The following is a 57,671-nucleotide window of genomic DNA, read 5'->3' as shown; positions in this document are numbered from 1 at the left end:
CAAACCGCGCAGGCGGATAATCTCCGCATCCGCCGTCCCTTTGGCCCGCTCAGCATCGGCGATGGCGAGGCCTTCCAGCCGCTTCTGCTCGGCGGAGGCTTTGGCCTGCGTCTCGATGGAGTATTGCAGCGCGTCGGCTTCCCGCATTTTCCGCGCTTTTTCGGCCTCTGCTGCCTGTTCGACCGCGTAGCGATCCGCATCGGCTTTTTTCTTCACCTCGGCATCATATTGCTTCTGGCGTACCGTAATTTCCTTGTCCTGCAAATCGATTTCCCGTTCCTTGCGCACCAGCTCTACCTTCATTTGCTCTTCGACCATCGTCTGTTTGGCCCGGGCTTCCTGAATGTGATAGGCCTGGTCGGCTTCAGCCTTGGCGGTATCCTGATCCTTCTTGAAGGAGGCGACCTTCAGCTCTTTATCCTTCTCCGCTTCGGCGATATTCGTGTCGCGCAGCAGCTCCGCTTTCTGCCCGGATTCTTCGGCGAGCGCCTTCTGAATCCGCGCATCCCGCAGGGCTTCCGCCTCGGCGATGTCAGCGTCGCGTTTGACCGCGGCGATCCGCGGTTTCCCCAGCGCCTCGAGATAACCGTGCTTGTCGCGTACATCCTTGATCGTGAACGAAACGATTTGCAGACCCATCTTCTTCAGATCGCGGGCCGCTACGCCCTGAACCTCCTGGGCGAATTTATCGCGGTTGCGGTATACCTCCTCGACCGTCATCGATCCGAGAATAGAGCGAAGATGGCCTTCCAGCACTTCCTGCGCTTCGCCTTTAAGCGATTCGATCGGTTTTCCCATAAACTGTTCCGCCGCCGTAGCCACGTCCTCGATCGAGCTGCCCACCTTGATAATCGCCACCCCGTCGGCCGAGACCGGGACGCCCTGCTCCGTGTAGACTTCGGGGGTCATGACATCCAGCTTGTGCGATAACAGCGACATGAACTCGGCTTTCTGGAAAACCGGCCAAATGAACGCCCCGCCGCCGCGGACGATTTTGATTTTACGGCCGGATTGATCGTCGGATATGTTCTTGCTCCCAAGGAAAGAACCCGTCACGATCATCGCTTCGTCCGGACTGACCGTCTTGTATCTGGCCCAGAAGGCCAGCCCCAGGACGACAATCACCGCAATCACGATCAAGGGAATCAGCAAAAAATCCGGAATACTCTCAAACAACTACATCAACTCCTCTTCTTATTGACTACCTAGGGTGGGGATACAGCTCGGAGACCTGCACGGTTCCTTCCTTCGTCGTATCCACCACGACAACCGTCGTGCCGACGGGAATTTCCCGCCGATCCCAGCTGGAGGCGATATGGATCGTGTTGCCGGCCACCAGCTTCACCATCACTTCGCCATACCCCTGTGCCGGAATCGGCACGGTCACCTCGCCGACTTTGCCGGGCAGCTCGGAGGTGGAGAATCCGGTGGAGTTTTCGCTATCCTCCATCGGCCTGACATAAGCGAAATAAACGGCCGCGGACAATGACACGGCGATCAGCACGGCCAGGATGAGCACCCCCGCCGTCCCGAACCCGGTATAACGGTCCAGCAAAATCCCCGCGCCGCCAAAAGACGTAATCGCCGAGGCCGTAATGACCGGCTTCAGGAAATCCGCGGACATGAAATCAAAGATGCCGTCCAGCCAACTGCCAATCAAATCGCCGAGCACCGCGCTGATGACCGCGAACAACGCCCCGCCTACGAAGCACCCCCAAAACAGCGCTTCCATCCCGTTCCTCCTTCCACCCAAAAATTAGGTAACTCTACCTAATACATACGTAAGCTTTAGAATATTGTTTCGAAAAAACAGCCGGCCTGCGGCAAAATTCGCCACGGGCCGGCTGTTAACCGATGTTGATTACAGGGACATCCGGTAAATCTCCAACACGTCCTGCTTATCCAGTACGGCAAAATTGCCGAACGAACCAAAACGGACCGCCTTGTCGGCCATCGCTTCCAGCTGGCTGTCGTCGATGCCGTAATCCGCCAGCCGGCCTGGGGCTCCGATCGAGCTCCAAAATGTCCGCAGCGCTTCGATGCCTTCCAGCGCCACGGCTTCGTCGCTTTTGCCTGCCGGATCGACATGGAATACGTTGATAGCCAGTCGCTTGAAGCGAAGGACATCCCGCTGCAGGTTGTACTTCATCCAGTTCGGGAACAGGATCGCCAAACCGCCGCCATGCGGGATATCGTAAACGGCCGATACCGCATGCTCAATGTTGTGGGTTGCCCAGTCGCCGGAGTAGCCCATGTTCAGCACGCCGTTCAGCGCCATCGTACCGCACAGCAGAATCGTCTCCCGGTAATCGTAGTTTTCCAGATCGGCGGCCAGCTTCGGCGCGGTTTCGATTACCGTCCGCAGCAGCGATTCGCAGAATTCGTCCTGCAGCGGCGTGTTCGTCGTATGGTGGAAATAGTGCTCGAACACGTGCGACATAATGTCGACCATGCCGTACACGGTCTGTTCCTTCGGCAGCGAAGCGGTATGCTCCGGATCCAGGATGGAAAAAGCCGGGTATGCCAGCTTGCTGCCCCAACCCAGCTTCTCCATCGTCGCTTCGTTGGTGATCACCGAGTTGCCGTTCATCTCGGAGCCGGTGGCCGCCATTGTCAGCACGGTCCCAAGCGGAAGAGCCGCCTTGGGCGCAGCTTTACGCTCGGCAAAATCCCACATGTCGCCGTCATATTTGGCGCCTACCGCGATCGCCTTCGCGCAGTCGAGCACGCTGCCGCCGCCGACGGCGAGCACCAGCTCGATGGCGTTCTCCTTGCACAGGTCCACCCCGCGGTGCACCGTCGACAGCCGCGGATTCGGCTCGACGCCCGGCAGCTCCGTCACTTCGGCGCCGATCTCACGAAGGATCGCCACTACTTTGTCATAAAGACCGCTGCGCTTGATGCTGCCGCCGCCATAGACGAGCAGCACTTTTTTACCGTAAACCGGCGCTTCAGTTCTCAGCGATTCCAGCTGGCCTCTGCCGAAAATCAGTTTTGTCGGATTATGAAATACGAAATTGTCCATGTCGAATCCCCCTGACCTTATGTAATGGAACACGGTGCTAATGTAAGCGTTCCGCGACATCATTATACTCCCAACTGTAACGGATCAACAAACAGATTTGTCGCTGCGGCGCCGCCGTGAAAGGAAACAACTCGAAATCGCCATTAAAAAAGCCGCCCCAAGCCGATTTCACGGCTTGGGGCGGTCCTTGTTCCGCTCTCTGATCTTACTTTTCCCGATACCCGGCGGAGAGAACGAAACGCTCAAAGGCTTCGCGTCCTTCCGCCGTCGCTTTGAAGACCCCCGCATGCTCGAGAATCTGCGCGAACTTGCGTCCGACTTCATCGCGCAGCAGCGCTTCGGCTTCTTCTCTCGGCAGCGGGTTGCCCGCGCGGGCGACGAGTTCCTTCACCCATTCGGCGTGTACGGCCAAAGGCGCCGCTGGATCGGTAACGGTCCGCTCGTATAGCGCCGAATCCCCGCTCAGGATGACGGCGATGTCAGCCAGTTCTTCCTTCAACCGACCCGGCAGGATGGCCAAGCCCATCACTTCGATCAAGCCGATGTTTTCCTTCTTGATGTGATGCATTTCCCGGTGCGGATGGAATATCCCTTCCGGATGCTCCTCGTTCGTCCGGTTGTTGCGCAGCACGATGTCCGCTTCGTAACCGCCGTCCGCGCCGCGGCGCACGATCGGCGTCACCGTGTTATGCGGAACGGACTCCCCGTTCTCCTCGGAGAAAGCCAACACATCGGCAGCCGGATCGCTGTACGCTTTCCACTTTTCGTACAAATCGTCCGCGGCGGCGAGCAGCACATCGGGGTCCTGCCCGCTTACGCGCAGCACGGACATCGGCCATTTCACCATGCCAACCGTCACTCCAACGAAGTGCGGATGGTTGAATTCGGCTTCGATCGGCGCTTTCTCCAACGGGAACGTATGCCGCCCCCCTTGAAAATGGTCGTGCGTCAGAATCGAACCGCCGACGATCGGCAGGTCCGCGTTGGATCCGATAAAGTAATGCGGGAACAACGTCGTGAAATCGAGCAGCCGCCGGAAGGTGTCGCGGCTCAGCTTCATCGGCACATGGTCTTGATGAAACACGATGCAATGCTCGTTATAATACACGTACGGCGAGTATTGAAAGAACCATGGCTCTTCATTCAGCGTCAGCGGAATGACCCGCAGATTCTGCCGGGCCGGATGGTTGAGCCGTCCGGCGTAGCCGACGTTTTCGCGGCACAGCTGGCATTTCGGATAAACGGGCGGCGGCAACAGCTTCGCCATGGCGATTTCCTTCGGATTTTTTTCCGGCTTGGACAGGTTGATCGTGATCTCCATATCTCCGTAAGCCGTCGGTTGATTCCAAGCGATATTTTGCCGCACCCGGTCCATCCGGATATAATTGCTGTCCACGGACAGCTTGTAGAAAGCGTTCGTCGCCGCCTCGATTCCTTGCTCGCTTTCCGTCTTGCGGAAGGCGGATATCGTCTCGGAAGGACGGGGCATCAGCAGGCCCATGATCTTCGCGTCCAGCAGATCGCGGTAAGTCGCGGTATCTTCCGGGATCAGTCCGGCGCCATAGCCGTAATCGATGAGAATTTCCAACGGTTCCTGCGGTCCGGACAATGCCTCCTCCGCCAAGGCTCCGGCGAACGGCTCATCGAATGCGAACAGCTCCAGCAGGCGGTTGCGCGAATAGTCCACGTCCCACCAATCGATCATCCCTTGCTCCAACGCATAATGCACCAACCGTTCGATGGCATGCAGCGCATCCTGACGGTTTCTCTCTTCTACTCCCATCGGTTCACTCACCCCTTAGTTGTCGTTGTAGCCGTTCGGATGGCTGTCGTGCCACTGCCAGGCGCTCCGAATGATGTCCTCCAGTTTGTTCCGCGTCGGATTCCAGCCGAGGACGCTTCGCGCTTTGTCCGAGGAGGCGATCAGTACCGCCGGGTCGCCGGCGCGGCGCGGGCTGATGACGACCGGGAAGTCGCGTCCCGTCACTTTCCTTACGGTTTCGATCACTTCCTTGACCGAAAATCCCTGGCCGTTGCCCAGGTTAAAGACGTCGCTGTCCCCGCCGTTCAGCAGGTGGTTCACCGCCCGCAAGTGGGCATCGGCCAAATCGCCGACATGGATATAGTCGCGGACGCAGGTGCCGTCCGCCGTGTTGTAATCGTCGCCGAACACCTGGATCGACGGGCGCTGTCCCAACGCAGCCTGGATAATGAGCGGAATCAGATGGCTTTCCGGACGGTGATCCTCGCCGATTTTGCCGCTTTTATGCGCCCCGGCCGCGTTGAAATAACGCAGCGACACGTATTTGATGCCAAGGACCTGGTCGAACCAGGCCATCATCCGTTCCATCGTCAGCTTCGTTTCGCCGTACACGTTGGTCGGCCGGGTCGGATCGGTTTCTTCGATCGGCACCTTCTCCGGTTCGCCGTAGGTCGCGGCCGTGGAAGAGAAGACGATTTTGCGTACGCTCGCCTGATCCATCGCTTCCAGCAGGCAAAGCGTCCCGTATACGTTGTTGTCGTAGTATTTAACCGGATCCTTCATGCTTTCCCCAACCAGGGAATTGGCGGCAAAGTGAATGACCGCTTCGATGTCGTTTTCGGCAAACAGCTTAGCCAGGAGCGCCTTATCGCGCAAATCTCCTTCGTACAGCTTGCCGCCGAGCAATGCTTCGCGGTGCCCGGATTGCAGGTTGTCGATGACGACAACCTCCTTGCCTTGATCCAACAGCGCAGCTATCGTATGCGAACCGATATATCCGGCTCCCCCCGTCACCAAGATCGCCATGCTTAATTCTCCCCTTTCATTTCATGCACGCCGTCGCCTACGCCGCACACGTAGAACTCGCCTTCCAGTCCGGTCCGCTCCTTATAGGCCTTGCCCACCTCGGCCACGAACCGCTCCACCGAACCCTCATGCACCAGGGAAACGGTGCAACCGCCAAATCCGGCTCCGGTCATCCGGGAGCCCAGCGTTCCTTCGATCTTGCGGGCCTCCTCGACCATCACGTCCAGCTCCAGGCAGCTCACTTCGTACAATTCGCTCAGCGAATCATGCGAAGCGTTCATCAGTTCGCCGAAGGCCTTCAAGTCATTGCCGCTCAGCGCTTCGACCGATTTCAGCACGCGGGCGTTTTCTTCCACGACGTGTTTGGCCCGTTTGAGCAGCACTTCGTTCCCGAAATCGCCCTGCCATTGCGTAAGCTGGTCCGGTTTCAAATGCGCCAGAAACTGCAGGCCGGGATCGCGTTTTTGCAAAATGGCCAGGGCCTCGTCACACTCCGAGCGACGTTCGTTGTACTTGGAATCGACCAGTCCGCGGCGTTTCTTGGTGTTGCCGATCACCAGCTTGTAAGCTCCCGTCCGGAACGGCACGAGCTTGTATTCCAGCGTATCGCACATCAGCAGGATCGCATGGTCCTTCGCCCCGTTGGCTACGGCAAACTGATCCATGATGCCGCTGTTTACCCCCACGTACTGGTTTTCCGCCCGCTGCGACAGCCGCGCGATTTCGACCTTGTCGGTTTCCCGTCCTTCCATGCTAAGGAACGCAAAGGCCGTTACGACTTCGATCGAAGCCGAGGAGGATAAGCCCGAGCCGTTCGGAATTTCGCCATGGAACAGCAGGTCGTAACCGCTCGTCAACTCGACGCCAAGCTTGCCAAGCTCGACGATGACCCCGATCGGATAATCGATCCATTCGCCGGTTTTGTTCGTGCCCAGCTCCGCCAAGGCGATCTCCGCGGTATACGGAAGATTCATGGAAGCAAATGACACTTTGCCGTCGGCGCGTTTGCGGATCGCCAGCGTCGTCCCGAACTCGAGCGCGGCCGGGAACACGTAGCCCCCGTTATAGTCGATGTGCTCGCCGATCAGATTCACCCGTCCAGGCGCATTGAAAACGCTTGGCCGCTCGCTGCCTTGACCGTATTTCGATATAAACAATTGTTCCATTTCCTGTTTCTTCATCAACGTACACCCCATCGTCATGGAATCTTTACTTCTTGTACCCAGTATAAAAAAAACGCTCTGGTTTGATAATGCATCTTTGCGAGTTCTATATAGATAAATGTGACTTTTCGGAGTAAAATGTGAACAAGCACCCACGGTGCCGGCAAGAAGATTATCGAAAAGGAGAATTCGGGCATGATCCAAGAAACCTACAGCGCGGCCGCCAATCCCGAAGTGACCGAAGCGGAAGACCTGCACGTGCTGTTTGCCGGGGAAAGCCAAACCCGCGCCGACCACCGGCTAGGTCCCAAAGTCTATGACTACTTCCTGCTGCATTTCGTTGAACAAGGCAAAGGAAACTTTCGCACGGAGTCGGCCGCCTACGAGCTTAGCGAGGGGGACTGCTTCCTGATTCTCCCGGAGCAGTTGGTCAGCTACGCCTCCGACCTTAAGGATCCTTGGCGTTACCGTTGGATCGCGTTTACCGGGGACAAAGCCGCAGGCTTGGTAGGACGTTCCGGCTTTACGCCCGAGCAGCCGGTGTGCCGGCTGGGGAAGGATAGCCGCATTCCGGACATGCTCCGCAACGTGCTGCAAATCTTCCAATCCAAAAAAGCCAGCTCCCATCTGGTCTCGCTTGGACTGCTTCATCTGTTGATGGGCGAAGCGCAGGAAACGCTCGTCAAAGAATCCGCCCTTCCGTCCGGCGAGTCCGGCGTGCAGCGGATCGTCAAACAAATGATTCACTATATGGCAAGCCAATATGCGCATCCGGTATCGATTGAACAGATGTGCTCCTCTTTGGGTTACAACCGGGCGTATTTATCGCGTATTTTCAAAAAAGAAACCGGCTTTACCCCCGTCACCTACCTGCTCAAGCTGCGCATCGACAAATCGCGCCAGCTGCTGCGCGAGCGGCCGGAGCTGTCGATCGAGCAAATCGCCGCTTCCGTCGGATTGACCGACCCGCTGTACTTCTCAAGGCAATTCCGCCGTTTTCACCAGGAGTCGCCAAGCGAATACCGCAGGGCGGTGACGGGCGCCCAGGGTTCAAAAACGGCGAAAAGCGCCCCCCCATCAACATGAGAAAACGCCCCGTCCTCCAGGCACATGCCGGAGTAACGGGGCGTTTGTCCTTTATCCGCCTTACCTTCTTCAACTCCACCCCAGCCGCTTGCCGACGGCGCCAAGCACCGCTCCGATCGGCTCCGTGATCAGCAGGCTTGCCCGATGGTCGTATGCTGTAGACGAGGCGTTGATCAGCACGGTCCGCTCGCCGCGGAAATAGGTGACCAGTTGCGCCGCGGGCTGCACCGTCAATGAGGTGCCCCCGATCAGCAGGAGGTCGGCTCCGGCAATGGCCGCGACCGTATCCTGAATCACCTGCTCATCCAGGTTCTCGCCGTACAGGACGACGTCCGGTTTGATGATCCCGCCGCAGGCGCAGCGGGGAACGACCTCATCGCTGTTCATGATATCGTCCAGCGCGTAAGCGCGGCCGCAAGCCATACAGGTGTTGCGGTGCACCGATCCGTGCAGCTCCAGTACCTTCCGGCTTCCCGCCTGCTGGTGAAGCCCGTCGATATTTTGCGTAATGACCGCATCCAGCTTGCCTTCCCGCTCCAATGCCGCCAGTAACGAATGCGCCGCGTTCGGCCTGGCCTCGGGGTGAATCATTTTCGATTTGTAGAAATCGAAGAACACCTCGGGATGCCGGTCGAAAAACCGCCGGCTCAAGATTTCCTCCGGCGAATACGGCGATTCCCTCTCCATTTGATAAATGCCCGCGGCAGAGCGAAAATCGGGAATCCCGCTTTCCGTGGACACGCCGGCCCCGCCGAAAAATACGACGTTCCCGCTCTCTTTCACCCAAGATACCAGCGTTTCAATCGTTGACGTCATCAAGTTGACTCCTCCTTATCGATGTATCGTTAGCTCGCGATAGCCGGTCACGATCACGTCCGCATCCCGCAAATAGGACGCTCCCTCCGGCTTGCCGGATTCGGACTCCGCCATTCCGATCGTCAGGCAAGCCCCGGCCCGTTTGCCCATCTGCATGTCAGCGTTGCTGTCGCCGATGACCACGGCCTCTTCGGGCAAGATGCCAAGCTCGCGGCAGGCGAGCAGGGCCATATCCGGCTCGGGTTTGCCCCGCTCCACCCGGTCCCGGCCCACCACGCTGCCGAACTCGCCGCGGATGCCCATCCACTGCAAGTGCTCCAACGTATCCGTCGTCGTATCGGACGTGACCACCCCTAACGGCAATCCCGCTTGCCGGCAAGCCCGCAAAAACTCCCGCAAGCCCGGCAAAGGACGCGCCTGCCGGCGTTGTTTCAGCTCCGCCAGGGCGGCGGCATTCAACTCCCGTACCATCCCGGTCGCTTCGTTCCAAGGGATCCCCGCCGCGTACAGCGTCGAAGCGAGCAGCGCCGTTACTTCTTCTTCCGTGCCCATCGCCAGCGGACCGGTTTTGTCGTAGCCGGTCACCCGGTTTGCCTCGTCCAGCCGCAGTCCAAGCAGTACAGTCTTGTCGAACGGACGCATCGCGCCGATTCCGGTCAATTTACGCTCCACCAGCCCGGTCAGCGTTTCCGCCCAGCTTCCCCAAAGATCCAAGAAATCCAGCAGCGTGCCGTCCTTGTCGAACAAAATTCCCCGGCAAACCGCCGCGCGTCCCCGCGCCTGAATCGTTACCATGTTCTACCTCGCCTTCCCGTACGCAACTCTCCTTATTATACCATTTTCGGGCAGCGGCCATTTCCAAAAAGAGGTTTCGACAGATCGCCACAATTACAGCCGCTGATAGCGTTTTCTATTGTGATTATTATCACAAGGTATTTTTCGCAAAAAGAGTACCTTAGACATGGGACTTTTATTTAAAATTTTTAATTTCATCCGATCAGGACCCAGAGGAAAGCGAGGCGAAAAAGAGTCATGGCCCAATCGAAAATCACCCCGCAAGGAGAGGCTTTTTTTCTTAACCTGCGCTTCCTGCTCATCGTTTGCGTGTTCGTCGGCAATGCCATTGAGCCTTTGATAACGCGGATCGACGGAATGTATGCGCTGTATCAATGGATTTTTACGTTTCATATGCCCTTGTTCGTATTCGTGACCGGCTATTTCGCCAAAGCGAATTTGCTTGGGGAGGGCGGACGGAAAGTCATGCTGCAAATCGGATTGCAATACGTTATCTTTCAAAGCCTTTACTCGCTGCTTGATGTCACGGTCTTTCAGGTGAACCATATCCACCATTCCTTCTTCGCGCCGTATCTGCTGCTCTGGTTCCTGGCGAGCCATCTGGGCTGGCGGCTGGTCGTCATGGCCATGCGCAAATGGTCTCCGCTGCAGCAATTGTCCGTTTCCCTTCTGCTGGCGGTGCTGGTCGGCTACCTGCAAATGGACGGCGTCTGGTTCAGCCTGTCGCGCACGTTCGTATTCCTGCCGTTTTTTATCCTCGGCTATCATTTCTCGGATAAATGGCTCGAACGCTTGATGGCCAAAAAAGTACGCCTCGCCGCCATGGCCGTATCGCTCGGCTGGTTCGCCATCATTGCTTTGGGCGCCTTGGACATCGCGCCGGGATGGCTTTACGGCAGCATGACCTACGGGCAGCTTGGCGAGCACGCGTGGTACGCCGGCGCTTTCCGCTTGCTCTTGTATCCTTTGCAACTGCTGGCCGGCATCGCTTTTCTGGGATTCGTGCCGTCTACGGCAGGCAAGCTGACCGATCTGGGGCGGCGAACGCTTTATGTGTTTTTGCTCCATGGCTTCATCGTCCGCCTGGCCGCCGCGTCTCCCCTGTACGCCTACGTACGAAACGAGGCAACCGCCTTGCTGGTCATTGCCGGTGCTGTGGCGCTAACCCTCTTGCTCACCCATGCATGGGTACGCAAATGCAGCGGCCCGCTGATCGAGCCGCCCGTGCATTGGCTGTTGAAGCTGGAACGCCGCGCGTTCGGTCAATTTAGCGCCGCTAGCAAGCAATAGTTTCATAGAATACGGGCTTCGGGATTATATTAGGGATGCTCTCCATGCGGAGAGCATCCTTTTTGGCTTTAATGGCAAAATTTTGCTCGGTTATTCGTTTCAAAATGGCAATCCGTGGTAAATAAAACATACGCAGTCCAAATAAATGTTGAAGGAGGGATCATATGGTACGGAGCCACAACAAAATGACCCGCGAGGAAGCGGGGCGTCTGGGAGGGCTGGCGACCGCCAAAAACCACGGCAAGCAATTTTACCAGGAAATCGGCCAAAAGGGCGGCGAAGCAACCTCCAAATCCCATAAACGGGAGTTTTATCAGGAAATCGGCCAGAAAGGCGGCGAAGCAACCTCCCAGAAACACGATAAGGACTTTTACCGGAAAATCGGCCGGAAGGGCGGAGTTTCCCGCAGCAAAACAGAAGAAATCAACTAACCTTGCGAAGTCTCCGGGTACCCGGAGATTTCTTTGTTTCATCAAGGAACGGGCCTTTGTTCCATATCGTTTCTTCCTGTGATCCACGGTAGAAAAAGATAATTGATTGTGATAGACTTTAGAGAAAACCTTTAGCGGTGTAAAGCTCCAAATTATAATTCATTCATGGGGGGATAAGGAAATCATGACAGCCAAGAAGATGCGTTCCGATATGATCAAAAAAGGCTTCGACCGTGCGCCTCATCGCAGCTTGCTGCGGGCTGCTGGCGTGAAGGAAGAGGATTTCGGCAAGCCGTTCATCGCGGTTTGCAACTCTTATATCGATATCGTACCCGGGCACGTGCATTTGCAGGAGTTCGGAAAAATCGTCAAGGAAGCCATTCGCGAAGCCGGCGGCGTTCCGTTTGAATTCAATACGATCGGCGTGGACGACGGGATCGCGATGGGACATATCGGGATGCGTTACTCCCTGCCGAGCCGGGAAATCATCGCCGACTCCCTGGAAACCGTCGTTTCGGCACACTGGTTTGACGGTATGGTTTGTATCCCGAACTGCGACAAAATTACGCCCGGCATGATGATGGGCGCGCTCCGCGTCAACATTCCGACCGTGTTCGTCAGCGGCGGTCCGATGAAGGCCGGCGTGGACAGCAAGGGGCGCAAGCTTTCCCTAACCTCCGTATTTGAAGGCGTCGGCGCGCATCAAGCCGGACAAATCAGCGATAATGACCTGCTTGAGCTGGAACAATACGGCTGTCCGACCTGCGGCTCCTGCTCCGGCATGTTCACCGCCAATTCGATGAACTGCCTGGCCGAAGCGCTGGGTCTGGCTATGCCGGGCAACGGCACGATCCTGGCGGTTGCCGAAGAACGCCGCGATTTCGTGCGCCAATCCGCACGCCAGCTCATGGAATTGATCAAGCTGGACCTGAAACCGCGCGACATCGTCACCAAAGAATCGATCGACAACGCGTTCGCCCTGGATATGGCGATGGGCGGATCAACCAATACCGTGCTGCATACGCTGGCACTAGCCCAGGAAGCCGGGATCGACTACCCGCTCGAGCGCATCAACGAAGTAGCGAACCGCGTGCCGCATATCGCCAAGCTGGCGCCGGCTTCCGATATTTTCATCGAGGACGTGCATCGCGCCGGCGGCGTCAGCGCCGTCATCAACGAGCTGCTTAAGAAACCGGGCGCCATCTTCGGCGACCAAATGACCGTCACCGGCAAGACGTTGGCCGAGAATGTCGCCGGTTGCGAGATTCTCGACGCTAGCGTCATCCATCCGATCGATAAACCGCATTCGGAAAAAGGCGGGCTCGCCATCCTGTACGGCAACCTGGCTCCGGAAGGGTCGGTTATTAAAGTCGGCGCCGTGGATCCTTCGGTCGGCGGCTACCACAAAGGGCCGGCCATCTGCTTCGACTCCCAGGAAGAAGCGCTGGAAGGCATCGCCGGCGGTAAAGTCAAAGAGGGCTCCGTCGTCGTCATCCGTTACGAAGGTCCCAAAGGCGGACCGGGCATGCCGGAAATGCTGGCTCCGACGTCGCAAATCGTCGGCATGGGCCTTGGCGCCAAGGTCGGCCTGATCACCGACGGGCGTTTCTCCGGGGCTTCCCGCGGCATCAGCATCGGACATATTTCTCCGGAAGCGGCCGAAGGCGGTCCGATTGCCTTCGTTGAAGACGGCGACATCATTGAGCTGGACCTCAATAACCGCAAAATCGAGCTGCACGTGAACGACCAAGAGTTGGCCCGCCGCAAAGCGAACTGGAAAGGCTTCGAACCGAAGGTCAAAACCGGTTACCTGGCGCGTTACTCCAAGTTGGTTACAAACGCCAGCTCCGGCGGCGTCCTGAAAATCTAACGAAGACTAGGAACGAAGAAGCGCGCATAGCCGGGTGGTGCATACCGCCGGCTACGCGCGCTTTTTGTTTTTTTATAAACTTGCATCTGAGAGAAATTTATTGGCTGGACAGGGTAGCGCTCATCAAAACCTCTTCTTCCTGAGTCGCCGCAGGTTCTTCTTTGGCCAAACGTTTCCGGTGCGACCCGTCTTCGGCGAAGGTTCCCAGCAAATGATCGATCGGCATGATGATCAGCTTGGGCACTAGCTCTTGGGACTGCTGCTTTAATCTAGAACTTCCCGCAGGATGGATTACGCTCATTAATAATTTCAAATACAGTTTGGTGGAGCTGGCGAACCAGCCTTTAGGCAAATCCGAAATGATAAAACCAAATTGCTCCGGCCCCCGATTAATCATGCTGACGCCGTAAAGTGCTTTGACGTCGTTCAACTCGGGATGCGTGACAATATAATGAGCCAGCTTCGGCAAGGTCTTCTCTACTCCGCGGATGATTTGAATCGCCAGTTGGACCGTGGTTCTTGAACGCGTTCCGATTTCATACAGCTTTTTGTTGTCGAAATGCAGTTCCATGATCTTATCTCCCTGAACCAAGGAAGCCCCTCCATTCAGTGCAACCGGCTCGCCATGATAAGGCCGGATTCGAAAATGCATGATGGGATCCTGCTGGTCGGGCGTTTTCAGTTGAAATACAACATGGAATAATTTCTCCCACAGCAGCCATAACGCAACGACGCTTCTTTTGAACCAGGATACCTTAACGGGTTTACGGCCTTTCCCCGTCTGCGCGCCAGCCTTGGCTTGCCGTCTCTTGGCTTCGCTATCCTTGATCATGTCGTCGATTCGGACGCTGTGAAGGCCTCTCCGATCGGCCTCTTCGAGAACACGCTTCAGCGCGGCAAGCATTTCGGCGGGCGCTCCGCTGTTTGCACCCAAGGTAGCGCCGCAATCGTGCAGCAAAAAAATTTCCCTGCCTCGCAGCTTCTTCAGCATACGCTTTGCCAATCGGTCGGCCCCTAGCTTCTGGCGCCAATCGCCGAACATCGCGGACCACAACACAATTTGCGTATTGCCGCGGTTGGCAAAATCAAACAGATTGACGATCCCCCATGGCGGTCGGTAATAATGCGAATCCACGCCGGTGACGTCGGAAATGATTTTGTTCGTTTTCTGGATTTGCTGCTTCACGGCCGCCGGGCCCATCAGCCAATTGGTTTTGTGGACATAATTATGCGAGCCGATCAGGTGTCCTTCCTCATGCATCCGTTTGAGCAAATCGGGATATTTCTCCGCATTGGAGCCAACCACAAAAAACGTTGCTTTAGCGCCGTGGCGCTTAAGCAAGTCAAGCAGCAGCGGAGTATATTTCGGATCGGGACCGTCATCGAAAGTAAGCGCAAATTGCTTGTCGTTGGTCCCGTGCTTGAATACGCGAAAGCCGAAAATGCGAGTGATCAGTCCGGGTATAAAAGCGTAAAGCGTTGAGATATAAAATAACCATAGCAGCAAAGTCTCCATGTGCTTTCCCCACTTTTCTATGATCAATGACTTTGGCATGCTCCAAAAAAGCATAGCATCTACACTATTTTATCACAGACGTCTGCAGTTTAGGCGCATTTTTTTGGGGAAAGCACAGGGAATAATTTTAACCGCGGGAAGCCAGCAAATCCATCGTGCGACGGAATAATTCGGTCGCTTGATGCGCCGAACCGGGCGGACGGTTCTGAACCAGAACGGCGACGGCGTATTGAGGATGGTCAACCGGACCATAGCCGATAAACCATTGATCATTGAAATGGCGATCCTGTTTGACTACCTCCGCCGTACCTGATTTGCCGGCTAATGGCCATTTGGCCTGCTGCAAAGAACGGCCCGTTCCGTCCGTAACGACTCGCCTCATCCAGGTTAGCAGGCGCTCGGCCGTTTGCGGGGAGATTTGGCCTAAAGGGGAAGGAGCGGTATGCACCGGCATTTCGGCCATTAATGAGCCGTCTTTAAATCTCACTTCGCTGACTAGGCGGGGGGCCGTTACCTGTCCGCGATGCAGCAAAGTGACTACCAGATTGGCCGCCTGCAGCGGCGAAACGAGGACGTCCCGCTGGCCGATCGCCGTCTGGGCCCGCACGCCGCCGTCCGCTTTGGCCATATCGCTGAACACCGCGCCCGCTTCCTCCTGGTCCAGCTGCCGGAGATCCTCTCCGCCCATAAAACGGTTCGCCTGCCAGCCGATTGAACGGCTTAATCCCAGCTTGGAGGCTGTACCCGCGATCGCAGTTGCGCTCAGTCGTTCTCCCAATGTGGCGAACACGACGTTGCACGACTTGGCAAACCCTTCTTCGAGGGTGAGATGCCCATGCCCTCCCTCTTTCCAGCAGGCCAGGCCGTATTTTCCGTAATGACCGCTGCAGTGAAAGGTCTCTCCGGGAAAAGTCAAGCGCTCCTCCAGCGCCGCCGCCGCGATCACCGTTTTGAAAATTGAGCCGGGCACCGCGGCCTTGACCGCTTTATTGCTCCAGTTGGCCTTGGAAGGATCGACGTGATGCGGATCGTAAAAGGGCAGCGACACCATCGACACAATGTCTCCGGACTTGGCATCCAACACGACGACGGCCCCTTCCGCGACCTTCATGCCGGTCGCCAGCCGTTCAATCTCCTGCTGCAGGTTATCATCAACTGTCGTTTTGATTTGCAGCGGATAATAACGGCTGGCCGCTGCATTCACCCTCGTGCCAAGGCCGCCGAGCGGCTCCTTTCGGCTATCTACCGTATACGCAGCCCTTACCCCGCCAAGCCCGCGCAAAAGGCCGTCAAACGTTTTCTCCAGACCGGATGCTCCTACCTGCAGCGTAAGCGACAAGTCGGGGTGGTGTTTTTTCTCCCGCAATTTGCGGATCACGTCTGGCCGTTGGGCCACATAACCAAGCCACTGGTTCCCGCGTTCGCCCGGGCCGTATCGGGCCACATAAGGCAGCACTTCCAATCCTTCCAACCGCGGCAACTCCCGGGCTTCCGTTTCGCTCAGCTTCAGCGGCTCTCCTTTCTCGCCGCCGGGTTTAGGCCAGACGTATGACCTCTCCAATCCGCTCCATGTCTGCTGCAGTTCGGGAACCGTCGTACCCAACAAGTCGGCCAGTAGAACGAGCTTGCCGGATTCGGGAGTGTCCTTCACGGGAAACAAAATGGGAGTCCAGGCCAGATGTCCGGTCAACTGTTTGCCATTGCGGTCAAAGAAATGGCCTCTGCCCGGATCCAGCTCGATGCTTTCCTCCCGTTGGCGGACGGCCAGTTCGTTGATCGTTTTCCCGCCGACCGTGACGGCCTTAAATGCCGAAGCCGTTTGGATCCACGCGATGCGCAGCACAAATAGGCCGAGAACGACCGCAAACGATAACAATAGATAAAAAATGCGTTTTTTGCGCAATAATGACATGATCCGCCCTCCATTCTATTCCCATTATTTCCTGGGAAAAGTCGGCGTAAACAACTTGAGGGAAGCCGGAGGAACAAACAGACCGACCGACAATTCACGGTTCGATGATTTGTTGGGCGTTGCACTAAGAGCACTGGGAGGCCGCCGAATGAAATGTTCTTACGATCGCTTCAAGTTGTAGAAATCCGCTCGCAAAGGCGACCACTGCCGTTTCTTCAGAATCATTTCACCCTCTGGCCTTTTCGAGCTCTTGTTAGCTACTACTTACTCGATTTCCGACTCTTTGCAGCCGGAGGAAGTTTGCGTCCGCATTTGTAAGCCGCTTGTTCTCCTTCAATCTCATCCACCAGACAAGCGGCGGACAAGTACGGCCCCTAGGTCGTTATTCGCATGCGCCTGAATCGCTACCAAACAGCCTCATAAATCAAGGCGTAGGATTCTAGCTAAGATGAACGTAAACAAAGACAGCCCTCCATATTGCTACATCTCGTAGGTTAAAATGGGAAGTGTAAACCAAACCATTTCAGAGCTACATAGCAAAGGAGAGCTGATACTATGCAGTCTACCACAAAATTTGTCGGTTTAGATGTATCCAAAGAAAAAATTTCGGTTACCATTGCTGACGCTGGCGGAGAATCTCCGCGCTATTACGGGAGTATTTCCCATACAGCGGCGGCGTTGCGCAAACTCATCAAAGAGTTGGGCCGGCCGAAACGTTATCGTTTTGTTATGAGGCAGGTCCTACGGGTTACGAAACTTATCGCTGGATCACCTCCATGGGAGCTCATTGTGTCGTCATTGCTCCATCGCTTATTCCCAAACGCCCCGGCGACCAAGTGAAAACGGATCGACGGGACGCCGAGCAGCTTGCCCGCCTGTTCCGTGCGGGAGAATTGACTCCCGTCTACGTACCTGAGCGGGAAGACGAAGCCTTGCGTGAATTGGTCCGTGCCCGGGAAGCGGCCAAAGAAGATGCCCATCGGGCCCGTCAGCGGATTTTGAAGTTCCTGCTTCGCCACCAGATTGAGCCGCCAGCTACGGTGAAGCGTCGTTGGACGAAGAAGTATCGTGTCTGGTTGGGGCAACTTTCGTTCCCTTACGAGTCTTGGTGGAGTCGGCTTGGAGCTATCGTCATCGCCCTGCGGTCAAAGGCGATCTCGCCAAACGATTGGATGGCGTGCCGGCCGATGTCCAATTGCTGTCCTGGAAGGCGCAAGAAAGATTACATTACAAATACCGCCATCTTGTTTTTGCAAAGAACAAGCACAAAAATGTGGCCGTAGGCGCGGTTGCCAGGGAGTCAACCGGGTTCATAGGGGCTGTTGCTCGAACCGTGGAAAGGCCAGCGGCCCAACTAATGCCCCTTCCGTCCCCTTCGGGGAGACGCAGGGAGCGTTGCCCCCTGCACCCCCACACTCGCCGGAGGCGTTCCTCATCTCCGATGAGGTTGGAAAAGTGTTGACTTGAACCAAACCGCTTGTCAAGAAAATCACTTGACAAGCTCACGCCTGAGCACGAGGCCGGGAGCAAAACGAAGGTTCAGGAGAGAATTTGCGTGGTCCGTCTGCACTAGGTGGAGACACCGAACGTGCGTTTCTAGCTTGCAAGAGCTCTCCTAGACGAAGGCATACCATGTGGTAACCAACCCACGGATAGCAGCGTGCCGACCGTCGCTCGCATGTTTGCTCTCTCGCCACGTGCTCAGGCAGAGTTAAAACCGAGGGCTTGACAAAAACGTTCATAGCAACGGACCTGAGAGACGCTAATCCGCCATTTCCCGGATATTTCCCAACGTAACGGACCCTGAAGACGTTATTTGGCTTGAAATGTAGCAATCCGGGCCTATTGAGGAAAATAACGTCGTCTCAGTCCGTTACAACCTGCAAGACTTCGTTTGGAGCCAAATAACGTCACTGAGGTCCGTTAGCGTTGGGCGACCAAGCTGTTCTATCTCGGCCGGACCGCGGAAACAAGACACGAACTCATCCTTCAAGCAAGCGGCAGACAACAGCGGCCATGCTCGCTATTTGCTTCCGCTGATTCCGCTTCTAAAACAACAACCCGGCCAATCCACATTCATGGATTAGCCGGGCTGTTGTTTTAGAAGCGATCGTGGCTTATAGCGCGAGCTGCTTCAGACGCTGAGCGCTCCCTTACACCGTAAACTTGGACAACGATTCCTTCAGGCCGGTCGACACGTTCTCCAGCTTATTGGACAACTGCACCAATTGATCGCCGACCGTTTGCTGCTCGCTACTGAGCGAAGCAACCTCTTCGGAAGTAGCCGACGATTGCTGAGCTACCGCGCTGACGTTGCTCATCGCTTCGGACAGCACGGATTGCGATTCATTCAGCTGATCGATCGAAGCCGTAACCGAGTCCAGATGATGGACGAAACCTTCCATTTGCTCTTGGACCGAAACGAAGATTTGGCTTGTTTCCTTAACCGAAGCAATTTGCTCTTGGAAGAGCGGGCTGGCATCCGACAACGCCTTCACCGTTTCGTTCATTTCTTTCTGAATCGTATCCGTGATTTCGCCGACCATGGTGATCGATTGCCGCGATTGGTCCGCCAACTGGCGAATCTCGTCGGCCACGACCATGAATCCGCGACCGGCCGCACCAGCGCGGGCCGCCTCAATCGTCGCGTTCAGCGACAGGATGTTGGTCTGCTGCGTAATATTCTGCATCACATCGAGTACTTTCATGACGGAATTCGTACTGGCTTTCAAAGAGTCGACTTTTTCAGTCAGCGCATTGATCATTTCGACCGTCATGTTCGTTTTATCCAATAGACCATTCAGGTACTCGGAACCTTGTTGACTGGATTTCTCGACTTGGCGTGCCGACGTTTCCATCTCTTTATTGGTTTGAATCACGCGTTCCATTTGGCGGGAAATATTCTCCGTCAATTCGTTGCCGCGTTCCGCCTCGTTGGCCAGGCTCGTCGCGCCATTGGCGATTTCTTCGGTGGCTACGGCAATCTCTTTGGCGGAAAGTGCCGTTTTGTTGGAAGCTTGCGTCAATTCGGTGGCGGTGTCAAGCACATCCTGTGCCGAATGGTTCGTCTGCTTGACGAGTGCGGTGATATTCTCCATCATGACGTTGAAGCTGTCGGTCAATTGCCCGATTTCGTCCTTCGATTTCAAATTCATCCGTACGTTCAGATTCCCTCTGGAGCCTTCTTCCATCAAGTTTCTGAGCTTGCCCAGCGGGTGAGCGATCATCCGTACCATCCATACCCCGATCAGGATCGCGATGATGGCGACGATAATCAACGAGAAAATGGTAACCATCAAAATGCTGTCGGCACTTTTGGTCAGCTCCGCCGCATCGACGGTGCCTAATAGCTTCCAGCCCGAGACCTGCGTATTAAATACGGCCAGGACCGAATTGCCGTTAGCGTCTTTGGTCCGCAGGCTGCCGGAGGTTTTTTCGCCGGCTTTGCTTACATCAAATTCGCTGGCTTTTCCCTCGTCGCCTTCGACCGAAGAGCCGACCACAGTGTTATCCGACGTAAGCATTTGCAGCTTGGAGTTGCTGCCGAGGTTCACTTCCTTCAAATAGCCGTTCAAAATATCCAAATTGATATCCGCTATCAGAACGAACCGTTTCATGCTGTTAACGCTTTGCACGGACCGGGCCAACCGGAATACATGCGCACCCGAATTTTCTTCGGGCGGAACCGGCAACCATACCGTTTTGGTCGATCCGGCGAGATCCTTAAACCAAGCTTCGTCGCGAACGGTATCCAGGAACGTAATGTTGGCGCTGCCTGAAGTAACGTCCTCTACGATTTTGTCGGCCGACAGCATGTAAACGGCAGAAACCCCTTTTGTCGAGAATGTTAGCGTATTCAAGCGGGTACGCATCTTATTCGTTGCCGTAAATCGATCATAATCGGAAACATCCGACAACGAAGCATCCATGATCGCATTTTGCATTTCGTCATCCAGGAACATTTGCTGGAGATTTTCTTCATACTTTTGCATGACGATATCCAGCTTCTGGGACGTCTGCACGATCGTTTGCAAGTTGGCATTTTCGGCGTTGTCTTGAATCGTGCCTTTGGCCATTTGCGAAGACAAAATCCCGATCGTCAATACGAAGAACATGATTGCGATAAAGAAAATTAGGAACAAACGAATGCCGACCGATTTGGAGGGGTTAATCTGCTTGGGAAGCTTGTCCTTTAACGATACCCAAAAAGATTTCCCCATGATTGCCGCAGGCTTCGCCTTTGGGACTTTCGGCTGTTTTTCCGCCCGTTCTCCCTTTTTCTTTTTCTCCTTCTTCTTGTTGTCCGTTGCTTGGTCCTCGTTCTCAGGAACCAGACTCATGTTGATCACCCACCGCTCATAATAGTTGCAGACCTCAAGATTAGGCTTGTGGTCATGCATTATACTGGTTTCTCGCCTCATCCGTCAGTTACTAATTCGACAATACCTGACGTTCTCCTCTATAATATCGGCTGCCGTTCCGCAGGATTTTAAATATTTCTGACAAAAAAGTCCCAAAAACGCAAAAAAGGGCCTTTTGTCCTAGACAGGAACAGGCCCCAGAGCATATTGATTTCTCAAGTCATTTCTTTTTGCGCATCATGTCAAAATAGGAAACCGGCTGCTCCACCTTCAATTTAACCCGCTGCAGCGGATGTCTGGCGGCATCAAGCTCATTTCCGTCCTCATCGTAAATTGCACCTACCGTTTGCTTAAAGAACGTTCCCCCCGGACCAAAAAACTCGACTTCCTGACCGGGTTTGAAATGGTTTCGCTGCTGCACGGTCGCCATACCGGTCCTTGCATCGTAGTCCATCACCAATCCGGCAAAGTCATAAGGAGCCGCTTTTTCCTCCGGCTCGTAAATATGGTCCTCGTGGTCCGGCGTATCGTAGAAAAAGCCGGTGTTCAGCGGACGGTTGGCCGCCTTGTTGATCTCCTCGACCCATTCCGGCTTCAGCACGTAGTTGTCCGGATCGGCCATATAGGCATCGATCGCCTGCCGATACACATTGACGACGGTCGCCACGTAGTGGATCGACTTCATCCGGCCTTCGATCTTGAAGCTGTCCACGCCGGCATCGATCAAATCGGGGACGTTTCCGATCATGCACAAATCCTTGGATCCCATCGTAAACGCGTTATCCTCTTCCTGAAAAAGAGGCAGTTGGGTTACGCCCAGGCGGAATTGCTCCAGCACCCGGTTATCCCTTGCTTCTTCCTCGGAAACCCACTCGGCCTCGGGCCGCGCGTCCTCGAACAGATCGTATTTCCAGCGGCAGGATTGGCAGCAACCCCCGCGGTTGGAGTCGCGGTCGGTAAAATGGTTCGACAATACGCAACGGCCCGAGAAAGAAGAACACATCGCGCCATGGATAAACGCTTCGATTTCGATATCGACATGCCGTTTGATTTCCTCGATCTCGCTCAGGCTTGTCTCGCGGCCCAACACGACTCGCGGCAGTCCTTGATCCTTCCAGAACTGGACCGCCTGCCAGTTCACCGTCGACTGCTGAGTGCTGAGATGCACCTCCAGTTTCGGAACGACCCGCTGCGCCGTTTCGATAATCACCGGATCGGCTACGATGATGGCGGCAATGCCGGCATCGTACAGATTTCGGAGGTAATCCTCGATCCCTTCGAGATCCTCGTTATGCGCATAGATATTCGTGGCAACGAAAACCTTGGCACCGTACTTTTTGGCGAATTCCACGCCTTCCCGCATTTCTTCGAAACTGAAATTATCCGCATTGGAACGAAGGCCGTATTTTTGTCCACCGATATAGACGGCATCCGCCCCGTAATGGACGGCGAATTTCAGCTTCTCGAGGTTCCCCGCCGGAGCGAGCAGCTCGGGTTTAGCCAGCCGGTTACGTTTCCCCGCATATTTCGGGATATGTCTCTCTGCTGTATGCATCTTCGTTCACCTCTCAATTTATGGTTAATGGTATAAGGGTTTAGTTATAAGCTTTTCGTTTAAAATCATTGTTCAAAAAGTCGGCTTTTCAGCACCGAGAAGAAACTTCCTCTCAATAGACTTGTTCTTTGTAGAAGAAACCGAAGGACAGTTCCCGTTCCGGATCTTGGACCTCCCGGATCGCTTCCAACCAGGCCTCGTCGAATTCGTATCCGTCCGGATCGCGGAAATACGCCTCGATGGCTTGGCGATAGGAGGAAATGACCACTTCATTGTAGGCAACCGGCTTAAGCAGCGTTTCGATTTTGAAGCTGTCCACGCCTGCGGCCAGCAGCATATGCAAGTCCTCCAAAATGCATAGATCGTCCGAGCTCATAATATGAGTGCCGTTCGGGTCCTCGTAAATGGGGAATTTCTCGTCCTGCCGCTCCGCTTCGATCAAGAACAACCCGCGCGACAGGCCCAAATCGCTGTCCGGCGCAACGGGGCGCCCTTGATGCGTCATATAGCTCTGCACCAGACGACGTTTGGAATGATAGATATTCGTCATCCCGTGCACTTGAACCTCCGATTCAATCTGTAGCGAAGGATGCATGCCCGTAATCTCGTCCATGTTCAATTCGCGCGCCAAAACAACCCGGGAGGCCCCTTTGGCGCCCCAATAGTTGGCGGTAGCATAATTCGTCGAAGTCATCTCGGCATTCCAGTGCAGCTTGAGCTTTGGAGCCACCTCGCGCACCGTCTGAAGCACCGCCGGATCGCCGAATTCGACCGCGTCCACGCCACACTTCGCCAACTGTTTGACGTAGTCGGGCAATTCGCCCAGCATCTCATTGGTCATCAGGTTGTTTATGCTAACGTAAATTTGGGCTCCACGCCCATGTGCCAAGCGGACCGCCTCGGCGATGTCCGTCATCTTCATTTCGCCGGGAAGCCGCATGCCGTATTTAGCTTCGCCAATCAGAGCCGCGCCGGCCCCGGCCGCGAAGTAAAGCTCCAGCTCCTCCATCGAGCCCGCGGGAACGAGCAGCTCGGTTCTTTTGTTCATTGCTGTTACCACCTTTAAGAGGTTATTCAAAAACCTTGAATCCAGCCGAGCCTAGCTTATGCTTTCGAAGCATGTTTCCTACGGAAACATTTCAGTTGCTCGCGTAGTTTCTTGCATTTTAATTATTGGCCATAGCCTTGCTAGTCTCGATATTCATCAAATGCTCTTTATATGTTTTGGCAAATAGGTGTTCCCCGCTGCCGTCCTTTTTCGTCACGTAAAAAAGATACTCCGATGCCGTGGGCTGAAGGGCCGCCTCAATCGAATTCAAGCTCGGCGCCGCGATCGGTCCCGGAGGCAGTCCCTCATACAGATAAGTATTATAAGGACTGTCCACGCTCCTTAGATCCGAATTGAGCAGCCGCTCCTTCGGCTTATCGAGCACGTATTGCACCGTGGCGTCGATCTCCAGTTTCATGCTATCCTTCAGCCGGTTGTCGATGACTCCGGCAACCATGCCCCGTTCCGTATCGGCCACCACTTCCCGCTCGACTAGCGAGGCCACGGTCATCAACTGATTTAGCGTGAGTCCGCGCTCAGCCAGCTTCCGGTCGAAATCGGGAATTTCGCCTAGCCGTTTCCCCATTTCCTGCAGCATACGCAAAATGATATCCTGCTCGGTGCTGCCTTTTTTCAGTTCATACGTTTCCGGGAACAGGTAGCCCTCCAAACGGTAGGTCAGCTTGCCATCCGCCGGAATCTCGGACAGCAGCGGATCGTTCAGGCCGGACGCATCCTTGGCAAGCTTCAAGAACGTCTCTTTGTCGACCAAGCCCTCTTCGGAGAGCTTATCGGCCATCTGCTTGACGGTATACCCTTCGGGAATCGTGAATTTGATCATCTCCGCCTTCACGACGTCGCCGTTGTTTAGCTTGGCGATGATTTCATCATACGTCATGCCGGGCTTCATCTCGTATACCCCGGCTTGGAACCGGCTGCCTTCCGACTTCCATTTTAAATAGGAAATAAATAAAAAGGAATTTTTAATTAGTCCCTGTTCTTCCAGCATATCGGCGATTCCGGAAGTTCCCGTTCCCGGTTCGATCGTCATTTTGACCGCCTGCTCCGATGCCTGCACAGGCTGCATGCCGTTATACGCGTACACGCCTGCCGCGCCGATCCCGACAATGAAGATCAGCAGCAATATGCTTAGCCACATAAACGCCTTCTTCAACAGCTCAACCCCTTTACAGCCAAAAAGAGCGGTTAAATGTCCCGCTCTTCCCAGACCGATCTATCTTACTTTCTCAAGACACCCGTCCCGTTATCCCGGGAATGTTAATTCATCATATAGCTCGGACACATTCTCCCATTCGTCATCGTCATCGATCGTCGCCAGTTCAAGATTGCCGTCGGAGGTCAGGATCTTCAAAATTTCCGGTTCCTCTTCCTCGGAGGCATTCTCCAGCCGCAACACGCAATAGGCTGCACCGGCTACGTCAAATTCCTGCACGACACGGTAATACGAGGCATGGCCCGACTCGTCCTCCAGCTCAACAATGGGGCCAAAGGCATCGCGTACGCGCGACGTGAAGACCACTTGATCTGCCGCAAAATCAGTCATCGCGATCTTCTCCGTCAAACTCGTCGATCAGGGTATTAAACGTCTCCTCGACGATTTCCCATTCCTCGTCGCTTTCAATCGTATACAGCTTCAGGTCATCGCCGTCTTCCTCGTAACGGAACGCATATACCTCTTCGCTCTCCTCATCTTCGTTTCCATCGGAATCCAGAGGAACGACCATCATATACTTGGCGTCCGAACCGTCGACTTCGAATTTCATTACCACTTCGAATTCTTCTTCATTGCCCTCTTCATCGGGGATATAAATAATTTCCGGTTCTTCTTCATTTCCGATACGATCTTTAGACATATGCGATCACCCTCACCTTTGACTCTTAGAGTCCAAATAATTTTGCAAAATCAAGCTGGCGGCCATTTTGTCCACGACCCCTTTGCGCTTCTTCCTGCTCACATCCGCCTCCAGCAGCGTTCGCTGCGCGGATACGGTCGTTAACCGTTCATCCCAGAGACGGACGGGCAGATTCAGCCTGCTCCGAAGGTCGTCGGCAAAAGCCATGCATATTTCTCCGCGGGGACCAATCGATCCGTTCATGTTCTTCGGCAGCCCGACAACGATCTCCTCGACCTCATGCTGCCGAACCAGCTCGGCTATGCGGTCAAACTCGACGTCTTCCTTGCGGCGTTCGATGACCTCAACGCCTTGGGCGGTCCATCCGAAGGCGTCGCTGACCGCGACTCCGATCCGGCGATCCCCGTAATCCAGACCCAGAATTTTCATGACTTGCTCCTAACGATGGCCGGCCATATAAAAGCGCACCAGCTCTTCGATCAGTTCGTCGCGCTCTTTCTTGCGAACCAAACTTCTCGCATTGTTGTGACGCGGTATATATGCCGGGTCCCCCGACAATAAATAACCGACGATCTGGTTAATCGGATTGTATTCTTTCTCCTGTAGCGCTCCGTAAACCGTAAGAAGAATTTCCTGCGCTGACGCTTCCTCTACATCGCCTTTGACGTTAAATTTGACGGTTTTATCCATGGAGTCCATGATGACACCTCGCTTCTTCGACATACGCCTTTATGATCGCAGCTGACTTCTCCTTAGCCTAATCATACTATACCATATCATGGGTTCCTTAAGGAAATTTTCGGTTGTGCACCCCGTCAATTTAATCGCCGGATCAGGCCTGGGAAGCAATCCATTTTGCCGCAATCTTCAGCGCTTCATCCAGCTTGCCGGCATCCTTGCCGCCGGCCTGGGCCATATCCGGACGACCGCCGCCCCCGCCGCCGCAAACCGCGGCCACTTCTTTAACGAGCTTTCCGGCATGGAGTCCGCGCTTCACTTCCTCCTGCGGCACGACGACGACAAAGTTCACCTTATCCTCGGCCGTTGCGCCCAGCACCAATACCGCATCCGGCAACTTGGCCTTCAACTCGTCGGCCAGGCTGCGCAGCGCCTCCATGCTTCCGGCTTGCACGCGGGCGGCCAGCAGCTTGGTCGGTCCAACGCTTTCGACCTGGCTGGTCAGTTCGCCGGCTTCGATCACGCTCAGCTTGCTTTGCAGCGATTCGTTCTCGCGGCCCAGCTCCTTCAGTTGCTGGAACAGGCCTTCGACACGTTTCGGCACGTCGTTTACGTTCGACTTGAGCAGGCCGGCCGCCTGTTTCAACAGCTCAAGCTGTCCGTCCAGGAACAGATAAGCCCCGCGGCCCGTAACGGCCTCGATCCGGCGTACGCCCGAGCCGATGCCGCTTTCGCTGACGATTTTGAACAGGCCTATCTCGGACGAGTTACCCACGTGGCAGCCACCGCACAGCTCCAGGCTGTATTCTCCAACCTTGACGACACGGACGATATCGCCGTATTTCTCGCCGAACAAGGCCATGGCTCCCATCGCTTTCGCTTCGTCGATCGGCTTCAGATGGGTGCTGACCGGCAGTGCGTTCCAGATCTGCTCGTTGACGCGGCGTTCGATGTCCGTCAGTTCCTCCGGCGAAATGCTGCCGAGGTGCGAGAAATCGAAGCGCAGGCGCTGCGGTTCAACGAGCGAGCCGGCTTGGTTGACATGCTCGCCCAGCACTTCCTTCAACGCTTTGTGCAGCAAATGCGTCGCGGTATGGTTTTTCACCGTATGTCCGCGTTGTTCGCGGTTGACGGCAGCGGTAACGTTCAAACCCACCCGCAATTCGCCGGAGCGGACCGTAACCTGGTGCACGTGTTGTCCATGCGGCGCTTTGAACAGTCCTTCGACGTCGGCGCTGCCGGACTCGCCGCGGATCGTGCCTTGATCGCTTACCTGACCGCCGCTTTCCGCATAGAAAGGCGTCGATTCCAGAATCACCTGACCCGATTGGCCTGCGCTCAGCACATCGGCGAAAACGTCGTCCATCACGATCGCCGCGATTTTTGTTTTTGCTTCAAGCTCATTATATCCAACGAACTCCGTTTTAGTCGTGAAATCGGCCAAAACCCCGCCCTGCACTTTCATGCTGCCGCTTTCGTGGCGAGCTGCTCGGGCGCGTTCGCGCTGCTCCTCCATCGCCGATTCGAAGCCTTCCCGATCGACGCCAAGCCCATGTTCGGCGGCAAAGTCCTCGGTCAAATCGAGCGGGAATCCGTACGTGTCGTACAGCTTGAACGCATCGGCCCCGCCAATCAACGTGCGGCCGGCCGCTTTCGCTTCGGCGCTGATCTCCGCCAGGATGGCCAAGCCGTCGCTAAGCGTCTCGTGGAAACGCTCCTCTTCGGCGCGAATGACCTTCTCGATAAACTCCCGTTTGGTTACGACGTCGGCGTAGTAGCCGCCCATAATGTCGCCCACGGTCTCGACCAGTCCGAACATGAACGGCTTGTCCAGCCCGATCAGCTTACCGTAACGAACCGCCCGGCGCAGCAGACGGCGGATGACGTACCCCCGGCCCTCGTTGGACGGCAGCACGCCGTCGGCAACCGCAAACGCCACCGTACGGATGTGGTCGGCGATGACCTTAAGCGCCACGTCGCTGTCCTCGGAAGCGCCGTAAGTCACCCCGGCCAGTTTCGCCGTCTTGGCGATGATCGGCTGGAACAGATCGGTGTCGAAGTTCGAGTTTACGTCCTGCAAAATGGAAGCGAACCGCTCGAGTCCGGCCCCGGTATCGATGTTTTTATTCGGAAGCGGCGTATAGCTGCCGTCCTTGTTATGGTTGAATTGCGAGAATACAAGGTTCCAGACTTCCAGGAAACGCTCGTTTTCTCCGCCGGGATAACATTCCGGATCGGACAGGTCGCCGTAAGCATCCCCGCGGTCGTAGAAGATTTCCGTGCAAGGCCCGCAAGGTCCTTCGCCGATATCCCAGAAGTTGTCTTCCAGCTTAACGATGCGCTCGGCCGGAATGCCGACTTTTTCGTTCCACAGCTTAAAGGCTTCTTCATCTTCAGGATACACCGTCACCGACAGGCGCTCCGGATCGAAACCGATCCATTTCTTGTCGGTAAGGAATTCCCATGCCCACGTGATCGCTTCCTCCTTGAAGTAATCGCCGATGGAGAAGTTGCCCAGCATCTCAAAAAAAGTATGGTGACGGCGCGTCTTGCCGACGTTTTCGATATCGTTGGTACGGATGCACTTCTGCGAATTGGTAAGACGCGGATTTTCCGGCTTCACCCGACCGTCGAAGTAAGGCTTCAACGGCGCCATCCCGGCGTTGATCCAGAGCAGCGACGGATCGTTATGCGGGACGAGCGAAGCGCTGGGCTCGATTTTATGCCCTTTGCCGGCGAAGAACTCCAGCCATTTGGAACGAATTTCACTTGCTTTCATTGATATAGCCCTCCTAAATGTTTCAATCTAATTCTCGGTTTCCTGAGAAAAACAAAAAAACGCCCCTGAAAATCAGGGACGATTGATCGCGGTACCACCCTGGTTATCGCTTTGCTCAGCCATTCGTAGCCGCTGCGCAAGAAGCGATCGCCTCGTTGTCCGATAACGGGGACCTGCCGGTGAATTTAGGGCTCACACTCCGAAACCAGCTTTCCGTTCGCGCAAGATTCGGGTCTCTCTCAGCCATCCCCCTGACAGTCCCATGGAACCGCAAGAGCGAAGGAGCCCTTCTCTGATTAATCCGCTTACCGAACGTACTTCATTTCATCAACGTTTTGGGATATTTCAATACAACATTTCTAGTATATAAGGCGATCCCCCCACTGTCAATGCGGCGTCACACGAAGGTTTTTAGCCTGGACGGAACCCTTATCTTCCCGGATCTATAACGCCTTGCGGCGGACATAGTAGGTGTAGAAATGCTGGATGATCACCTTCATCACGGCAAAAAACGGCACAGCCAAAATCAGCCCGGGAATCCCGGCGATTTCTCCGCCGATCAACAGCGCAAAAATGATCAGCATCGGGTGCAAATGCAAGGTACGCCCAACGACCTGCGGCGAGATCACATTGCTTTCGATGGTTTGGCATAACATATTGACGAGCAAAACGAACAGGATCATTTTCCAGGATATGGTGGTTGCCATCACGATCGCCGGTGCCGCTCCCAGAAACGGACCCAGGTACGGAATGATGTTGCAGAGTGCCACCACGCACGCCAGGAGCAGCGCGAACGGCATGCCGATGATCATGTAGCCGATATAGGCCAACACGCCGATGATGACGCAAACCAAAAGCTGGCCCCGCACATAATTGCCCAACGCCTGGTCGATTTCCTTCAGCAGCGTAATGATTGACTTCCGGCGCGAGCGCGGCAAATACTGAAGCATCAGCCGTTCGATCAGCTCGATATCCTTAAGCATGTAAAAAATCAAAAATGGTATGATGAACGCGTTAAATACCGCTCCGATCGTAGCACCGATATTGTCCAGGAAATTCGAAATGGCACTGGCCAGCCGGTTTTCAAACTGGAAAAACCAGTTGTTCATCCCCATGCGGACGCTGCCGGGCAAGATGCCGTTGTCCCACCGGTTCATCATTTGCTGCGTATGGATGGTCAACTCCGGCAAATGCTCCCCCAACTCCTCCAGCTGCTCGATGAACATGGGAATGACATTCATGAGCACGACCGACAAGCCGGTCAGAAACACCGCGTAAATCAACAGTACCGCCATCGTCCGCGGCACCTTGCGTCCGCCGAGCATCCGGACGATCGGATTCAATACGTAGGAGATGATAATGGCGATCACGAACGGGGCAAAGACGGCTTTCAAAAAACGGTAAACCAACGCAAACATCGGCCGCAGCTGCCAGATGAAAAACAGGATCACCAGCCCTAGCAGCAGCCAAACGCCATAGCGGAACACCTTGCTTTTGTAGATCGCGTCCATGCGCACTCCCTCCTTTTGCAGGCTATTATTCGTATAGATCAGTATTTGCCTGGGGAGGGAAAAATATGAGGGAATGGCGGCTCCGGGGAGCCGGAGTTGCATAAACGAGAATAAGACCGCCGGGAGGCCGCCGGGTGAAATGTTCTTACGATCGCTGTTGTTCGCGGATTTCTTGGATCCTGTAAATTCACAAGTTGTAGAAATCCGCTCACAAAGGCGACCACTCCGTTTCTTCGGAATCATTTCTCCCTCTGGCCTTTTTGGCGCTCTTGTTAGCTGCTATCACTCGATTTCCGGCTTTTCGCAGCCGGAAGAAAAAAAACAGCAGCCCGGCAAATTGCGTTGCGATGATTTTTGCCGGGCCATTTTTTGGACTACAGCTCGAGGTTATTCGATTTCGCCTCAGTTGCTGCAAAACAGACTCAAAATCAATACATAGTAGTCTAACGGACCTGAGAGACGCTAATCCGCCATTTCCCGGATATTTCCCGACGTAACGGACCCAGGAGACGCTATTCCGCTTAAAATGTAGCGATTCGGGTCTATTCGGTGAAAATAACGTCATCTCAGTCCGTTACAATTCTGAAGACTTCGTTTTGAGCCAAATAACGCCTCTGGGGTCCGTTAGTTGTTCTTCAGTTCTTCGTAATGCGCCAGCACCGCTTGATGAATCGGATGCTCGGCGTCCAGGCCGGTGTATTTGGCCAGGGTCTGCGAGGCCCCGACCTCTTTCAGCGACGCTTGAAGTTCCGCGGCTTCGGGATCATCCGCGGACTCGAACAGCAGCGCCATCGCCATGGTCAGCGCCAGATAGCCGTAGCCAAACTCGCGCTCGTACGCCTGCGTTGCCGGGGAGACCAACCGGTCGCCGGCGGACAGTTTGCGGATCGGTGAACGGCCGACCCGCGAAACCTCGTCCGTCAGCGCTGGATTGGCGAAACGCTCCAGAATCGTATCGATATAGGCTTGATGTTCTGCCTCGGGAAATGCATGTTTGTCGATGAGTACCGCCCCGGTCTCTTCCAATACGGACCGTATATGGCGGACGACCTTCTCGTCGTTCATCGCCTCTTGAATCGTGGCATACCCTTGCAGGTAGCCCATGTAAGCGGCGGAGCAGTGGCCGGTATTTACCGTAAAGAGCTTGCGTTCGATATAAGGCTCCAGGCGGTCGACGTAATGAACCCCTTCCACTTTATGAAAGCCCGGAAACATTTGCGATTGGTCGATGGCCCATTCGTAAAAAGCCTCGACCACGACCTTCAACGGATCCTCATGTTGTTGCAAAGGAACGATCCGGTCGACGGCCGCATCAGGGAACGCAACCATCTCGTCCGCCCAGCGCCGCGTCTCCTCATCCAATTGCCCATAGACATGCTCCTTGAGTTGAGAGCTGCCGCCGATGGCGTTTTCGCAGGCAATCACGTGAAGGTGGGCTTCCGTGCCGTTCGTTTTGCGCAGCGTAAGCCCCTGAGCGATTGTCCCGGCGATATGCTTGAGAACGGACACGCCGACCGCCGTCGTTACCATGTCGGCTTCGGCAATCGCCCGGGCCGCTTCCATCGGCTCGCTCATGCTGTTGATCGCCGTAACGCCGGACACGATCACCGTCTCCTGCTGGTCGCTGGCCAGCGTGACCGGATATTCCTTGCGCCGCGCCAACTCCGAGACGAGCTTATCATTGACGTCGACAAAACATACCTCATACCCGGAGCGGGACAACAGCAAACCGATGAACCCTCTCCCGATATTGCCTGCACCGAAATGGACCGCCTTCATGCTTACATGCCCCCTTCAAGAATGTCCGCTACCTGTTCTTCGGTCGTTGCGTTCATGATGCGCTCCAGATTGGATTCCTCCGTGAACACCATGGCCACATTCGTCAGCACTTCCATATGATCCCCGCCGGCCGCGGCAATCCCGATCACGATGAAGGCCGGCTCGTCGCCGCCGAAATCGACCCCTTCCGGAAAACGAACGACCGAAAGTCCGGTGGAAGAAATCATGCCTTTCGCTTCCTTGGTCCCGTGCGGAATCGCCAAGCCGCCGCCCATGTAAGTGGAGACGATTTCTTCGCGCTCCACCATTTTATCGACATACCCTTCGGTGACGTGCCCGGCATCGACCAGCAGTTTGCCGGCCATGCGAATCGCCTCGTATTTATCTTTGGCTTGGGCGTTCAGGATAATTTTATCTTTAGACAGTAGTTTCATTTGTGTTCTCTCCTTTTCCACGATAATTCCTATCAAGCTCAATTGTTCTCAAAATAAATCAGCAGTTCCGCGGCCAAATAGTTCCGGATAGCCTGGCGCTCCCCCGTTTCCAGCAGTTCCACCAGCTCCGGCTTCAGCAGCATCGCGCTGATTTCGCTCAGCACCTCCAGGCTTTCCCGGGGCAGCTCGCGCGGAGCCAGCATAAACAGGATGGCGCTCACTTCCGTATCTCCGTCAAGCACAACGGGTTCCTTCAGCCGGAATAACGCCAGCTTGCGGTAGTTGACGAACCGGGTTCGCGTGTGGAACAACGCGAGCGATGTACCGGGGATCACCTGGCTGGCCATTTTCTCCCGTTCCAGCAAACGGTCCGCCACGGCCTGTACGTCGGAAACGACTTTGTCCCCGATCGGTTCCTCCTCCGGTTCCAATGAAGAAAGAACCTCTCCAAAGTCAGCCAGGGAATCGTCCTTCCGGTTCATCCTCTCCAGCGCAGCCTTCACCGTGTCCCGCAGCGAAAACCCGGCGTTGTCCAGCTCGTTCACGGCAAACTCGTCGAGCAAGTTGACCACTTCAGTCAGCGTCGCCGTCATGGTCCGCAGCATTTCAAACGCCCGGGTTTTCACCGGCTCCGCTTCCGTTACCGGCTTGCGCGATTTAAGCGTGGTGCTCTGCACGTAACGCAGCAATCTTTCGCTATCCTCGTCCGTCAACAGCGGACTGAGCTTCACGTATCGATTCTCCGGGAGCGGCAGATCGATCGTCGAGATGATCAGATCGTAGTCTTCCTCCGGCAATCTTTTGGCTTCATACCAGGACACGTTCCCCAATACTTCGATCTGCGGCATTTCTTTGGCGAGCCGCGTGGCCAACAGCTTGGAGGAGCTTAACCCGCTCGAGCACACCAGAATGGCCCGCACATTGCGGCCCAATTGGTTCAAGCGCTCGATCGAGGCCCCGAAATGCATCACCAGGAAGCCGATTTCCTCGTCCGGGACCTCCAGGTCGGCGATGCTTTCGTCCATCGCCTCCCGCACGATTCCGAACAATTCCTCGTAGTCCTTTCGAATGGCGCCAAGCAGCGGGTTACGGATTCGCGAGCCTTCGCGGATCCGTTTAAACGCGGAGCTCATATGCTCGAGCAGGCCGCTGCGAAGCAGCCGGTCCTCCTGAAACGGAATTCCCGTCCGCCTGACGACGTTTTCCGTCAGCCGGTAAACCGTCTCCACCAGCTCCAAATCCGCCTGGACGAGATCCGGCGAGGCTTCCTTGGCCCGGTTGAACATACCGATCATATAATCGATTTCCTCCGGAGGAAACCGAATTCCCAGCTTCTCGGCCAGGCTGCGGGCGAAGCGAATGGTTTCGCTCTCCTCCCGTTCCTCGCTTCCGGCGGAAACCGGCCGGCCGGAACCGGCCACCAAGCGGCCCTCTTTGATACGATTCATCGACACCGACAGATGGATCAGCAGCTGCGTATAGGCATTTTCGGACAGATGCTCCGTCCAGTCCCAGTTCATCTCCCACAGCGTGTTTTCCACCGTCATCAGGTTTTCCGTGCCGATGACCGTCAGCAGCCTGGTGATCGCGGACGATCCCTGGCTTTCCAGCGAACCGCCGATCAGATCGGAATAGTCCAAATGATCCGCGGCCAATTGGCATAGCGCTTCGCGTTTGCCGTTTTCGTCGCCTACCATCTCTACGCCGTAACCTCTCCGGCGGACCAGCTCCAGCCCGAACCGCAGAGCCCACGGCTCCACCTCATCCAAATCGCTGCTGATGGTGGCGACCGTCACTGTCAAACCATGCGCCAGCGTAAACAGCTTGCACGGCTCCTGTTCCTCAAGCAAACGGCAGATCAGCCATATTTTCCGTTCTTCTCCGGAATAATCGCTGGGATTATCGATGAGCAGCAAACGGCGGGCTTCCTTCAACCGTTCGCCTTCGTCGCTTTCGCCGGAATCGCTCCAAATGGAAATCCCGGTTCCGGATTTGCGATGCAGCACGAGACCGAAAAAAGCCAGGCTTTTTTCGATATCGTCAAGTTCCCGGTGAACCGTTCTGACGCTGACGCCGATTTCCGCCGCGATCTCCGCCGCGGTCATCCCGCTTTTGCGCCCAAGGAGGAGGTTGAGGATTTGCTTTTGTCGTGCGGTAACTTTCCTCATACGGATCCCCCCTTAAAAATAGACGCAAAACACCGGCGATTCCGCCAGTGTTTTGCCCCCGTATCGGAACTGGCGCACTTACCCTTTCAGCCGTTCGACCAGTTCATCGTATTTGGGACTCTTCAGGAAATTATCGATGGAAATATGCTCTGCATCCGGTTTGTTCGCGATCGCGCGATCCGTAAGCGTTTTTTGCGTGACGACGATATCGGCATCGCTTGGGATTTCGCTGACCGCCGAATTGACAACCGTCACCTTCACGCCGGCATCCTGCATTTTCTTTCTCAGCACCGAAGCGCCCATGGCACTGGAACCCATCCCGGCATCGCAAGCGAACACGATTTTGTTGACCGTTTGCTTTTGTACGCCAGTGTTTGGCGTAGGTACAGACGCTGGCGTGATGCCCGCGGATTTCATTTCTTTCATTTTCGCCGAAGCTTCATCCAGATCGAGCTCTTCTTCGTCTTGTTTGCCCGTTCGGAGCAGCAGCGCCGCTACGAGGAACGAAGCGATCGTCGCCGTGATTACCCCGCTGAACATCGGCAGGAATCCGCCGCGAGGCGTCATGGCGATGTAAGCGAAGATACTGCCTGGCGAAGGCGAACCGACCAGACCTGCACCGGTCAATTGGAACGTAAACGTACCTACCACGCCGCCGGCAATGGCTGCCAGGATCAACCGCGGTTTCATCAGGATATACGGGAAGTAAATCTCATGAATCCCGCCCAGAAAGTGAATGATCACTGCGCCCGGCGCGGACTGTTTCGCCATGCCGCGTCCGACGAGCCAGTAAGCAAGCAGAATGCCAAGTCCAGGGCCCGGGTTGGATTCCAGCATGTACAGCATCGACTTGCCAACCCGCAGTGCTTCCTCGGAAGCGATCGGCGTAATGACGCCGTGGTTGATAGCGTTGTTCAAGAACAATACTTTACCCGGTTCAATGATAAGGTTGACGAGCGGAAGCAGTTTGGCATCCACTAGGAAATCAACGCCCGAGGACAACCCTTTACTGATCGCTTGAACGAACGGACCAACGCCGGAGTAAGCTCCCAGAGCCAATGCCCCGCCGAAAATACCGATCGAGAAGTTGTTGACCAGCATTTCAAAACCGGAACGAATTTTGCCTTCGATCGATTTGTCGAACTGCTTCAGCAGCCATGCCGACAAAGGGCCTACGATCATGGCGCCAAGGAACATCGGAATTTCGCTGCCGACGATAACCCCCATCGTCGTGATGGCGGCGATCACGGCGCCGCGCTTGCCGTGAACCATTTGCCCGCCGGTGTAACCGATCAACAGCGGCAGCAAATATTTGATCATCGGGTCAACCAGCTTGGCGAAGTATTCGCTCGGAATCCAGCCGGTTGGAATAAACAATGCGGTAATTAACCCCCAGGCGATAAACGCGCCGATGTTCGGCATTACCATGCCGCTAAGCGCCCGGCCGAACTGCTGCAACTTCACTCTAGCTCCGCCGGATCCTGACTGCCCCTTCGTTTGTGTTATAGCCATAAAGAGAGACCTCCTTAAAATGTTGTACGGACCATCAACAATCTTGACTTGTATGACTACCGTGTTTCTAACTTCATCCTAATTCAAAGCGCTTTCTTTCTCAATCAAATCAAAACACGGTTTCGTCATGATTATTGTTGACAACATTTGAAGAGCAATTCCTCCAAAAAGAAAAAAGCCGCCCGCTCTATTATGAAAAATAGGGGACAGCTTAAGACATTTCCGCATAGCGGCGTGAATATATTATTACGAGGAAGCGTGCATCTGCGAGAAATCCTGCGCCATTTCCTCGCCGAAGAACAGATCGTCCAGGGAGCTGAGCGTCCCGTCTTCCTCTACTTGGTAGACGGACATTTTGTCGCCGTTCACCGTCAATTCAATAAAACATCCCCAGCAATAGAACTGATGGGAGCCGATTTTACCGATATCCTTGGAACTACAATTTGGACATTTCATCATTCATCAATCACCTATCCGTTAACAAAATTCATGGCCTCTCGAGCAGCTGATCGCTGTTTGGGGGCACCATGATCACATTTTCCCCCCGGGTCATTTCCGGTAAAAAAGGCAGCGTCCTGCGCCCTTCCATCAGATCGGTGAAAAACCCGTCGCTAATTTCAATTCCAGTAATTGTGTTTCCCAATTCGTGCTCAAAATAAACATCCGTGACATGTCCAAGCCGGATTCCGTCCTCCGTCAGGACCGGAAGTTCTTTCAACTTCCCGCTTCCCGTTAAAAAAGTGTTTTGTATATTCTCGGCTTCCCATTTCCGGACAGCCTGTTGATTACGAATCATTACGGCATCTTCGCCATAGGCGACGATATCGTCCCAAAGCACCACCTTGATGCTGGAGTTCCACAAGAACCGGTTCTCCAACTGGATGCCTGCAATCGACCAGTCACTATTCAGCATAACATCGAGAACTTTCCCGACCTGCTTCCCATGCTCCACATCAAAGACAGCCAGGCCGATCATTTCTTGCATTCTCATGTTGAAAGGACACTCCCCGCTGGGTAATTTCATGCTGAAAGCCCGAACGCGCGAACCTCCCTCCGCAAAAGTTTCCCTGACCCCAAAAAGGTGCCCATTATTTTCTTTTACGAAGACGTTCCAGGATGGTTCCAATTATTTTGGCGGTTTCGGAAATTTCTTCCCTAGTATTACCCATTCCAACGCTAAATCGAATCGCGGACCGTAAAAAATTCGCCGGAAGATGCATCGCTTCCAGCACATGCGACGGTTCCAGAGAGCCCGAGGTGCAGGCCGAACCGCTGGAGGCGGCGATCCCTTCCATGTCCAAATTCATCAGCATCGTCTCCGAATCGATCTCCGGAAAGCTTAGATTGACGATATGCGAAAGACGGTTCTCCTTATGACCGTTCAAGTGGAAGGCACCCTGCGTAATCCGCTGTTCCAACCCGGACAGCAGCTCGCCGATCAGCGTCGTTTCATGGGCGATCCGAGACTCCCGCTCCCGGACGGCCAATTCCACCGCCTTGGCGAAACCGGCGATTCCGGCCATATTTTCCGTGCCGGCACGGCGTTTTCTTTCCTGCAGACCGCCGTGCTGGATCGGCTCAAGCAGAAGATCCTTCCGCACATACAATGCGCCGACGCCTTGGGGACCGTTGATTTTATGGGAAGAGAAGCTCATCAGATCCACCGGAAGCTCACGGCAGGAAATCGGCAGCGATCCCAGCGCCTGCACCGCGTCCACATGGAAAACCACGTCCCGCTCCCGGGCAATTTGACCGATTTCCACGATCGGTTGGATCGTCCCGACCTCATTATTGCCGTACATCACGCTGACCAAAATCGTATCCGGACGGATCGCTTCCCGTACCTGCTCCGGATGGACCTGGCCGTAACGGTCTACCGGCAAATAGGTGACCTCATAACCGTCTTTCTCCAGCCGCTCGCAGGAATGCAGCACCGCATGATGCTCGATCGACGTCGTAATGATATGCCGACCCTTCTCCTTGCGGGCCGCGGCCGTGCCGAACAACGCCAAATTGTCGCTTTCCGTGCCGCCGCCGGTAAACACCAGCTCTTCCGGCCGGCAGCCGATCCCTCCGGCAATCGCGTCGCGAGCCCCGTTCACCAGGCGTTTGGCCTCCCGTCCGTAGAAGTGAACGCTGGAGGCGTTGCCGAACCGCCCTTGCATCACCTTCATCATCGTTTCCGCCACGTCCGGATGGATCGGCGTGGAAGCGGCATGATCTAAATATATATGCTTCATTGCTTTAGCCACCTTAACCAAAGGGAATACGCGCCGATGATGACGGGACATATTCCTGACAAATTTTAAGCGAACTTAATTCTATATTATTTTGGCCAAAAAAACTACTCATGACTGAAATGCGACAATTTTCGATCCATTCTTCCTTTACTCGCAATTTTATAGCATAATAAATATAACGTTATAATGATTTATAAACCGTATTGGGGGGAGGCTATTCGTGCGTAACGTGACAAGCCGGTCAAAGATGATTTCCGCCATTCCGTCAAGGTGGGAGCATTTTAAATCCAAACTTCTGCTCAAATACACGTTATCCTATATTTTGATGTTTCTTGTTCCGCTGACGCTGGTCACGGTTCCGGTTTATGAAAGCGCCGTCAAAAATCTGCGGATGGAAATCGAACAAGCCAACGTGAACCAGTTAACCCAGGTCAAAACAACGATCGACGAGCGGATGGCCGAGCTGCTGGAAATCGCCAGCAAAATATCGTACGACGAGCACCTCACGCCCTACATGGTAGGGCATCCTCTTTACAGCGCCGATGCCATCCGCACGTTGGCCACCTACAAGGCGAACAGCAGTATTCTCGAGGATCTTTTTTTGTATTTTCACGATGACGCCATCATTTACTCCCCCACGGGTCTGACCTACGTCAACGTGGTATTCGAACGCATGTACAAGTTTGAAAATTGGACAAGCGCACAGCTGATGCGAGATTTAAACGAATTGAAGCAACCGGTAATGCGGCCCGCAGAGAAAGTTAACGTTTATTCGCGCAGCGATCCCATGCTGACTTTCTTGGTGCCGATCAAGCCGAACGATCAGTACCCGTACGGTACGGTAGTCTATTTAATGAAAGAATCCAAACTGACGGGTGTCATGGATTCCATTCTGAACGATTTTTCGGGCAGCAGCTATATCTTCGACCAGAAGGGTAACGCACTGACCATCAACAATCACGGCTCAAGTCTGCCGGCTGACGATTTAATGGCTTTACCATCGCTTGAACCGGGCATCCATAGCCTTTCTTTGAATAAAGAGCAGTACTCCGTCGTCGTCGTCAAATCACAGACGAACGGGTGGACCTATGTCACGACAATGCCCAGCTACCAGTTTTTCAGCCGCGTTGCCCATATTAAAGAACTCGTATTTCTGATTTTCTGCATTGCCGTTATCACGGGAATCTTGGCGGCCATGCTGCTGGCCAAGCGCCAATATCACCCAATCAAGGACTTGATGGAGTTCGCCAAATTGAAAACCAGTCCGGCGGACAGTCTGAAAACCCGTAACGAGTGGGATTGGATCAAGCAAACGATCCACGATTACAGCGCCAGAATCGATATGCAGCAGCCCTATGTCCGCAATCAATGCCTGCTTCTGCTGCTGAAATACGGCAAACCCAACGATCCGGAAATCGAACGGATGATAGGCGGGGTGGGTCTGATGCTTCCGCAAGGCCAGGGCTTTTATTTTTCCGTTATATTGGCATGGGACGAAACGTCCGAAGGGGAAAAGACCTGGGAAGAACAGCAGCATTTGCAGGAAATGCTCAGCGAATTCGAGTTCACCGAGCTGGGAACCCATGTTTGCGGGCTGGAATTTTCTCCGGCGGAACAGTTTGCGCTGATCGTATCGCTATCCGCGAACAGCCGGGAGGAGGCGCAGCAGCGCATCATAGAGATTATCGAAGCGATCAAGGTACTCGTGATCGACAACTCCCGGATCGTTCCTTATTTCGGGGTCGGGACCTTATACGATGATCCGGCGGATCTGAACCAGTCTTTCGTTGAGGCGTCCGCCGCTTTGGAATACCGCATGATCGGCAGCAACGGACGGGTGACCTACTTCGAACAGATCGCGGAATTAACCGTCCCTTCGGCAGAAACGTTCTGGATTCCCCGCAAGGCGATATTGAAGCTCGAGCACGGGTTAAAACAAGGCAATGAGCTCGTCGCCAGACAGATGATCGCTTCGATCATCGATGAGCTGAAGATGGATTCCCTGTCCGTATCCCTGCTCCGCTGCATTTGTTTCGACCTGTTGAATTCGCTGCTCCGCACCGCTTCCGAATTTGGGATGAACGAAGTGTTCCTGAACATATCGAACCTTGCTTCGTTTGAATCCTTAGAGGAGCTTGAGGCCAGATTGGCCGCCCTCGCTTCCCGGATCTGCCTTCAAGTCGAGCGTAACGCGGAGACCAGGCAGCACTCCCTGATGGACGACATTGTAGCCTACGTCAACCAGCAATTCGCCGATTATACACTCAGCCTGGAGCACGTTGCCCTTAGGTATTCGATTTCCACTTCCTATCTGAGCCGATGCTTCAAAGAAAAGACGGGTTATAATTTTTCGCAATATATTTGGCATTGCCGCAAGGAGGAAGTCATCCGGCTGCTCGTGAACACCAATGCCCCGTTGAAGGAGATCATCGAGCAGGTCGGTTACCTCGATGCGCCGAACTTTATCCGCAAGTTCAAAAAAGAGACCGGGTACACCCCGGGACAATATCGGAAGCTGCATGCCGGCAAGCCTCCCGTGGCTGCGAAGGTCGGCGACAAGGCCGAATAACGCCGAGAAGCGTCCCCTGCCAGGGACGCTTCTCGGTCTATTCAACAAGCATTGGCATTATTCCGCTTGCTCCAGGATGTGATCCACGAGTTCCTCTACCGGCACCGTCGCCAGCGCGATCGCCGTGTCGGTCACCCCGTAGTAGATATAAAGCAATCCGTCCTTCACGACGTTCCCCGTCGGGAAAACCACGTTCGGAATCTGATACCCGAATTTCTCGTAATACGTTTCCGGCTCCATGATGAAGTTTTTCGTGCGGGCGATGACTTTCTCCGGATTTTTCAGATCCAGCAGCATCGCGCCGACCCGGTACACCACTTCGTCATCCACCCCGTGATACAGCACCAGCCAACCGCGATCCGTCCGCACCGGCGGCGTCGACCCGCCGATTTTGCGCGACTCCCACGCCATGTTTTCCGCTTTGGCCAGCAGCTTCGGCTCTTCCCAGTGGACTAGATCGTCCGAATAGGTGATCCACATCGCCGCTTTTTCCGTGCCGTAGGCTTCGCCTATGTATTCTTCCGGTCGGCGCAGCAGTGCGTACTTGCCGTTTATTTTCTCCGGGAACAGGATATTGTCGCGGTCGTTGATCTCAAGCGGCGTCGTGTCGGCCACAAACTCCCAGTCGATCAGGTTCTTGGAGGCGAGGATCGACGAACGCGTCAGCCAGTGCCCTTCCTCTTCGCCCCATCCGTCCGGGTACTGCGGGATCGAGCGTTCCGGCACGCCCCGGCCCGTCGGGTAATAGCTCATCGCGCACGGACGCAGCGCATAATTCAGGTAGAACGTATCGTCGATTTTCACGATCCGCGGGTCCTGCACGCTGCCGTACGGGAAACCCAGCATGTCCGGCGTGACGATCGGCTCGTCCTTCACGTGGGTGAAATGCACGCCGTCCTCGCTTTCCAGCAGCCCCAGGAAGTTCTTGCACGGCGTCAGCGAGCCCGCCGTCCGTTCGATCATGTAGAACTTGTCCCCCTCAATGATGACGGCAGGGTTAAAAACTGTCGCTTTGCGCCATTCGTATTCGCCGGGAACGACGATCGGATTTCCGGGATGTCGGGTAATTTTCATAGGGTTTCTATTCCTCCTGTGCTGCAGCAGCATCTGTAATTTTGATCGTCCTTACTTGATAAGGTCGGAATTGAAGCGTTAGTTGTCCGTCGACCGCTCTCAACAGATCGGTTTCATCCTCCAGCAGATTAACCTCCGTAATGCGTACCGTCTCGGGCAGTTCCTGCAGGACTGCCGTGTCACGGCCGCCGCCGCACTCGTACATGCGGATGATGGTACCGCTGCCGTCCTCGGCTTTCTTGATCGTATCGAGCTGCACATGCTCGCCGGCAAAAGACAGCCAGGCATGCGATGTGCCGCGGATACCCGCGTGGGCATCGGTAGCGATCGCCTGCAGCGCCTCGTTCAGCTCGGCCGCCTCCCGGACGACCCCGCCTTGCCGCCAGTCGCCGGCATGCGAATAGAGCGAATAGGTGAACGTATGCTCACCGCGGTCGGCTTGTTTGTCCGGCCAGGACGGAGCCCGGAGCAGCGTCAGACGCATCACGCCGTCCTGGATATCATAGCCGTATTTGCAGTCATTGAGCAGGCTGACGCCGTAGCCGTTCTCCGACAGATCGGCGAAGCGGTGCCCGCATACCTCGAACTGCGCCTGCTCCCAGCTGGTGTTGCGGTGCGTGGGGCGGGCAAGCGCGCCGAAGGGAATCTCGTAGGTTGCCTGGGTCGCCAGGACGTCCACCGGGAACGCCGCCTTTAGCGCTTTATGGTCCTCATGCCAGTCGGCCTTCGTGATGAAATCCACACGGCCTGTATGCTTGTAGAACACCAGATCCTGCTCGACGGTGGAGCTGCCGATACGCCAGCGGAAACGCAGCCGGTCGAGCGTCTCGCCCTGGTTGACAACCGAACGCTCCAGCAGCTCGGCCTGACCGGCAGGCTGCTGCTCGAACCGGGGATCCAGATCCCAGGCGTCCCATTCTACCGGTACATCATGGAACAGCTGCAGCTCGTTGGCCCGCTGCCCGTCCGGGATCAGCTCGCGGCCTGCCGTCTTGTCCAGCCAGCGGACAATCTCGCCCCGCTTATTGAACCGCAGCAGCCAGTGATCCGTCTCCCACGTGTCCGCAAGCTCGCGCTCCGCCATCGGTGCAGTTCCCTGCCCCTGCGGACGCAGCCAGATGATCCGGCAGCCAAAGGCCGGCACCGATCTCGCCTGGACGGCCCATGTGATCCGCCCTGCCGCCTCGTCTACCGACCAGACATCGCTGTCCAGCCGCCCTTCATCGTCCCAGAACTCCACACCGGCCAGACCGTTGTCACCTTCGATCAGCACCGTGCCGGTCCGTGCCCAGCCCAGGCTGTTGAAGACAGCATAAGGAGTGCCCTCGCCCTCGGTGTGCATCTCGGCGGCCAGCGCCTGCAGCCCTTGCTCGAGCACCTCTTGCCCCAGCCGGAACACCCGGTCGTAATGCTCCCGGGAGGTCACGTATACCTCGGGAATCGCCGTACCCGGGATGATGTCATGGAATTGGTTGAGCAGTATCAGCTCCCAGCCTTCCTGCAGTCCATCCAACGCGGCAACCGGCGCTCCGCCCAGCTCCGCGAAGCGGCTCCAGATCTCCGCCCGCCGGTACAGCTGTTCTGCGCTGCGGTTGCTGCGCTTGTTGTACGCCTGCGTGGTGAGGGTGCCTCTATGGAGCTCCAGGTAGAGATCGCCGTGCCACGTAGGCAGATCTGGATGCCCTTCGTCGATGCCTCTGAAGAACGCGGCAGCCGACGACAGTTGGGACGCCGGCTGGCCCACCATCAGTTCCGCCCGGCCGATATTTTCCAGCATCTCGTGCGTGACGCCTCCCCCGCCGTCGCCGTGGCCGTACAGCAACATCAGCTCATCGTGGCTGTTCTTATTGGCGAACGCCTCCCAGTGGCGATGCACATCCACCGGCTTCGTATGCTCGTTGAGTCCATGATTCTGATAAGCGACAACGGACGTGCCGTCGATGCCGATCCAGTGGAACAGCGTGTGAGGGAACACATTGGTATCGTTCCAGCCCAGCTTGGTGGTCATGAAATGATTGATGCCGGCCTGCTTCAGCAGCTGCGGCAGCGAGGCGCAGTAACCGAACGTATCGGGCAGCCATTCGATGGTCGAACGCTTGCCGAACTCCTGCTCGTAGAAGCGCTGGCCGTACAAAATCTGCCGCACCAGCGATTCGCCGGAAGGAATATTGAGATCGGGCTCAACCCACATGCCCCCGACCAGCTCCCAGCGGCCCTCCGCCACCCGCGCCTTGATCCGCTCGTACAGCTCGGGATAATACGCCTTGACGTAGGCGTACAACTGCGGTTGGCTTTGCGAGTAGGTGAAGCCGGGATAGCGGTCCATCAGCGCGCAGACTGTGGAAAAGGTACGGCCGACCTTGCGCATCGTTTCCTTCAGCGGCCACAGCCAGGCGACATCGATGTGCGATTGGCCGACCATATGCATCACGCCGTTGCGGCGGTCCGGCACCCGCTCTTGCAGGGCAGCCTCCCGCAGGCTTTGCTCCGCCGTGGTCACCCGCTCCCCATCGGCCAGCCGCTCTGGCTGAGGATACAGAGCGTCCATCGTCCGCTCCAGCGCCCGCTCCAGGCGGATGCGGCGCATATCGGCCTCAGGCAGCAGCGCCGCCGACTCCTGCACCATTCTCACGGTATGCAGCAGGCTGTAGACCGGACGGTTGATCCGCACGAGCGCGAACTCCGCGCTCTGCATCGCCGGGCGAACCGGTGCCTGGTTGTTGAGCGGATCCACTGGTTCGGGGAACGGGTCGAACAACTCGATATCCAGCTCCAGCTTGCCCTTCTTGGCCTGGGGCAGCTGGATAAACCAGTGGTTCCGGTCCAGTCCGTGATACGGCGAGCCGTCGACGCAGAGGAGCCCTTCGCCGGTGCCGTAGTACAACAGCGCCGTGTCTTCATGCGGCCATTCGGCGGGAAGGTCCAGCGACTTGCTGAGGAAGTAGGTTGTGCCCGCCCCTCCGGTAAGCCGCTCGAGCGAACGCTCCTGCTCTTCCCCAGCCGTATCTTCATAGCTCCCCTGTGCAGCGTAGCAGGTCTCGCGGACAGTCCACTGCTCGATCGGCTGCTTATCCGCCCACTGACCGCGCTCTAGAAATTGGATAAATCGCGTCAAACGCTTCAATGCGGTTGCCTCCTTTTGTACGAAGCCTTATCAAACCCGTCGGGGAAAGAAAACTCTCCGGGCGCGGATGCCCTCGGAGAGTTTTCGGACGATAAGCCTGTCGTTTAGCTGTTCTTCCAACGGTCGTAAGCCGCTTGGTGAATCTCGGCCATGCGATCGCCGCCCATTTTTTTAACGGTGTTCACGTAGTTGTCCCAATTGGTCAGCGGCTCGGTGCCGGTGACGAACTTGGCTTCCATCTGACGCACATACGTATTGAGGTCGGAGGTCATCATGTTCACTTCAGACTGCTCTTCCGGCGTCAGGAACAGCACCGGGAACGGGATACGAGCGCCGCGGTCGAGCAGCTTGGTTTTGGTCTCGTTGGCGATCCAGTCGTCTACTTCGCTCAGCAGGCCATTTGCGACCTCAGGCAGGTTGATCGTCGGCGCCGGAATGCCGTAGTTCGGCGTGATTCTGGAGCGGTATTCCTCGCGGTCGCCGCCGTCCGGTACAGGCAGATATTCTTTTACATAGTTCTCTTTATCCGTGTATTGCCACAGGACGCCCTCAGGCCCCTTGTTGAACATGGTTGCGCCTTCAATGGAATACGCATAATCTACCCACCGCATGGAAGCTTCAGGCGACGGATTCGTATTGGAGATGGCAAAAGCGCCGGTGTTGATGCCTTTGTTCTTCGCGATGGCCGGCTTGTCCACCATTTCGCTCGTTACAGGGCTGAACATGGGGTCATCGGAGTTCGGCTCCTCCCCCATCATCTGGAATGCGGTCCATGCCGAGAACAGGCCGAGCTGATTGTTGCGCGCTTTGGCTTCGCGCTGTTCGGCTGTCTGCGAGAAGCTCTCGTGATCCAGCAGCTCTTCGTTCCACAGACGGTTCAGGTATGTCAGATATTCCTTGTACCCTTCTTCGATCGGAGTATAATGAACAACTTCATTGTCATCGACATAGATTTCTTCCTCATAGATACCGAAGGCGCCGAGCAGCCAGGTGCGAATATCGCGCAGGCTGTTGCCCGGAGTTGCGGAGGACAGCGGGATTTCGTCCGCTTGGCCGTTGCCGTTCGGATCTTCTTCCTTGACGCGCTTCAAATACGTATACAGCTCTTCCGTTGTCTCAGGTAACTTGTCCATGCCGAGCGCTTCCAAAAAATCGCCGTTATACCACAACGGATTCCGGTACCAGGGCTGATTGAACTCGATGACCGGCAGCGAGTAAATATGTCCGTCCGGGGCGGTGATCGATTTACGGACGTCCGGATATTCCTCAAGCACCTTCTTGAAGTTCGGCGCGTATTCGTCGATCAGGCCTTCCAGCGGAATCAGGATGCCTTGCTCGCCGTAGTTCATTTGCTCGGCCGGAGTAAGTCCCGCCGCATAAAATACGTCCGGGTATTCGCCGCTGGCGAACACGAGGTTCTTCTTCGTATCGAAGCTGTCTTTCGGTGCGTTGTTATACACGAAATGAATGTTCGTCAGCTTCTCCATATTCTGCAAAACGGCCATGTCCTTCCAGTTTTGCAGGCCTACGTCGGGCGCCATCATCGTTAATGTGATCGGCTCCTGAACGATCGGGAACCCGTCTTTGCTCACTTCGGCGGCCGCATTCCCGCCGGCCCCCTCCTCTTTCGCGTTGCCGGAGCCACCGCAACCGGACAGCAACGTGATGACCATGGCGGCGAGTAGCAGCAGGATCCAGCTTTTTCTACTTTTCTGCATTCGTAATCCTCCCTTTTGACCTATGATGGAATTATATAATAATCGGAAACGGAGTCCCCGTTATTACCGGTGCGTCCGCGGATGCCCCGCGTTGTTTCCAACCCGCCGGGCTTAGCCTTTGACCGATCCGATCATGACCCCTTGCACAAAATATCGTTGCAGGAATGGATACACGGCGATCACCGGCAGCGTGGAGACGATGATCACGGCATACTTGACCAGTGCGGCGATTTCCGCCTTATTGGCCATCGCTTGAGCGATATCGCCGCTGATCGCGGCTCCCGTCGTCTCCGCGGACATTTCCTGAAGCACCAGGATTTGACGCAATACCATTTGCAGCGGATATTTCGTGTCATCGTTCAAATAGATCAAGGCCGGGAAGTAGCTGTTCCAGTGGCCGACCCCGTAAAACAGCGCCATAACGGCCACGATCGGGGCGGACAAGGGAAGCACAATCCGCAGGAACAGCCGGATGTTCGTGCATCCGTCCACGTGAGCGGCTTCCTGCAGTTCCTTCGGAATGGTCGATTGGAAAAACGTCCTGGCGACGATGATGTTCCATACCGAGGCCGAGACCGGCAAAATCAGCGCACCGACCGTATTAACCATTCCGAGATTTTTGACCATCAAGTAAGTGGGCACGAGGCCACCGCTGAAAAACATCGTGACCAGGAACATACCCATGAAAAAGTGGCGTCCCACGAAATCGGAACGGCTGAGCGCATAGGCCGCCGGCAAAGTCACCGCCAGATTCAACAACGTGCCGATCAAGGTGTAAAAAATCGTGTTGCGGTAACCAAGCCAAATTTTTGGATTTTCGAATACGAGCTTGTACCCGTCAAAGGTTAACCCTTTGGGAAACAGCCACATTTCCCCCGAACTGACATACTTGGGACTGCTGACGGAAGCGCTGACGATATAAATCAACGGGTACAGCACCACGATCAGAGCGATAAGCAGATACAAGTAATTCAAGACCAGAAACAGCTTATCCGATTTGGATTCTTTGATTGTCGCGACCATTTGATCATCCCCCTTCCTTCTACCATAGGCTTGTCTCGCTCGTCCGTTTGGCGATTTTGTTCACGGTGATGAGCAGGATCGCGTTAACGATGGAGTTGAACACGCCGACGGCGGTAGAGAAGCTGTACTGCGCACTGACCAGGCCGGAGCGGTACACGAACGTGGAAATGACGTCCGAAGAATCCATGTTGAGCGGATTTTGCAGGAGCAGCACCTTTTCGTATCCGACCCCCAAAATATTGCCCATGTTCAGAATAAGCAGGATCGTGATAGTCGGAACGATCGTCGGCAGGTTGATATGCAGCACGCGTTTGAATCGGCTGGCACCGTCGACGATCGCCGCTTCGTGCAGCTGCGGGTCCACGCCCGCCAAAGCCGCAAGATATATAATGGTCCCCCAGCCCGTGCTCTGCCACACCCCGGACAACACATAGATGGTCTTGAACCAGCGAGGGTCGGTTAGAAACACGGGAGCCTCCATGCCAAACGCCTCGATCATGCGCACGATCATCCCGGACGAAGGCGACAGGAACGTAATGATCATCCCCGCCATGACAACCATGGAAATAAAATGAGGCGCATAGGTGACGGTTTGTACGGTCTTCTTGAATGCCCCGTTTCGGATTTCGTTAAAGGCGAGCGCCAGGAGAATCGGGAGCGGAAAACCGATCGCCAGTTCGTAGAAACTCAAGCTGAGCGTGTTCCACAGCAGATCCCAAAAATAATAAGAATTGAAGAATCGCACGAAATGATCGAAACCTACCCACGGACTGCCCGTGATGCCCTTAACCGGCGTAAAATTTTTGAACGCGATTTGAATTCCGTACATCGGGCCGTAGTGAAAAATAAGGAAGTACAAAAAGGCTGGGGCTATGAACAAGTACAGCTCCCAGTTTTTCAGCATTCTACGGCCGAGGGAGGATTCGCCCGACGCAGGCCTTGCGGCGACGGATACTTTCAGGCCGTTTTTTTTCTTCATATCGTTTTCTCTCCTTTCTCTGTTATCCAGTCCGTTAACATCCACGCCTTGCTAACGCTTACAATCAAAATTGTAGGGAATCGCATCTGACACCGTAAATATGTCGATTGTGAATTGTCATATTTTAAAAGTCGCTATGCCGCGGTGCTGCAGCATTTCCCCGATTTTACACTCCGTTGACATTGGTGCTCTCGAGCCTGGCGATATGTCAATCATGCAGGCTTGAAGGCAACTGCAAATCATACATATTGTGATTTCCGGACAGATGTGTGAACCTGCTTACGAGTGTGCCTTGGATTTGGATTGGATCAGGAGGGACCAAAGATGACACGTAAAACCGCACAACTGATCTCCCATTCGCCTTGGGATCGGGAATGCAACATCGAGTTGGCTCCGGAGTGGACCAATCCGAGCAGCGCCCAGCACCAGCAAGCCTTCGTCAGCGTTCAGACGGGCAGGCCGGGCTGATGATCGCCAAAGGATTAAACGAATACGAGGTGCTGCGGGACGGCATGAATACGATCGCGGTCACGCTGCTTCATTCCGTGGGCAAACCGGGAGATTGGGGCATCTTTCCGACGCACCGAAGCCGAAATCGTAACCGTTGCCATTTCCGCATCATTATTAACTGAACCAGGGAGGAACCAATTATGAAATTACCCGCATCCATCGAACGATTTCTGGACGAAGCGGACGCGCGTCTCGCCCATCGTCCAAAGCTGAAGGAATTGTTTCGCAACTGTTTTCCGAACACGCTGGAAACGACCACCAAATTGCTGGAAGACGGCACGACCTTCGTGTTCACCGGCGACATCCCGGCCATGTGGCTGCGCGATTCCACCGAACAGGTCCGCCAATACATCCCTTTCGCCAAGGAAGATAAGGATTTGCAGCGCATCATCGGCGGCCTGATCGCCCGGCAAATGTTCTATATCAACATCGATCCCTACACCAACGCGTTCAATGAAACGGCCAGCGGCAAGCACTACCGGGCTACCGACGAATGCGACTTGAACCCTTGGATGTGGGAGCGGAAATACGAGCTCGATTCCTTGTGTTTTCCCGTCCAGCTTGCCTTTTCGTATTGGCGGGAAACCGGCATCGATTCGATCTTCGACGACGCCTGCTACCGGGCGCTGAGCTCCATCGTTCAGCTGCTGAAAACGGAACAGCGGCACATGGAACAATCCCTGTACCGTTTTGTCCGCCAAACCGTTCAAGAAACGGAAACGCTGCAGAACGACGGACGCGGTTTGCCTGTCAACTATACGGGGATGACCTGGTCGGGCTTCCGGCCAAGCGACGACGCCTGCCTGTTCGGCTATAACATTCCGTCCAACATGTTTGCCGTGGTTATTTTGGGGCATATCCGCGACATCGCGCTGGAGGTTTACCGGGACGAGCGGCTGGCCGACAGGGCGGAAAAGCTGCGCAAAGAGATCGACTATGGCATCCGCGCCTACGGAATCGTCAATCACCCGGTTTACGGCCAAATCTATGCTTACGAAACCGACGGGTTCGGCAACTATTGCCTGATGGACGACGCCGGAACGCCCGGATTGCTGTCGATTCCTTACATCGGCTACGTTTCGGCGGAGGATCCGATTTACCAAAATACCCGGCGTTTTGCCCTTAACTTCGACAACCCGTTTTATTTCGAAGGCAAGTTCGCCAAAGGCATCGGCAGTCCGCATACGCCGGGCGGATACGTTTGGCATATGGCGCTGTCGATGCAGGCGCTGACGGCAACGGACGATGCGGAAGTCCAAGCGTTGATCGACACCCTGCTCGCAACGGACGCGGACACAGGGTATATGCACGAAGGGTTCCATCCCGATAACCCGGCCGATTTTTCCCGGGAATGGTTTGCCTGGTCCAACAGCCTGTTTGCTACATTGATTTGTAAAGCGATGGACAAAGGGCTCGTTTAGTCGGACGCATTCCTACACCCCAAACCCAGTCATATCCGCAAGGGTTTGGCGGCGTTAATGAAAAAAAAGCCTGCCGTAAAGCAGACTTCATGCAAACAAACGAACCGGACAGTGCAACGTAACAATTTGACCGGGAGGCTGCTGTCGGCAGCCTCCTTATTCCTTGTCTAATGACGAAAATCCGACTGCCGCGTGGGGCCCCCGGCTCGCTCCGAACCGGATCTTAATGCCAGAACAAAACAGATAATCAGGACGATCGCAGCGGAGACATACGGATAACGGATATCGATATCGAACAGAAAGCCGGCGACGAGCGGGCCTGCAACGTTGCCCAGGCTGGTATAAGCCGAGTTGAGACCGGCGACGTACCCTTGCTGATCCCCGGCCATTTTGGATAATTGCGTGCCGACCGCCGGCCGCAAAATATCGATGGATAAAAACACCAGGAACGTCACCAGGAAAATCAGCCAATATCGGTGAACGAACAAGGTCAACAAGATGCACAGTCCGGCCGTGATCAAACTGACGGAGATCACCCGCTTCTCCCCGAACCGGTTCAGGATCGAGCCGAAGACCGTCGCCTGCACGACGGCGCCGGATATGGAGCCGAATGTGATGATCAAGGCGATATCCCGCGGCGTGAAGCCGAATTTATGATCGACGAACAGGCCGAACACCGTTTCATAATTGGCCAGACCAAACGACAGCACAAAGACGATGATCAGGCTGATGAAATAAGGCTGACGGTACGAACGAATCAGTTGGACGATCAGGTTCTCCCGCTTCGGTTTCGGCAAATTTTCCATTTCTTGCAGCTGGCCTCCGATGTTTCGCGATTCCGGCAGCAAAATGCTGGTGACCACAGCCGCGATAAGCCCGGCGGTTGCTGCGGCATAAAAGGGTACGCGTATTCCGAATTCTGCGATAAAACCGCCGATGCCCGGGCCAATAATAAAACCGGTCGTTATGGCCGCGTTGATGAGCCCCATCCCCTTAGCTCTTTCTTCGCCTGAAGTGACGTCCGCCGCATAGGCCATAACCGCCGGCATGATGAGCGCGGCGCCGATTCCTCCCAGCATTCGCGCCGCAAACAACAGCACCGGAGAACTTACGGCCCCGAAGAGCCACTCCGACAAGGCAAAGACGATCATCCCGGCGATGATGATTTTTTTTCGGCCAAGCGAATCCGATAAACGGCCGGCAAGCGGCGAGAACATCAACTGCGTCAGCGAAAACGCGGCGACCAGCATGCCGACCATGCTGCCGCCGATGTTAAGCTCCGTCATATAGGTCGGCATGATCGGAACGACGAGCCCGATTCCCGTAAATACCAGGAAGATGTTGATCATGAGCAGCAGGAAGGCCCCGTGGTTTCGAATCAGCAAAGACATAATGGTTCCTCCAATAATAATTATATATACTGAACGTTCGGTCTGTATTAAAGCGTGAAGAAACTATCTTGGGGTAATACCGTGCAAAAACACGAAAATCGCCGCTTTATACAAACGCCGCACCTCTTCGAATTTCACGAGACGCGTCATTTGGCTCACTCCTCCCAGAAGGCTTTCCAGGACAACGGAGAGCATATCGGCGTCACCGTTCGAGAATTCCCCCGCAGCGATGCCTTCCTCCAATAATCGTTTATTGAAAGCGAAATGACTTGCGAAAATGTCGGCCATTTTGGCCCTTACATCTTCGGCCAGGTCCTCGCTGTTGATAAATTCGTCCATCGCTTTGGACATGGGATGATCCAACTCGTCAAGCGCCATTTGGTCAGCCATCCCGTACAGCTTATCGGTTGCCGTAGGGTATAAATGCTCCTTCTCCCTCCAGCGCTCTTCCCATTCCGCGTCCCATTCTTCGATCAGATGCAGGAACAAGCCTTCCTTGCTCTTAAAATGGTAGTAAATGTTCCCTTTGCTGCTTCCGGTTGCCTTCACGATATCCTCAATGGAAGTCGCCTTATACCCTTTTTTAAAAATCAGGTCCTTGGCCGCGCCGGCAATTCGTTTTTTCGTTTCCAAACTTTGCTGTAGCTTTTTGTTCATCGGAAACACCCCATTCTATACTGAACGTTCGTTTTGTATTCTAACAAAAGACGATTCAAAGGTCAAACCGACGGATGAAGCCCCGCGTTCTCGCGGTCCATCAACATGTTTAGATTTAAATAAGGGCACTTTATACCCCTATTTGGCTCTTTATGCCGTTGTTTGGGGAAATAAGGGCACTTTTTCCCTCTATTGGGTCGCCCCTCCCCCAAATGCGGCCTTGAGCTAAATAAGAGCATTTTTTGCCCTGATTGGATTAGATGTAAAACATGTAGTTTTCCTTCATGCCGTATTCTTCATAATTAATCAAATTTTCCAGCGTGGTCGAATCCAGCACCTCGGCGATGCTGTCGCGGATGCGCAGCCATAAATCGCGTTTCGCCGGATCGTCCTCCTCCGTGAAATCCACCGGAGAAATCGGCCCTTCCAGAACGCGGATGATGTCGCCCGCCGTAATTTCGCCGGCTTCCCGGGACAATATATACCCGCCGTACGCCCCGCGCACGCTTTTGACCAAACCGGCGTTGCGCAGCGGCGCGATCAATTGCTCCAGATAATGCTCGGACAATTGGTTTTTTTCGGCGATGCTTTTTAAGGAAGTTGGTCCTTCGCCGAATTTCGCGGCCAGCTCCATCATAATCGTCAATCCATAGCGTCCTTTTGTAGAAATCTTCAAAGAAGCCACCTCTTTCAATTTTCAAGTAAACTTTATATAATTGAACCTTGATCAATTAAAGACAGCATCGGCCGGAAAACCGCCGAAAACCGCGGAGAATTCGCCCATTCCCGGGAAAACCTCCCTATTCCTATCTTTAACCTGTGCTTATCGTAACATATCCTACGTCTTTTGGAAAATAAAGCGGGCAATATGGTAAAATATAAGGCAGGGCGAATGCCGCTCAAAGGAGTGATCATATGGCAAAACCAATTAACGAAACCCGCGTCGTCGTCGGCATGTCCGGAGGCGTCGATTCATCGGTGACCGCATTGCTGCTGAAACAGCAGGGATACGACGTCATCGGCATATTCATGAAAAACTGGGACGATACCGACGAGTTCGGCTATTGCACCGCCGAAGCGGATGCCGAAGATGTGCGCCGCGTCTGCGAGCAGATCGATATTCCCTACTATACCGTCAACTTCGAGAAGCAATATTACGATAAAGTATTTGCCTATTTCCTCGAAGAATATAAGCGGGGCCGCACGCCGAATCCCGACGTAATGTGCAACCGGGAGATCAAATTCGGCGAATTCCTGAACAAGGCGCTCGACCTCGGCGCGGATTACGTCGCGACCGGACACTATGCAAGAGTCGTGGAGGAAGGCGGCGCGTACAAGCTGCTGCGGGGCGAAGACAACAATAAGGATCAAACTTATTTTCTTAACGCCTTGAACCAGGAGCAGCTGTCCAAAGCCATGTTCCCGATCGGCCACCTGCCGAAGCCGGAAGTGCGCCGGATCGCGGAGGAAGCCGGATTGTATACGGCGAAGAAAAAAGACAGCACCGGCGTCTGCTTCATCGGGGAACGCAATTTCAAGGAGTTCCTGAGCAACTATCTGCCGGCCAAATCCGGCGACATGGTCGATATCGTAACCGGCGAAGTCAAAGGCCGCCACGATGGCCTGATGTACTATACGCTGGGCCAGCGGCAAGGGCTTGGCATCGGCGGATCCGGCACGGGCGAGCCTTGGTTCGTCGCCGAGAAGGATCTGGAGCGCAACATTTTGTACGTCGTGCAGGGTGACAAGCATCCGAGCCTGTACTCGACGTCGCTCATCGCCTCCGGTGTCAACTGGATCGCCGGGGCCGACAAACTGCCGGAAGGTCCGTTCCGTTGCACGGCGAAGTTCCGCTACAGACAGCCCGACCAAGGTGTCACGTTGACGGCGCAGCCCGACGGTACCGTTCGCGTACAGTTCGATCAACCGCAAAAAGCGATCACGCCGGGCCAAGCCGTCGTGTTCTACCAAGGCGATGAATGCCTGGGCGGCGGCACGATCGAAGCTCCGGCGAAGCTGCCGGCGGAAGCGGCGACCGCAACAAATTAAACAAGCAAGCAAAAAAGGCCCGGTTTCGGGCCTTTTTTGCTTGCCAAAGATAATGAATCGCAGCGAAGGAATCGCCAATCCTACCGGTTCCCTTTGCGCCGCAGCTCTTGGTTATGCTTGATCTTCGCTTCGCTTCCTTGCTCCGTCGCATGGTAAAACGTCCGGCCAGCGAGATTCGGCGGCAGATATTCCTGCCGCACGTAATGCGCGGGGTAATCGTGCGGATACTTGTAGCCCTCGTGCCCAAGCTTAACCGCGCCTTTGTAGTGGGTATCCCTGAGATGCAGCGGCACTTCGGCCGATTTGAATTCCTCCATCGCCGCCATCGCATTGCCGATCGCCGTAACGACCGCATTGGATTTGGGGCTTTCGACCGCAAACAGGATCGCCTGGACCACGTTCAGCTTGGCTTCGGGCCATCCGTTATTGCGGTAAGCCTGCAGGGCGCTGACCGCCTGCACCAACGCCTGCGGATTCGCCAGCCCGATGTCCTCGCTGCTGGCCGCGATCAGCCGGCGTATAAAGGTCATCGGGTCCATTCCCAGCTTCTCCACCGCGTAGAGGAACCAGAACACGGCGGCGTCGCTGGAGCCGCGAATGCTCTTATGGAACGCGGACAGGACGTCGTATTGGGTCGATTCGTCCGCTTTAACCAGAGGCCGCCGGATCGACTCTTCGGCTACCTCGAGCGTCACGTGCACCGTGCCGTCCGGCTGCGGCGGCGTGGTCAGCGCGGCCAGTTCCAGCGCGTTCAACGCGCGGCGAATGTCGCCGTTGGCCATCGTGGCGATATGCAGCAACGCCTCCTCGTCGACCGTAAGCCGCATGAACCCCAGTCCCTTCTCGTTGTCCGACAGCGCCCGGCGCATCGCGATCAGCGAATGCTCCTTCGTCAGCGGTTCGAGCTGGAACAGCGTGGACCGGCTCATCAAAGCGCCGTTGACGTAATGGAACGGATTTTCCGTCGTCGCGCCGATAAAGATGATCGTCCCTTTTTCCACCGCCGGCAGCAGCGCATCTTGTCTGGAGCTGTTAAACCGGTGGACCTCGTCGAGGAACAGGATCGTTTTCGTCCCGTAAAAAGCCTTGTCGTTTTGCGCCTTTTCGATCACTTCCCGGACGTCCTTCACCGAAGCGTCCACCGCGTTCAGCCGAACGAATTCCGCCTGGGTATGGTTCGAGATGATGTGGGCCAGCGTCGTTTTGCCGCAGCCGGGAGGGCCGTACAGCAAAATCGAGGACACCTGGTCGGCTTCGATCGCCCGCCGCAACAGCTTCCCCGGCCCCACGATATGCTCCTGCCCGATATAGTCATCCAGCGAGGTCGGCCGCATCCGATCGGCCAGCAGCCGCCCCGCAGGTCCTTGATCCTGATTGTAGGAAAACAAATCCATCCGAGTCACTTCCTTGATCGATACATGATTGATATCTCAATAATAACCACATTTATTCTAGCACATCTAACGTAAAAAACACTTATAGTCATTCTTTCGCTTTTCCGGACGCCGCAAATATGAGTTAATATAGTTGTCGGGCCGACGAATCACGGGAAAGGGGGCTGATCGAAGTGATTTCAGTGAGTGAGGTGGCTTTCGCGTAACGCGAAGCCGCAATAAAACGGGGGGCTGGGAACAGCCCCCCTTGTTTCCGTTTGCTTAAGCCTGTGTTAAGATAGATCCAAGTGAAATTTGAATTATATTCCAAGCCGAAAGGGGGATTTACGGCCATGTTGACTTATATCGTAACTGCAATGGAACACGGACCACGAAATAAGGAGGTACATGATCGTGAACTACAAAAATGGGAAGGATGTTCTTCCCCCTAGGCTGCTGCAGGAGCTCCAGAATTACATTCAAGGCGAGCTGCTGTACATTCCCAAACCGGAACGGTCGAGGGCGCTGTGGGGAGAACTGAGCGGATCCCGCAATTCCATCGCCAACCGGAACGAGGAAATTTTCCGCCTCTACCGCACCGGAAGTTCCGTTCGGGATTTAGCCGAGAGTTACCATTTATCCGACGAAAGCATCCGCAAAATATTGACCAAGATGCGCTCTCTAAGGCAACCGGCTGCCGTTACCGAGTAATGGCCGGGCAGCCCCGGGGGCAACAGGGACAGCGGATGATCACGGTAAAGATGAGCATAAATAAAATCGAAGCCAAGACCGGCGGTCTTGGCTATATTCATATTTAATCAGGTATAATGAAACCATATATTATCCGCAGCTTATCCGAAACAGAGGTGACTCCCTTGACGCAGCAAAATGACATCCATCCTTCCCCGGCGAACGCCGTGAAAATATGCGCCTACTGCGGCGAAGCGAAGCCGCTCGGCGAGTTCCTGCGCCGCACCGGCAAGCGCTCCGGCAAAGGCGAGCGACGCGGGGCCTGCCGCGCTTGCCGCACGCAGCGCAAGCGGCAAGCGGCGGCGACGCGGGCCGAGCCGGATTCGATCGGGCAGCACCTGAGCCACGGCTGCATTCGGATGCGCAACCGCGACGTGGTCGAGCTATTCGAGCTGATTCCGA

The 57,671-nt window shown here is 55.2% G+C and carries 47 protein-coding genes and 1 pseudogene (1 of these 48 running past the window's edge); 12 read left to right on the top strand and 36 right to left on the bottom strand.

The features are described from left to right. The 6 genes from ACQ4N8_RS09190 to ACQ4N8_RS09165 form a co-directional block, all read right to left on the bottom strand. Window positions 1-1,176 carry the 5' portion of a flotillin family protein gene (locus ACQ4N8_RS09190; protein WP_430704047.1) on the bottom strand. The gene continues 402 nt to the left of window position 1, outside the view, so only the first 1,176 of its 1,578 coding nucleotides appear in the window; it begins with the start codon at window positions 1,174-1,176; its stop codon lies beyond the left edge, outside the window. 25 nt (window positions 1,177-1,201) lie between these two features. Next, entirely contained in the window at window positions 1,202-1,732 is a 531-nt protein-coding gene (locus ACQ4N8_RS09185) for a protease (protein ID WP_430704046.1), read from the bottom strand. Between the two features lie 129 nt (window positions 1,733-1,861). Continuing rightward, on the bottom strand, window positions 1,862-3,025 hold the full coding sequence (locus tag ACQ4N8_RS09180; RefSeq protein WP_430704045.1) for an iron-containing alcohol dehydrogenase: 1,164 nt from the start codon (window positions 3,023-3,025) through the stop codon (window positions 1,862-1,864). A 205-nt stretch (window positions 3,026-3,230) separates the two neighbouring features. Beyond that, complete coding sequence (locus ACQ4N8_RS09175; protein ID WP_430704044.1) at window positions 3,231-4,808, bottom strand: UDP-glucose--hexose-1-phosphate uridylyltransferase; 1,578 nt, start codon at window positions 4,806-4,808, stop codon at window positions 3,231-3,233. Between the two features lie 15 nt (window positions 4,809-4,823). Beyond that, window positions 4,824-5,813 (bottom strand): UDP-glucose 4-epimerase GalE, encoded by a 990-nt coding sequence (gene galE, locus ACQ4N8_RS09170; protein WP_430704043.1) that lies wholly within the window; start codon window positions 5,811-5,813, stop codon window positions 4,824-4,826. Between the two features lie 2 nt (window positions 5,814-5,815). After that, window positions 5,816-6,994, bottom strand: a complete 1,179-nt coding sequence (locus ACQ4N8_RS09165; protein WP_430704042.1) for a galactokinase — start codon at window positions 6,992-6,994, stop codon at window positions 5,816-5,818. 177 nt (window positions 6,995-7,171) lie between these two features. Here ACQ4N8_RS09165 and ACQ4N8_RS09160 point away from each other — a divergent pair, with 177 nt between their 5' ends. Continuing rightward, window positions 7,172-8,062: an AraC family ligand binding domain-containing protein gene (locus ACQ4N8_RS09160; RefSeq protein ID WP_430704041.1), complete on the top strand. Its 891-nt coding sequence runs from the start codon at window positions 7,172-7,174 to the stop codon at window positions 8,060-8,062. Between the two features lie 69 nt (window positions 8,063-8,131). Here the strand turns inward: ACQ4N8_RS09160 and ACQ4N8_RS09155 are convergent, their stop codons facing one another. After that, on the bottom strand, window positions 8,132-8,878 hold the full coding sequence (locus tag ACQ4N8_RS09155) for an NAD-dependent protein deacylase (RefSeq protein WP_430704040.1): 747 nt from the start codon (window positions 8,876-8,878) through the stop codon (window positions 8,132-8,134). 15 nt (window positions 8,879-8,893) lie between these two features. After that, window positions 8,894-9,673 (bottom strand): HAD family hydrolase, encoded by a 780-nt coding sequence (locus ACQ4N8_RS09150; RefSeq protein ID WP_430704039.1) that lies wholly within the window; start codon window positions 9,671-9,673, stop codon window positions 8,894-8,896. A gap of 237 nt (window positions 9,674-9,910) precedes the next feature. Between ACQ4N8_RS09150 and ACQ4N8_RS09145 the strand changes: the two genes are divergently transcribed. The 3 genes from ACQ4N8_RS09145 (at window position 9,911) to ilvD (ending at window position 13,264) form a co-directional block, all read left to right on the top strand. Beyond that, complete coding sequence (locus tag ACQ4N8_RS09145; protein WP_430704038.1) at window positions 9,911-10,963, top strand: acyltransferase family protein; 1,053 nt, start codon at window positions 9,911-9,913, stop codon at window positions 10,961-10,963. Between the two features lie 164 nt (window positions 10,964-11,127). Continuing rightward, complete coding sequence (locus ACQ4N8_RS09140) at window positions 11,128-11,394, top strand: KGG domain-containing protein (RefSeq protein ID WP_430704037.1); 267 nt, start codon at window positions 11,128-11,130, stop codon at window positions 11,392-11,394. A gap of 184 nt (window positions 11,395-11,578) precedes the next feature. Then, window positions 11,579-13,264, top strand: coding sequence for a dihydroxy-acid dehydratase (gene ilvD / locus ACQ4N8_RS09135; RefSeq protein WP_430704036.1), 1,686 nt, complete (start codon window positions 11,579-11,581; stop codon window positions 13,262-13,264). A gap of 97 nt (window positions 13,265-13,361) precedes the next feature. Here ilvD and ACQ4N8_RS09130 read toward each other — a convergent pair whose 3' ends face one another. Both ACQ4N8_RS09130 and ACQ4N8_RS09125 read right to left on the bottom strand, forming a co-directional pair. Beyond that, window positions 13,362-14,780 (bottom strand): polysaccharide deacetylase family protein, encoded by a 1,419-nt coding sequence (locus tag ACQ4N8_RS09130; RefSeq protein WP_430704035.1) that lies wholly within the window; start codon window positions 14,778-14,780, stop codon window positions 13,362-13,364. Window positions 14,781-14,907: 127 nt separating this feature from the next. After that, complete coding sequence (locus tag ACQ4N8_RS09125) at window positions 14,908-16,692, bottom strand: peptidoglycan D,D-transpeptidase FtsI family protein (protein ID WP_430704034.1); 1,785 nt, start codon at window positions 16,690-16,692, stop codon at window positions 14,908-14,910. Between the two features lie 776 nt (window positions 16,693-17,468). Here ACQ4N8_RS09125 and ACQ4N8_RS09120 point away from each other — a divergent pair. Then, the gene (locus ACQ4N8_RS09120) at window positions 17,469-17,975 is read left to right on the top strand and encodes an IS110 family transposase (RefSeq protein ID WP_430704033.1); all 507 of its coding nucleotides are present in this window, start codon (window positions 17,469-17,471) and stop codon (window positions 17,973-17,975) included. Between the two features lie 870 nt (window positions 17,976-18,845). Here ACQ4N8_RS09120 and ACQ4N8_RS09115 read toward each other — a convergent pair. The 10 genes from ACQ4N8_RS09115 to ACQ4N8_RS09070 form a co-directional block, all read right to left on the bottom strand. Continuing rightward, entirely contained in the window at window positions 18,846-21,032 is a 2,187-nt protein-coding gene (locus ACQ4N8_RS09115; protein WP_430704032.1) for a methyl-accepting chemotaxis protein, read from the bottom strand. A gap of 241 nt (window positions 21,033-21,273) precedes the next feature. Continuing rightward, window positions 21,274-22,608 (bottom strand): peptidase U32 family protein, encoded by a 1,335-nt coding sequence (locus tag ACQ4N8_RS09110; RefSeq protein ID WP_430704031.1) that lies wholly within the window; start codon window positions 22,606-22,608, stop codon window positions 21,274-21,276. A 112-nt stretch (window positions 22,609-22,720) separates the two neighbouring features. Next, window positions 22,721-23,656 carry a peptidase U32 family protein gene (locus ACQ4N8_RS09105; protein ID WP_430704030.1) on the bottom strand — a complete coding sequence of 312 codons (936 nt, stop codon included), beginning with the start codon at window positions 23,654-23,656 and terminating at the stop codon, window positions 22,721-22,723. Window positions 23,657-23,774: 118 nt separating this feature from the next. Further along, window positions 23,775-24,815: an endolytic transglycosylase MltG gene (gene mltG / locus ACQ4N8_RS09100; protein ID WP_430704099.1), complete on the bottom strand. Its 1,041-nt coding sequence runs from the start codon at window positions 24,813-24,815 to the stop codon at window positions 23,775-23,777. A 105-nt stretch (window positions 24,816-24,920) separates the two neighbouring features. After that, entirely contained in the window at window positions 24,921-25,220 is a 300-nt protein-coding gene (locus ACQ4N8_RS09095; RefSeq protein WP_430704029.1) for a DUF1292 domain-containing protein, read from the bottom strand. Beyond that, entirely contained in the window at window positions 25,213-25,530 is a 318-nt protein-coding gene (locus ACQ4N8_RS09090) for a DUF1292 domain-containing protein (protein ID WP_430704028.1), read from the bottom strand. Before ACQ4N8_RS09090 ends, ACQ4N8_RS09095 begins: the two co-directional genes overlap by 8 nt. A gap of 12 nt (window positions 25,531-25,542) precedes the next feature. Beyond that, on the bottom strand, window positions 25,543-25,959 hold the full coding sequence (gene ruvX, locus ACQ4N8_RS09085; RefSeq protein ID WP_430704027.1) for a Holliday junction resolvase RuvX: 417 nt from the start codon (window positions 25,957-25,959) through the stop codon (window positions 25,543-25,545). A gap of 9 nt (window positions 25,960-25,968) precedes the next feature. Next, window positions 25,969-26,229 carry an IreB family regulatory phosphoprotein gene (locus ACQ4N8_RS09080; RefSeq protein WP_430704026.1) on the bottom strand — a complete coding sequence of 87 codons (261 nt, stop codon included), beginning with the start codon at window positions 26,227-26,229 and terminating at the stop codon, window positions 25,969-25,971. A gap of 133 nt (window positions 26,230-26,362) precedes the next feature. Further along, entirely contained in the window at window positions 26,363-28,987 is a 2,625-nt protein-coding gene (alaS, locus tag ACQ4N8_RS09075) for an alanine--tRNA ligase (protein WP_430704025.1), read from the bottom strand. Between the two features lie 443 nt (window positions 28,988-29,430). Then, window positions 29,431-30,498 carry an AI-2E family transporter gene (locus tag ACQ4N8_RS09070; RefSeq protein ID WP_430704024.1) on the bottom strand — a complete coding sequence of 356 codons (1,068 nt, stop codon included), beginning with the start codon at window positions 30,496-30,498 and terminating at the stop codon, window positions 29,431-29,433. A 139-nt stretch (window positions 30,499-30,637) separates the two neighbouring features. Between ACQ4N8_RS09070 and ACQ4N8_RS09065 the strand changes: the two genes are divergently transcribed. Beyond that, window positions 30,638-30,937, top strand: a complete 300-nt coding sequence (locus ACQ4N8_RS09065; RefSeq protein ID WP_430704023.1) for a hypothetical protein — start codon at window positions 30,638-30,640, stop codon at window positions 30,935-30,937. Window positions 30,938-31,122: 185 nt separating this feature from the next. Here the strand turns inward: ACQ4N8_RS09065 and ACQ4N8_RS09060 are convergent, their stop codons facing one another. The 7 genes from ACQ4N8_RS09060 to ACQ4N8_RS09030 all read right to left on the bottom strand — a co-directional run bounded on the left by ACQ4N8_RS09060 (window position 31,123) and on the right by ACQ4N8_RS09030 (window position 38,631). Continuing rightward, window positions 31,123-32,277, bottom strand: coding sequence for a mannitol-1-phosphate 5-dehydrogenase (locus tag ACQ4N8_RS09060; protein WP_430704022.1), 1,155 nt, complete (start codon window positions 32,275-32,277; stop codon window positions 31,123-31,125). 2 nt (window positions 32,278-32,279) lie between these two features. Continuing rightward, on the bottom strand, window positions 32,280-32,711 hold the full coding sequence (locus ACQ4N8_RS09055) for a PTS sugar transporter subunit IIA (RefSeq protein WP_430704021.1): 432 nt from the start codon (window positions 32,709-32,711) through the stop codon (window positions 32,280-32,282). Between the two features lie 38 nt (window positions 32,712-32,749). Further along, a complete protein-coding gene (locus tag ACQ4N8_RS09050) occupies window positions 32,750-34,879 on the bottom strand; it encodes a BglG family transcription antiterminator (protein WP_430704020.1) in 2,130 nt (709 codons plus the stop codon). A 78-nt stretch (window positions 34,880-34,957) separates the two neighbouring features. Further along, window positions 34,958-36,391: a PTS mannitol transporter subunit IICB gene (locus ACQ4N8_RS09045; protein ID WP_430704019.1), complete on the bottom strand. Its 1,434-nt coding sequence runs from the start codon at window positions 36,389-36,391 to the stop codon at window positions 34,958-34,960. A gap of 246 nt (window positions 36,392-36,637) precedes the next feature. After that, the gene (locus ACQ4N8_RS09040) at window positions 36,638-36,847 is read right to left on the bottom strand and encodes a hypothetical protein (RefSeq protein WP_430704098.1); all 210 of its coding nucleotides are present in this window, start codon (window positions 36,845-36,847) and stop codon (window positions 36,638-36,640) included. Between the two features lie 31 nt (window positions 36,848-36,878). Then, window positions 36,879-37,382 (bottom strand): PRC-barrel domain-containing protein, encoded by a 504-nt coding sequence (locus ACQ4N8_RS09035; protein WP_430704097.1) that lies wholly within the window; start codon window positions 37,380-37,382, stop codon window positions 36,879-36,881. 97 nt (window positions 37,383-37,479) lie between these two features. Then, window positions 37,480-38,631: a cysteine desulfurase family protein gene (locus ACQ4N8_RS09030; RefSeq protein WP_430704018.1), complete on the bottom strand. Its 1,152-nt coding sequence runs from the start codon at window positions 38,629-38,631 to the stop codon at window positions 37,480-37,482. A gap of 220 nt (window positions 38,632-38,851) precedes the next feature. Here ACQ4N8_RS09030 and ACQ4N8_RS09025 point away from each other — a divergent pair, with 220 nt between their 5' ends. After that, on the top strand, window positions 38,852-41,200 hold the full coding sequence (locus tag ACQ4N8_RS09025; protein WP_430704017.1) for a helix-turn-helix domain-containing protein: 2,349 nt from the start codon (window positions 38,852-38,854) through the stop codon (window positions 41,198-41,200). A 57-nt stretch (window positions 41,201-41,257) separates the two neighbouring features. On the opposite strand, the gene ACQ4N8_RS09020 is transcribed toward ACQ4N8_RS09025, so the two are convergent. The 5 genes from ACQ4N8_RS09020 to ACQ4N8_RS09000 all read right to left on the bottom strand — a co-directional run bounded on the left by ACQ4N8_RS09020 (window position 41,258) and on the right by ACQ4N8_RS09000 (window position 49,118). After that, complete coding sequence (locus tag ACQ4N8_RS09020; RefSeq protein WP_430704016.1) at window positions 41,258-42,274, bottom strand: glycosidase; 1,017 nt, start codon at window positions 42,272-42,274, stop codon at window positions 41,258-41,260. Between the two features lie 7 nt (window positions 42,275-42,281). Continuing rightward, the gene (locus ACQ4N8_RS09015) at window positions 42,282-45,398 is read right to left on the bottom strand and encodes an alpha-mannosidase (protein ID WP_430704015.1); all 3,117 of its coding nucleotides are present in this window, start codon (window positions 45,396-45,398) and stop codon (window positions 42,282-42,284) included. Window positions 45,399-45,502: 104 nt separating this feature from the next. Continuing rightward, a complete protein-coding gene (locus tag ACQ4N8_RS09010; RefSeq protein WP_430704014.1) occupies window positions 45,503-47,116 on the bottom strand; it encodes an extracellular solute-binding protein in 1,614 nt (537 codons plus the stop codon). A 111-nt stretch (window positions 47,117-47,227) separates the two neighbouring features. Further along, entirely contained in the window at window positions 47,228-48,139 is a 912-nt protein-coding gene (locus ACQ4N8_RS09005) for a carbohydrate ABC transporter permease (RefSeq protein WP_430704013.1), read from the bottom strand. Between the two features lie 19 nt (window positions 48,140-48,158). Next, window positions 48,159-49,118, bottom strand: a complete 960-nt coding sequence (locus ACQ4N8_RS09000; RefSeq protein WP_430704012.1) for an ABC transporter permease — start codon at window positions 49,116-49,118, stop codon at window positions 48,159-48,161. Window positions 49,119-49,502: 384 nt separating this feature from the next. Between ACQ4N8_RS09000 and ACQ4N8_RS08995 the strand changes: the two are divergent. Together ACQ4N8_RS08995 and ACQ4N8_RS08990 are read left to right on the top strand one after the other, a co-directional pair. Further along, window positions 49,503-49,699: pseudogene (locus tag ACQ4N8_RS08995) on the top strand (hypothetical protein); the annotation flags it as partial. Between the two features lie 69 nt (window positions 49,700-49,768). After that, a complete protein-coding gene (locus tag ACQ4N8_RS08990) occupies window positions 49,769-51,049 on the top strand; it encodes a glycoside hydrolase family 125 protein (protein ID WP_430704011.1) in 1,281 nt (426 codons plus the stop codon). Between the two features lie 167 nt (window positions 51,050-51,216). On the opposite strand, the gene ACQ4N8_RS08985 is transcribed toward ACQ4N8_RS08990, so the two are convergent. From ACQ4N8_RS08985 to cymR, 3 genes are all read right to left on the bottom strand, one after another. Next, window positions 51,217-52,440, bottom strand: coding sequence for an MFS transporter (locus tag ACQ4N8_RS08985; protein WP_430704010.1), 1,224 nt, complete (start codon window positions 52,438-52,440; stop codon window positions 51,217-51,219). 63 nt (window positions 52,441-52,503) lie between these two features. Continuing rightward, a complete protein-coding gene (locus tag ACQ4N8_RS08980; protein ID WP_430704009.1) occupies window positions 52,504-53,097 on the bottom strand; it encodes a TetR/AcrR family transcriptional regulator in 594 nt (197 codons plus the stop codon). Window positions 53,098-53,353: 256 nt separating this feature from the next. Continuing rightward, window positions 53,354-53,773 carry a cysteine metabolism transcriptional regulator CymR gene (gene cymR / locus ACQ4N8_RS08975; RefSeq protein ID WP_430704008.1) on the bottom strand — a complete coding sequence of 140 codons (420 nt, stop codon included), beginning with the start codon at window positions 53,771-53,773 and terminating at the stop codon, window positions 53,354-53,356. A 239-nt stretch (window positions 53,774-54,012) separates the two neighbouring features. On the opposite strand from cymR, the gene mnmA reads away from it, so the two are divergent. Continuing rightward, window positions 54,013-55,146 (top strand): tRNA 2-thiouridine(34) synthase MnmA, encoded by a 1,134-nt coding sequence (gene mnmA, locus ACQ4N8_RS08970; protein ID WP_430704007.1) that lies wholly within the window; start codon window positions 54,013-54,015, stop codon window positions 55,144-55,146. Between the two features lie 80 nt (window positions 55,147-55,226). Here the strand turns inward: mnmA and ACQ4N8_RS08965 are convergent, their stop codons facing one another. After that, window positions 55,227-56,540: a replication-associated recombination protein A gene (locus ACQ4N8_RS08965; protein WP_430704006.1), complete on the bottom strand. Its 1,314-nt coding sequence runs from the start codon at window positions 56,538-56,540 to the stop codon at window positions 55,227-55,229. A 393-nt stretch (window positions 56,541-56,933) separates the two neighbouring features. On the opposite strand from ACQ4N8_RS08965, the gene ACQ4N8_RS08960 reads away from it, so the two are divergent. Then, window positions 56,934-57,230: a CD3324 family protein gene (locus ACQ4N8_RS08960; protein WP_430704005.1), complete on the top strand. Its 297-nt coding sequence runs from the start codon at window positions 56,934-56,936 to the stop codon at window positions 57,228-57,230. Window positions 57,231-57,394: 164 nt separating this feature from the next. Continuing rightward, window positions 57,395-57,671 (top strand): L,D-transpeptidase (locus tag ACQ4N8_RS08955; RefSeq protein WP_430704004.1); only part of this gene is annotated, 277 nt, incomplete at its 3' end.

It is taken from the genome of Paenibacillus macerans (genome assembly GCF_050565405.1).
GTDB lineage: Bacteria > Bacillota > Bacilli > Paenibacillales > Paenibacillaceae > Fontibacillus > Fontibacillus macerans_B.
This window is presented reverse-complemented; position numbering and strand designations above follow the sequence as displayed.

Excerpts from the sequence above, each read along its gene's own strand:
- ACQ4N8_RS09185 (WP_430704046.1), bottom strand. The coding sequence starts at position 1,732 with ATGGAAGCGCTGTTTTGGGGGTGCTTCGTAGGCGGGGCGTTGTTCGCG.
- ACQ4N8_RS09180 (WP_430704045.1), bottom strand. The coding sequence starts at position 3,025 with ATGGACAATTTCGTATTTCATAATCCGACAAAACTGATTTTCGGCAGA.
- ACQ4N8_RS09175 (WP_430704044.1), bottom strand. The coding sequence starts at position 4,808 with ATGGGAGTAGAAGAGAGAAACCGTCAGGATGCGCTGCATGCCATCGAA.
- galE (WP_430704043.1), bottom strand. The coding sequence starts at position 5,813 with ATGGCGATCTTGGTGACGGGGGGAGCCGGATATATCGGTTCGCATACG.
- ACQ4N8_RS09165 (WP_430704042.1), bottom strand. The coding sequence starts at position 6,994 with ATGAAGAAACAGGAAATGGAACAATTGTTTATATCGAAATACGGTCAA.
- ACQ4N8_RS09160 (WP_430704041.1), top strand. The coding sequence starts at position 7,172 with ATGATCCAAGAAACCTACAGCGCGGCCGCCAATCCCGAAGTGACCGAA.
- ACQ4N8_RS09155 (WP_430704040.1), bottom strand. The coding sequence starts at position 8,878 with ATGACGTCAACGATTGAAACGCTGGTATCTTGGGTGAAAGAGAGCGGG.
- ACQ4N8_RS09150 (WP_430704039.1), bottom strand. The coding sequence starts at position 9,673 with ATGGTAACGATTCAGGCGCGGGGACGCGCGGCGGTTTGCCGGGGAATT.
- ACQ4N8_RS09145 (WP_430704038.1), top strand. The coding sequence starts at position 9,911 with ATGGCCCAATCGAAAATCACCCCGCAAGGAGAGGCTTTTTTTCTTAAC.
- ACQ4N8_RS09140 (WP_430704037.1), top strand. The coding sequence starts at position 11,128 with ATGGTACGGAGCCACAACAAAATGACCCGCGAGGAAGCGGGGCGTCTG.
- ilvD (WP_430704036.1), top strand. The coding sequence starts at position 11,579 with ATGACAGCCAAGAAGATGCGTTCCGATATGATCAAAAAAGGCTTCGAC.
- ACQ4N8_RS09130 (WP_430704035.1), bottom strand. The coding sequence starts at position 14,780 with ATGGAGACTTTGCTGCTATGGTTATTTTATATCTCAACGCTTTACGCT.
- ACQ4N8_RS09125 (WP_430704034.1), bottom strand. The coding sequence starts at position 16,692 with ATGTCATTATTGCGCAAAAAACGCATTTTTTATCTATTGTTATCGTTT.
- ACQ4N8_RS09120 (WP_430704033.1), top strand. The coding sequence starts at position 17,469 with ATGGGAGCTCATTGTGTCGTCATTGCTCCATCGCTTATTCCCAAACGC.
- ACQ4N8_RS09115 (WP_430704032.1), bottom strand. The coding sequence starts at position 21,032 with ATGAGTCTGGTTCCTGAGAACGAGGACCAAGCAACGGACAACAAGAAG.
- ACQ4N8_RS09110 (WP_430704031.1), bottom strand. The coding sequence starts at position 22,608 with ATGCATACAGCAGAGAGACATATCCCGAAATATGCGGGGAAACGTAAC.
- ACQ4N8_RS09105 (WP_430704030.1), bottom strand. The coding sequence starts at position 23,656 with ATGAACAAAAGAACCGAGCTGCTCGTTCCCGCGGGCTCGATGGAGGAG.
- mltG (WP_430704099.1), bottom strand. The coding sequence starts at position 24,815 with ATGTGGCTAAGCATATTGCTGCTGATCTTCATTGTCGGGATCGGCGCG.
- ACQ4N8_RS09095 (WP_430704029.1), bottom strand. The coding sequence starts at position 25,220 with ATGACTGATTTTGCGGCAGATCAAGTGGTCTTCACGTCGCGCGTACGC.
- ACQ4N8_RS09090 (WP_430704028.1), bottom strand. The coding sequence starts at position 25,530 with ATGTCTAAAGATCGTATCGGAAATGAAGAAGAACCGGAAATTATTTAT.
- ruvX (WP_430704027.1), bottom strand. The coding sequence starts at position 25,959 with ATGAAAATTCTGGGTCTGGATTACGGGGATCGCCGGATCGGAGTCGCG.
- ACQ4N8_RS09080 (WP_430704026.1), bottom strand. The coding sequence starts at position 26,229 with ATGGACTCCATGGATAAAACCGTCAAATTTAACGTCAAAGGCGATGTA.
- alaS (WP_430704025.1), bottom strand. The coding sequence starts at position 28,987 with ATGAAAGCAAGTGAAATTCGTTCCAAATGGCTGGAGTTCTTCGCCGGC.
- ACQ4N8_RS09070 (WP_430704024.1), bottom strand. The coding sequence starts at position 30,498 with ATGGACGCGATCTACAAAAGCAAGGTGTTCCGCTATGGCGTTTGGCTG.
- ACQ4N8_RS09065 (WP_430704023.1), top strand. The coding sequence starts at position 30,638 with ATGTTCTTACGATCGCTGTTGTTCGCGGATTTCTTGGATCCTGTAAAT.
- ACQ4N8_RS09060 (WP_430704022.1), bottom strand. The coding sequence starts at position 32,277 with ATGAAGGCGGTCCATTTCGGTGCAGGCAATATCGGGAGAGGGTTCATC.
- ACQ4N8_RS09055 (WP_430704021.1), bottom strand. The coding sequence starts at position 32,711 with ATGAAACTACTGTCTAAAGATAAAATTATCCTGAACGCCCAAGCCAAA.
- ACQ4N8_RS09050 (WP_430704020.1), bottom strand. The coding sequence starts at position 34,879 with ATGAGGAAAGTTACCGCACGACAAAAGCAAATCCTCAACCTCCTCCTT.
- ACQ4N8_RS09045 (WP_430704019.1), bottom strand. The coding sequence starts at position 36,391 with ATGGCTATAACACAAACGAAGGGGCAGTCAGGATCCGGCGGAGCTAGA.
- ACQ4N8_RS09040 (WP_430704098.1), bottom strand. The coding sequence starts at position 36,847 with ATGAAATGTCCAAATTGTAGTTCCAAGGATATCGGTAAAATCGGCTCC.
- ACQ4N8_RS09035 (WP_430704097.1), bottom strand. The coding sequence starts at position 37,382 with ATGAGAATGCAAGAAATGATCGGCCTGGCTGTCTTTGATGTGGAGCAT.
- ACQ4N8_RS09030 (WP_430704018.1), bottom strand. The coding sequence starts at position 38,631 with ATGAAGCATATATATTTAGATCATGCCGCTTCCACGCCGATCCATCCG.
- ACQ4N8_RS09020 (WP_430704016.1), bottom strand. The coding sequence starts at position 42,274 with ATGAAAATTACCCGACATCCCGGAAATCCGATCGTCGTTCCCGGCGAA.
- ACQ4N8_RS09010 (WP_430704014.1), bottom strand. The coding sequence starts at position 47,116 with ATGCAGAAAAGTAGAAAAAGCTGGATCCTGCTGCTACTCGCCGCCATG.
- ACQ4N8_RS09005 (WP_430704013.1), bottom strand. The coding sequence starts at position 48,139 with ATGGTCGCGACAATCAAAGAATCCAAATCGGATAAGCTGTTTCTGGTC.
- ACQ4N8_RS09000 (WP_430704012.1), bottom strand. The coding sequence starts at position 49,118 with ATGAAGAAAAAAAACGGCCTGAAAGTATCCGTCGCCGCAAGGCCTGCG.
- ACQ4N8_RS08990 (WP_430704011.1), top strand. The coding sequence starts at position 49,769 with ATGAAATTACCCGCATCCATCGAACGATTTCTGGACGAAGCGGACGCG.
- ACQ4N8_RS08985 (WP_430704010.1), bottom strand. The coding sequence starts at position 52,440 with ATGTCTTTGCTGATTCGAAACCACGGGGCCTTCCTGCTGCTCATGATC.
- ACQ4N8_RS08980 (WP_430704009.1), bottom strand. The coding sequence starts at position 53,097 with ATGAACAAAAAGCTACAGCAAAGTTTGGAAACGAAAAAACGAATTGCC.
- mnmA (WP_430704007.1), top strand. The coding sequence starts at position 54,013 with ATGGCAAAACCAATTAACGAAACCCGCGTCGTCGTCGGCATGTCCGGA.
- ACQ4N8_RS08965 (WP_430704006.1), bottom strand. The coding sequence starts at position 56,540 with ATGGATTTGTTTTCCTACAATCAGGATCAAGGACCTGCGGGGCGGCTG.